49 protein-coding genes (1 of these 49 running past the window's edge) are annotated in these 57,671 nt (G+C 71.4%); 25 read left to right on the forward strand and 24 right to left on the reverse strand.

Features of this window, described 5'->3' with window-relative positions; translation table 11 throughout:
- The 3 genes from ABZ464_RS07450 to glgB form a co-directional block, all read left to right on the forward strand.
- A partial coding sequence (locus ABZ464_RS07450) for an alpha-glucosidase C-terminal domain-containing protein (protein ID WP_359272280.1) occupies window positions 1–258 on the forward strand: 258 nt, incomplete at its 5' end.
- An 87-nt stretch (window positions 259–345) separates the two neighbouring features.
- Complete coding sequence (locus tag ABZ464_RS07455) at window positions 346–1,734, forward strand: maltokinase (protein WP_359272283.1); 1,389 nt, start codon at window positions 346–348, stop codon at window positions 1,732–1,734.
- Between the two features lie 13 nt (window positions 1,735–1,747).
- A complete protein-coding gene (glgB, locus tag ABZ464_RS07460) occupies window positions 1,748–4,018 on the forward strand; it encodes a 1,4-alpha-glucan branching enzyme (protein WP_359272286.1) in 2,271 nt (756 codons plus the stop codon).
- On the opposite strand, the gene ABZ464_RS07465 is transcribed toward glgB, so the two are convergent.
- The 5 genes from ABZ464_RS07465 to ABZ464_RS07485 form a co-directional block, all read right to left on the reverse strand.
- Window positions 4,015–6,213: a hypothetical protein gene (locus ABZ464_RS07465; protein WP_359272288.1), complete on the reverse strand. Its 2,199-nt coding sequence runs from the start codon at window positions 6,211–6,213 to the stop codon at window positions 4,015–4,017. The genes glgB and ABZ464_RS07465 overlap by 4 nt on opposite strands.
- A 560-nt stretch (window positions 6,214–6,773) precedes the next feature.
- Complete coding sequence (locus tag ABZ464_RS07470; protein WP_359272291.1) at window positions 6,774–8,189, reverse strand: cytochrome; 1,416 nt, start codon at window positions 8,187–8,189, stop codon at window positions 6,774–6,776.
- A 75-nt stretch (window positions 8,190–8,264) separates the two neighbouring features.
- Window positions 8,265–10,487, reverse strand: a complete 2,223-nt coding sequence (locus tag ABZ464_RS07475) for a UvrD-helicase domain-containing protein (protein WP_359272294.1) — start codon at window positions 10,485–10,487, stop codon at window positions 8,265–8,267.
- A gap of 167 nt (window positions 10,488–10,654) precedes the next feature.
- Window positions 10,655–10,969 (reverse strand): thioredoxin domain-containing protein, encoded by a 315-nt coding sequence (locus tag ABZ464_RS07480; protein WP_359272985.1) that lies wholly within the window; start codon window positions 10,967–10,969, stop codon window positions 10,655–10,657.
- Window positions 10,970–10,972: 3 nt separating this feature from the next.
- Complete coding sequence (locus tag ABZ464_RS07485; protein ID WP_359272297.1) at window positions 10,973–11,395, reverse strand: MerR family transcriptional regulator; 423 nt, start codon at window positions 11,393–11,395, stop codon at window positions 10,973–10,975.
- Between the two features lie 222 nt (window positions 11,396–11,617).
- Between ABZ464_RS07485 and ABZ464_RS07490 the strand changes: the two genes are divergently transcribed.
- Window positions 11,618–13,333, forward strand: coding sequence for a hypothetical protein (locus ABZ464_RS07490; protein WP_359272300.1), 1,716 nt, complete (start codon window positions 11,618–11,620; stop codon window positions 13,331–13,333).
- Window positions 13,334–13,521: 188 nt separating this feature from the next.
- Here ABZ464_RS07490 and ABZ464_RS07495 read toward each other — a convergent pair whose 3' ends face one another.
- Window positions 13,522–14,916 (reverse strand): cation:dicarboxylase symporter family transporter, encoded by a 1,395-nt coding sequence (locus ABZ464_RS07495; protein WP_359272303.1) that lies wholly within the window; start codon window positions 14,914–14,916, stop codon window positions 13,522–13,524.
- 152 nt (window positions 14,917–15,068) lie between these two features.
- On the opposite strand from ABZ464_RS07495, the gene ABZ464_RS07500 reads away from it, so the two are divergent.
- Both ABZ464_RS07500 and ABZ464_RS07505 read left to right on the forward strand, forming a co-directional pair.
- The gene (locus ABZ464_RS07500; protein ID WP_359272306.1) at window positions 15,069–16,694 is read left to right on the forward strand and encodes a sensor histidine kinase; all 1,626 of its coding nucleotides are present in this window, start codon (window positions 15,069–15,071) and stop codon (window positions 16,692–16,694) included.
- Window positions 16,691–17,410: a response regulator gene (locus ABZ464_RS07505; RefSeq protein WP_359272309.1), complete on the forward strand. Its 720-nt coding sequence runs from the start codon at window positions 16,691–16,693 to the stop codon at window positions 17,408–17,410. The genes ABZ464_RS07500 and ABZ464_RS07505 overlap by 4 nt, the downstream gene beginning before the upstream one ends.
- Window positions 17,411–17,431: 21 nt before the next feature.
- Here the strand turns inward: ABZ464_RS07505 and ABZ464_RS07510 are convergent, their stop codons facing one another.
- Window positions 17,432–17,881: a PPOX class F420-dependent oxidoreductase gene (locus ABZ464_RS07510; RefSeq protein ID WP_359272312.1), complete on the reverse strand. Its 450-nt coding sequence runs from the start codon at window positions 17,879–17,881 to the stop codon at window positions 17,432–17,434.
- Window positions 17,882–17,907: 26 nt separating this feature from the next.
- Complete coding sequence (locus ABZ464_RS07515; protein WP_359272315.1) at window positions 17,908–18,933, reverse strand: ATP-dependent 6-phosphofructokinase; 1,026 nt, start codon at window positions 18,931–18,933, stop codon at window positions 17,908–17,910.
- A gap of 229 nt (window positions 18,934–19,162) precedes the next feature.
- Here ABZ464_RS07515 and pta point away from each other — a divergent pair, with 229 nt between their 5' ends.
- The 3 genes from pta to pyk all read left to right on the forward strand — a co-directional run bounded on the left by pta (window position 19,163) and on the right by pyk (window position 24,005).
- Window positions 19,163–21,277, forward strand: coding sequence for a phosphate acetyltransferase (pta, locus tag ABZ464_RS07520; protein WP_359272318.1), 2,115 nt, complete (start codon window positions 19,163–19,165; stop codon window positions 21,275–21,277).
- Window positions 21,274–22,485, forward strand: coding sequence for an acetate kinase (locus ABZ464_RS07525; RefSeq protein WP_359272320.1), 1,212 nt, complete (start codon window positions 21,274–21,276; stop codon window positions 22,483–22,485). The genes pta and ABZ464_RS07525 overlap by 4 nt, the downstream gene beginning before the upstream one ends.
- Before the next feature lie 89 nt (window positions 22,486–22,574).
- Window positions 22,575–24,005, forward strand: a complete 1,431-nt coding sequence (gene pyk, locus ABZ464_RS07530) for a pyruvate kinase (RefSeq protein ID WP_359272322.1) — start codon at window positions 22,575–22,577, stop codon at window positions 24,003–24,005.
- A 108-nt stretch (window positions 24,006–24,113) separates the two neighbouring features.
- Here pyk and ABZ464_RS07535 read toward each other — a convergent pair whose 3' ends face one another.
- The 4 genes from ABZ464_RS07535 to ABZ464_RS07550 form a co-directional block, all read right to left on the reverse strand.
- The gene (locus tag ABZ464_RS07535) at window positions 24,114–25,460 is read right to left on the reverse strand and encodes a hypothetical protein (RefSeq protein WP_359272324.1); all 1,347 of its coding nucleotides are present in this window, start codon (window positions 25,458–25,460) and stop codon (window positions 24,114–24,116) included.
- Window positions 25,450–26,031, reverse strand: coding sequence for a DUF6114 domain-containing protein (locus tag ABZ464_RS07540; protein ID WP_359272327.1), 582 nt, complete (start codon window positions 26,029–26,031; stop codon window positions 25,450–25,452). The genes ABZ464_RS07535 and ABZ464_RS07540 overlap by 11 nt, the downstream gene beginning before the upstream one ends.
- 133 nt (window positions 26,032–26,164) lie before the next feature.
- Window positions 26,165–26,809 carry a DUF6230 family protein gene (locus tag ABZ464_RS07545; protein ID WP_359272329.1) on the reverse strand — a complete coding sequence of 215 codons (645 nt, stop codon included), beginning with the start codon at window positions 26,807–26,809 and terminating at the stop codon, window positions 26,165–26,167.
- A gap of 652 nt (window positions 26,810–27,461) precedes the next feature.
- The gene (locus tag ABZ464_RS07550; protein ID WP_359272332.1) at window positions 27,462–28,442 is read right to left on the reverse strand and encodes a tetratricopeptide repeat protein; all 981 of its coding nucleotides are present in this window, start codon (window positions 28,440–28,442) and stop codon (window positions 27,462–27,464) included.
- Window positions 28,443–28,693: 251 nt separating this feature from the next.
- Between ABZ464_RS07550 and ABZ464_RS07555 the strand changes: the two genes are divergently transcribed.
- Entirely contained in the window at window positions 28,694–29,317 is a 624-nt protein-coding gene (locus ABZ464_RS07555; protein WP_359272335.1) for a TetR/AcrR family transcriptional regulator, read from the forward strand.
- 12 nt (window positions 29,318–29,329) lie between these two features.
- On the opposite strand, the gene ABZ464_RS07560 is transcribed toward ABZ464_RS07555, so the two are convergent.
- From ABZ464_RS07560 to ABZ464_RS07570, 3 genes are all read right to left on the reverse strand, one after another.
- The gene (locus tag ABZ464_RS07560; protein WP_340376141.1) at window positions 29,330–29,668 is read right to left on the reverse strand and encodes a DUF3817 domain-containing protein; all 339 of its coding nucleotides are present in this window, start codon (window positions 29,666–29,668) and stop codon (window positions 29,330–29,332) included.
- Between the two features lie 64 nt (window positions 29,669–29,732).
- On the reverse strand, window positions 29,733–30,242 hold the full coding sequence (locus tag ABZ464_RS07565; protein WP_359272339.1) for a MarR family transcriptional regulator: 510 nt from the start codon (window positions 30,240–30,242) through the stop codon (window positions 29,733–29,735).
- Between the two features lie 100 nt (window positions 30,243–30,342).
- The gene (locus tag ABZ464_RS07570) at window positions 30,343–31,431 is read right to left on the reverse strand and encodes a matrixin family metalloprotease (RefSeq protein ID WP_359272342.1); all 1,089 of its coding nucleotides are present in this window, start codon (window positions 31,429–31,431) and stop codon (window positions 30,343–30,345) included.
- A gap of 296 nt (window positions 31,432–31,727) precedes the next feature.
- On the opposite strand from ABZ464_RS07570, the gene ABZ464_RS07575 reads away from it, so the two are divergent.
- Entirely contained in the window at window positions 31,728–32,381 is a 654-nt protein-coding gene (locus tag ABZ464_RS07575) for a TetR/AcrR family transcriptional regulator (RefSeq protein ID WP_359272345.1), read from the forward strand.
- Between the two features lie 54 nt (window positions 32,382–32,435).
- Here the strand turns inward: ABZ464_RS07575 and ABZ464_RS07580 are convergent, their stop codons facing one another.
- Window positions 32,436–32,729, reverse strand: coding sequence for an MTH1187 family thiamine-binding protein (locus ABZ464_RS07580; protein ID WP_359272348.1), 294 nt, complete (start codon window positions 32,727–32,729; stop codon window positions 32,436–32,438).
- Window positions 32,726–33,079 carry a DUF3817 domain-containing protein gene (locus ABZ464_RS07585; protein WP_359272351.1) on the reverse strand — a complete coding sequence of 118 codons (354 nt, stop codon included), beginning with the start codon at window positions 33,077–33,079 and terminating at the stop codon, window positions 32,726–32,728. Before ABZ464_RS07585 ends, ABZ464_RS07580 begins: the two co-directional genes overlap by 4 nt.
- Before the next feature lie 176 nt (window positions 33,080–33,255).
- On the opposite strand from ABZ464_RS07585, the gene ABZ464_RS07590 reads away from it, so the two are divergent.
- From ABZ464_RS07590 to ABZ464_RS07605, 4 genes are all read left to right on the forward strand, one after another.
- The gene (locus tag ABZ464_RS07590; protein WP_358999479.1) at window positions 33,256–33,888 is read left to right on the forward strand and encodes an AIM24 family protein; all 633 of its coding nucleotides are present in this window, start codon (window positions 33,256–33,258) and stop codon (window positions 33,886–33,888) included.
- A gap of 1 nt (window position 33,889) precedes the next feature.
- Window positions 33,890–34,540, forward strand: a complete 651-nt coding sequence (locus tag ABZ464_RS07595) for an AIM24 family protein (protein WP_359272354.1) — start codon at window positions 33,890–33,892, stop codon at window positions 34,538–34,540.
- Window positions 34,537–35,352, forward strand: coding sequence for an AIM24 family protein (locus tag ABZ464_RS07600; RefSeq protein WP_359272357.1), 816 nt, complete (start codon window positions 34,537–34,539; stop codon window positions 35,350–35,352). The genes ABZ464_RS07595 and ABZ464_RS07600 overlap by 4 nt, the downstream gene beginning before the upstream one ends.
- 92 nt (window positions 35,353–35,444) lie before the next feature.
- Window positions 35,445–35,921, forward strand: a complete 477-nt coding sequence (locus tag ABZ464_RS07605; protein WP_359272359.1) for a MarR family transcriptional regulator — start codon at window positions 35,445–35,447, stop codon at window positions 35,919–35,921.
- A 69-nt stretch (window positions 35,922–35,990) separates the two neighbouring features.
- Here the strand turns inward: ABZ464_RS07605 and ABZ464_RS07610 are convergent, their stop codons facing one another.
- Both ABZ464_RS07610 and ABZ464_RS07615 read right to left on the reverse strand, forming a co-directional pair.
- Window positions 35,991–37,196 (reverse strand): MFS transporter, encoded by a 1,206-nt coding sequence (locus ABZ464_RS07610; RefSeq protein ID WP_359272362.1) that lies wholly within the window; start codon window positions 37,194–37,196, stop codon window positions 35,991–35,993.
- A 137-nt stretch (window positions 37,197–37,333) separates the two neighbouring features.
- Window positions 37,334–41,131, reverse strand: coding sequence for a helix-turn-helix domain-containing protein (locus ABZ464_RS07615; RefSeq protein ID WP_359272365.1), 3,798 nt, complete (start codon window positions 41,129–41,131; stop codon window positions 37,334–37,336).
- Between the two features lie 143 nt (window positions 41,132–41,274).
- Here ABZ464_RS07615 and ABZ464_RS07620 point away from each other — a divergent pair, with 143 nt between their 5' ends.
- Window positions 41,275–41,691 (forward strand): hypothetical protein, encoded by a 417-nt coding sequence (locus tag ABZ464_RS07620; protein ID WP_359272369.1) that lies wholly within the window; start codon window positions 41,275–41,277, stop codon window positions 41,689–41,691.
- A gap of 15 nt (window positions 41,692–41,706) precedes the next feature.
- On the opposite strand, the gene meaB is transcribed toward ABZ464_RS07620, so the two are convergent.
- Both meaB and ABZ464_RS07630 read right to left on the reverse strand, forming a co-directional pair.
- Window positions 41,707–42,663 carry a methylmalonyl Co-A mutase-associated GTPase MeaB gene (meaB, locus tag ABZ464_RS07625; protein ID WP_359272371.1) on the reverse strand — a complete coding sequence of 319 codons (957 nt, stop codon included), beginning with the start codon at window positions 42,661–42,663 and terminating at the stop codon, window positions 41,707–41,709.
- A gap of 47 nt (window positions 42,664–42,710) precedes the next feature.
- Entirely contained in the window at window positions 42,711–43,922 is a 1,212-nt protein-coding gene (locus ABZ464_RS07630) for an acetyl-CoA C-acetyltransferase (RefSeq protein WP_359272375.1), read from the reverse strand.
- 151 nt (window positions 43,923–44,073) lie between these two features.
- On the opposite strand from ABZ464_RS07630, the gene mce reads away from it, so the two are divergent.
- The 7 genes from mce (at window position 44,074) to ABZ464_RS07665 (ending at window position 53,941) form a co-directional block, all read left to right on the forward strand.
- Complete coding sequence (mce, locus tag ABZ464_RS07635; protein WP_306949231.1) at window positions 44,074–44,514, forward strand: methylmalonyl-CoA epimerase; 441 nt, start codon at window positions 44,074–44,076, stop codon at window positions 44,512–44,514.
- A gap of 232 nt (window positions 44,515–44,746) precedes the next feature.
- Entirely contained in the window at window positions 44,747–48,628 is a 3,882-nt protein-coding gene (scy, locus tag ABZ464_RS07640; protein ID WP_359272378.1) for a polarized growth protein Scy, read from the forward strand.
- Between the two features lie 183 nt (window positions 48,629–48,811).
- Complete coding sequence (locus tag ABZ464_RS07645) at window positions 48,812–49,750, forward strand: cellulose-binding protein (protein ID WP_359272381.1); 939 nt, start codon at window positions 48,812–48,814, stop codon at window positions 49,748–49,750.
- Between the two features lie 83 nt (window positions 49,751–49,833).
- Complete coding sequence (locus ABZ464_RS07650) at window positions 49,834–50,787, forward strand: ABC transporter ATP-binding protein (RefSeq protein WP_359272384.1); 954 nt, start codon at window positions 49,834–49,836, stop codon at window positions 50,785–50,787.
- A 3-nt stretch (window positions 50,788–50,790) separates the two neighbouring features.
- Window positions 50,791–51,561 (forward strand): ABC transporter permease, encoded by a 771-nt coding sequence (locus ABZ464_RS07655; protein ID WP_359272387.1) that lies wholly within the window; start codon window positions 50,791–50,793, stop codon window positions 51,559–51,561.
- A gap of 110 nt (window positions 51,562–51,671) precedes the next feature.
- Window positions 51,672–53,066, forward strand: a complete 1,395-nt coding sequence (locus tag ABZ464_RS07660; protein ID WP_359272390.1) for an ATP-binding cassette domain-containing protein — start codon at window positions 51,672–51,674, stop codon at window positions 53,064–53,066.
- Window positions 53,063–53,941, forward strand: a complete 879-nt coding sequence (locus ABZ464_RS07665) for an ABC transporter permease (protein WP_359272393.1) — start codon at window positions 53,063–53,065, stop codon at window positions 53,939–53,941. Before ABZ464_RS07660 ends, ABZ464_RS07665 begins: the two co-directional genes overlap by 4 nt.
- A gap of 12 nt (window positions 53,942–53,953) precedes the next feature.
- Here ABZ464_RS07665 and ABZ464_RS07670 read toward each other — a convergent pair whose 3' ends face one another.
- Complete coding sequence (locus tag ABZ464_RS07670) at window positions 53,954–54,304, reverse strand: ATP/GTP-binding protein (RefSeq protein WP_359272396.1); 351 nt, start codon at window positions 54,302–54,304, stop codon at window positions 53,954–53,956.
- 222 nt (window positions 54,305–54,526) lie between these two features.
- On the opposite strand from ABZ464_RS07670, the gene ABZ464_RS07675 reads away from it, so the two are divergent.
- Window positions 54,527–55,555 carry an LLM class flavin-dependent oxidoreductase gene (locus tag ABZ464_RS07675; protein ID WP_359272399.1) on the forward strand — a complete coding sequence of 343 codons (1,029 nt, stop codon included), beginning with the start codon at window positions 54,527–54,529 and terminating at the stop codon, window positions 55,553–55,555.
- Window positions 55,556–55,645: 90 nt separating this feature from the next.
- Here ABZ464_RS07675 and ABZ464_RS07680 read toward each other — a convergent pair whose 3' ends face one another.
- Entirely contained in the window at window positions 55,646–56,038 is a 393-nt protein-coding gene (locus ABZ464_RS07680; RefSeq protein WP_359272402.1) for an SCO5389 family protein, read from the reverse strand.
- Between the two features lie 319 nt (window positions 56,039–56,357).
- Between ABZ464_RS07680 and nucS the strand changes: the two genes are divergently transcribed.
- Window positions 56,358–57,029: an endonuclease NucS gene (gene nucS / locus ABZ464_RS07685; RefSeq protein ID WP_359272405.1), complete on the forward strand. Its 672-nt coding sequence runs from the start codon at window positions 56,358–56,360 to the stop codon at window positions 57,027–57,029.
- 84 nt (window positions 57,030–57,113) lie between these two features.
- Here nucS and ABZ464_RS07690 read toward each other — a convergent pair whose 3' ends face one another.
- Window positions 57,114–57,671 carry the 3' portion of an ATP-binding protein gene (locus ABZ464_RS07690; protein ID WP_359272408.1) on the reverse strand. Its footprint extends 1,950 nt past the window's final position, so only the last 558 of its 2,508 coding nucleotides appear in the window; its start codon lies off the right edge, out of view — the gene reads right to left on this strand; the stop codon is at window positions 57,114–57,116.

Below are 57,671 nucleotides of genomic sequence, written 5' to 3' on the forward strand. Positions count from 1 at the left end.
ACGTACACCGAACTGCCCTCCAGCAATCCGGCCGTGCTCGCGTTCCTGCGCGAATACGAGGACGACCTGGTGCTCTGCGTGCACAACTTCTCGCGCTTCGCCCAGCCCACGGAACTGGACCTGAGCCGGTTCAACGGACGCCACCCGGTGGAGCTGTTCGGCGGGGTGCGGTTCCCGGCCATCGGCGAGCTGCCGTACTTGCTCACCCTCGCCGGACACGGTTTCTACTGGTTCCGGCTCCGCGAGGAAGGCGCCTAGAAGCCCGACGGCGGGGCGGTTTCCCCCGTCCCGCCCGGGGCACGCATCAGTAACACCCCGACCACCCGGGGAAAGGAATGTGACGCCATGGCGAAGACTGTCACACGTTCCGGCGGTTCCGGCACGGCCAGCCCCGCGCTCCTCGCGTCACTGGACCCGCTGCTGCGGGAGTGGCTGCCACGGCAGCGCTGGTTCGCCGGCAAGGGCCGCCCGGTCACCGGGTTCTCGCTGGTCGCGGCCACCGAGCTGCTTCCGGCCGGCGCCCGGCTCGGCCTCTACCACCTGGTGCTGCGGGCCCATCAGCCGGACAGCCCCGGCGACCGCTACCAACTGCTGATCGGGGTCCGCGAGGCCCTGCCGCCCCGGCTGGCGCCCGCGCTGATCGGCCATGTGGCGAACGGGCCGCTCGCCGGCCGGACGGTGTACGACGCCCTGTACGACACCCGGCCCGCCGAGCTGCTGCTGGAGGCGCTGCGCTCCCGGGCCCGGATCGGCGCCCTGCGCTGCGAAGGCGACCCGGCGCAGGAGATCCGGTCGGGTCTGGTCCCGCGGCTGATGACCGCCGAGCAGTCGAACTCGTCCGTCGTCTACGGAGATACGTTCATCCTGAAGCTGTTCCGCCGGGTCGCGCCCGGCGTCAACCCCGACCTGGAGCTGCCGCTGGCGCTGGCCCGCGAGGGCTGCCCCCGGGTGCCCGCGCCGACCGCCTGGCTGGAGATGGACTCGGAGGGCGGCGACGGTGAGTCGTACGTCCTCGGGGTGCTCCAGCCCTATGTGCAGGGCGCGACGGACGGCTGGGAGCTGGCGCTGCGGGAGCTGGCCAAGGGCGAGGACTTCGGCGCGGAGGCACGGGCGCTGGGGCGGGCCACCGCCGAGGTGCACAGCGCGCTCGCCCGGGCGCTGCCCACGGTGACGCTCGGACCGGCGCAGATACAGCCGATGGTCGAGGGGATGGTCGTACGGCTGGAGGCGGCGGCGCAGGCGGTGCCGACGCTGCGGCCGTACGCGCCCTCGCTGCGCACCGCCTTCACCGCGCTGGCGGATCTGGCGGCGCAGGGCCAGACCTGGACCGCGCAGCGCGTCCACGGCGATCTGCATCTCGGGCAGTGTCTGCGGGCGCCGTCCGGGCAGTGGTCGCTGATCGACTTCGAGGGGGAGCCGGCCCGGCCGCCGGCCGAGCGCAGGATGCCGCAGCCCGCGGTGCGGGACGTGGCGGGCATGTTGCGGTCCTTCGACTACGCGGCGCACTCGTGCGAACGGCCGGCCCCCGGCTGGGCGCATGCCTGCCGGTCGGCGTACTGCTCGGGGTACGCCGAGGCGGCGGGCCGTGATCCCCGCACCGATCCGGTGCTGCTGCGGGCCTTCGAGACGGACAAGGCGGTCTACGAGGTCGTCTACGAGGCCCGGCACCGCCCCGACTGGCTGCCCGTCCCCCTGTCCGCGATACAGCGCCTGGCCGCACCCGAACTGCCTTGAGGAGGCCCCGCACGTGACTCCCCCGAAGAAGGGCAAGAAGGCCGCCGGGAAGAACGGGAAGCCGGTGAAGCGTCCCGGGGGACCGCCGGCGCCCGCCTTCTCGCCCGCCCCGGACGCCGCCGACCGTGAGCGGCTGCTGCACGGCACCCATCACGACCCGCACTCCGTGCTGGGCGCGCACCAGGGACCCGGCGGGGTCGTCTTCCGCGCGCTGAGGCCGTACGCGCGGTCGGTCACCGTGGTCGCGGGCGGGCTGCGGGCGGAACTGCACGACGACGGGGACGGCTTCTTCTCGGGGCTGCTGCCCCTGACCGAGGTCCCGGCCTACCGGCTGCTGGTGGAGTACGAGGGCACGACCCTGGAGACCGAGGACGCGTACCGCTTCCTGCCCACGCTGGGCGAGCTGGACCTGCATCTGATCGGCGAGGGCCGGCACGAGGAGCTGTGGACGGTGCTCGGCGCGCACCCGACGACCCACGAGGACGTGGCCGGCACCCGGTTCTCGGTGTGGGCGCCGAACGCGCGCGGGGTGCGGGTGGCCGGGTCCTTCAACTTCTGGGACGGCACCGGGTGCCCGATGCGGTCGCTGGGCTCCTCCGGGGTGTGGGAGCTGTTCGTGCCGGGGGTCGGCGAGGGCGAGCTGTACAAGTTCGACATCGCCCGCCCGGACGGCTCGCACACCCTGCGCGCCGATCCGCTGGCCCGGCGCACGGAGATACCGCCCGCGACCTCGTCGATCGTGCACGCCTCGCGCTACGCGTGGGGCGACGAGGAGTGGCTGGCCCGGCGGGGCGGGACACCCGTGCACGAGGCCCCGTTCTCGGTCTACGAGGTCCATCTCGCGTCCTGGCGACCGGGGCTGACGTATCGCCAACTGGCCGAGCAGCTCCCCGCCTACGTCAGTGACCTGGGCTTCACGCATGTCGAGCTGATGCCGGTCGCCGAGCATCCCTTCGGCGGTTCCTGGGGCTACCAGGTCACCGGTTTCTACGCGCCGACGGCCCGGCTGGGCACCCCTGACGACTTCAAGTACCTGGTCGACGCCCTGCACCGGGCGGGCATCGGCGTCCTGATGGACTGGGTGCCGGCGCACTTCCCGCGCGACGAGTGGGCGCTCGCGGAGTTCGACGGGCGGCCGCTGTACGAGCACGAGGACCCGCTGCGCGCCGCGCACCCCGACTGGGGGACGCTGGAGTTCGACTTCGGGCGGCGCGAGGTGCGCAACTTCCTGGTGGCCAACGCGGTGTACTGGTGCGAGGAGTTCCACATCGACGGGCTGCGGGTGGACGCCGTCGCCTCGATGCTCTACCTCGACTACTCGCGTGAGCCGGGCCAGTGGACGCCGAACGAGCACGGGGGCCGGGAGAACCTGGACGCGGTGGCGTTCCTGCAGGAGATGAACGCGACGGTCTACCGGCGCAACCCGGGGGTCGTGACCGTCGCGGAGGAGTCGACCGCCTGGGACGGTGTCACCCGGGCCACCCACCACCGCGGCCCGAGCGGCTTCGGCGGGCTCGGCTTCGGGCTGAAGTGGAACATGGGCTGGATGCACGACTCGCTGCAGTACATGGCCCATGAGCCGGTGCACCGCAAGTACCACCACCACGAGATGACCTTCTCGATGGTGTACGCGTACAGCGAGAACTACGTCCTGCCGATCTCCCACGACGAGGTCGTGCACGGCAAGCGCTCGCTGGTGTCGAAGATGCCCGGCGACTGGTGGCAGCAGCGCGCCGACCTGCGGGCGTATCTGGCCTTCATGTGGGCCCACCCGGGCAAGCAACTCCTCTTCATGGGGCAGGAGTTCGCCCAGGGCGCGGAGTGGTCGGAGGCGCACGGCCCGGACTGGTGGCTGCTGGACTCGGCGTACGGGGCCGAGCCCGACCACCGCGGCGTGCGCGACCTGGTCCGCGACCTCAACACGGCCTACCGGGCCACGCCCGCGCTGTGGCAGCGGGACACCGACCCGGCCGGCTTCGAGTGGGTGGTCGGGGACGCCGCCGACGACAACGTCTTCGCCTTCCTCCGCCGCGACGCGGAGGGCGCGCCTGTGCTGTGCGTCTCCCACCTCTCCCCCGTCGTCCGCCACGACTACCGCCTCGGCGTCCCCGACGACATCCCGGCCTGGCACGAGACCCTCAACACCGACGCGGAACGCTACGGCGGCAGCGGCGTCACCCACCCCGACCCGCTGAAGCCGGAACCCCAGCCGTGGCACGGCCGCCCGGCCAGCGTCCGCCTGACGCTGCCGCCCCTGGCGACGGTGTGGCTGCGGCCGGCCTAGGGTTCGGCCAACGCCTCTACGAGTTCGGGAAGTTCCCGCAGCGTACGCAGGGCGCGTGGGATCTCAAGGGCAATGGCTTCGGCCTGGATGCGGCTGAACGCGAAGCGTATGTCCCCCTCGCGCACCTTGTCGGCCATCAGGTCCAGGGTCTCCCGGGCGCGGCGTGACTCGTCGAGCAACCTGGTGACCTGGAGCTTCAGTTCTTCCGCCAGCTGGTCGAGGGGAGAGGCGGGTGACGGTACGTCCGCGGGGGCGAGGCTCGGGTCTGGTCCGCGTTCCGGCGGCATGGCGAACACGGGGAGGGGTTCGGGAGCGCCCGCCGGTGTCGGGGGCTGCGCGGCGGCCCGGACGTCGGCCTGCTCGGGGTCGGGCGTGCTCCAGGCCGTCGTGGACCGGGTCGGCTCGGGCGGGTGGGTACGGGAGATCTTGGGCTTGTTCGGCCGCTTTCCGGTCTCCTTGGGGAACTCCCGGTTGAACCAGGCAATCTTCATCGGCTCTACCAACCGTTCCCCGGACTTGGTGACCTTCCTCGGCGTCCGGTCACCCGCGTCCATCGCTGCAGCAAGCTCCCGGAGAACCGCCACGGCCTGCTTTCTGCTGTTGTTCCGCAAGGCGTTCAGCTGGTTGCGCACGGTGCGTCGTACACGAGTCGCCTCGGTTCCGTCGTCCTCGTCCGCTTTCTGGCCGGTCAACGAACCTCGGTCTGCCTCGATGATGCCGAACGCCGCGAGCCAGTGGGCCGCACGGTATCTCACCAGTTCCTCGAAGGCCTCCTCGTCCTCCTCGGCCCTCGCCAGGAGATCCCGCAGCGGGTCCCGGGAGTGTTGGACGCCCGCGCGAACCTCGCCCACCTGAAACATCTCACCGATGCGTGGGTTCCATGCCTTGGGATAACTCTCCGAGGTCAGAGCGGACCATGCCCTGGCCCGGCGGTTCACCTCCGGTGCGGAGAGCTGCGAGGGCGGCGACTCGCTGAGCGCCCGCCTGATCAGGAACTGCTTGTGTCGGTCCGTCGGGAAGAGTTCTTCAAGGAGTCGCATGGACCGCAGGTCCCTGAGTTCACTCACCGTGGCATCGCTCGGCGCTCCGGACAGGTCGGTGACCGGCGCAGAGCCCGAGAGTACCTCCGCGGTCCGCTCGTCCAGGAGCCCCTCCGCCACATACGCGCCGAGAACGCTGCGGGCGAGGGAGCGGCTTCGGTCGTTCTGCTCGAACTCCAGGGGTGGGTGGACATGGTCACGCCGATTACTCATCTGCACGATGCGATACAGACGGCGGGGTGTGGTGGTCCCGAGGACGAGGTGTGCCTCGACCACAGCGATACGTCGGGCCCGGACCGCGCGCAGATCACTGTCCGGCTCCCAGCCGTCCGCGGTCGCGTACTCCTCGTTGAGGGACTCCGAAAGCCGGGTCAGCCAGTCGACGGGGTCGAAGACCAGCGTCTCGCCCTCTCCGCCCAGATGTTTCAGGGGCACCCCGGTCAGGACCTCGGAGGAGTGCACCTGATAGATCTCCTGGCGCTCCTTCGTGCGATTGTTCCCCCGAACAGCCATCCAGCCCCAGTGGTCGGAAGGGTGGAGGGGGCACCCCTCGTCGTCTTCCAGAGGAGACTCATCGAGATGAAACTGCTGGGCGACATAGAGGCCGGGCTCCTGCTGCCCGTTGAGCACGAGGTCCTGTTGGAGGTCATACGGCCGGTGTCCGACGCGCCTGGCCAAGGCCTCGACCGCCAACTGCACGTTGGCGATCAGCTCGTCCCTGCTGGCCACATGACTCTGCAGCGCGGCACGGGCCTCCTCCTGGCCCTCGCCGTTCGTCGTCGTCCAGGGATACACGCGAGCCAGTGCGCGCTGCTCCTCGGTCACTCCTGACGGATTGGCGAGTGAGTGCCAGGCTGAGCTGATCCGCTCATTGTTCCCCCAAACGACTCCCCCCACCCCGTGCATGCGCACCGCCAGCACAGTCATGTCACCGGCATCCGTGACGACCCGCCGCAAGGCACTGTCCACCAGAGCGCGGCGCCCCGCTCGGCCCGCCACCCCGATAAGGCTGCCCGGCCGCACGAGAAACGGAGCGATGTTAGCGAGAGCGTCCCGGGGGACATTGACCCCGGGTGTCGCACGCGCCGCTTCGATCCACTCCTCTCGTTCCTCCTCGGATGCGGGCACCAGAAATGGACGCTCAACCTCGGCCACAACTTCCCCCTGCTCTGCATTTCGCGACCCCATTCTCAACAGAGAGTGGCAGAAAGAATGTTCAAGGCCGGTCGATTGCCCTTATGAAACCTACTTTCGATCGCATTCGATCGAACCATGCCCCCATTCCGCTCGACAACGACAAGGTGGCCGAAAGGCGCAGCGCCTGGACACCTCTTCAACGCAGTCCGCCAGATGGGCGACCTGCCACTGCAACGCCTCCACCTGCCGTCTCACGGCGTCACAGTCGGGCCAACCGCCTTCTCTGGATGTGGACATGAAAGATCCTTCGACGCGCTACACGGCCGGACTCCTATCCGGCCACAGAAAGCGTGGCAGGCTACCAGCGCGGAGTCGAGGACCCGCCCGGTATCGATCAGCTCTGCGCAAGAGATCTCGGATGGGCGACGCATTGACACACCTGGATCGCCGGAATATCTCCAAAACCCGAAAACCATTGGCCATCGCTTCGAAAAGTCAAATACTAGCTTCCGAGGCGGGCTTGAGGCTCCCACCAAACGGCTTGACCTCGAATTGAAACCCTGATATAGGATTCGCATTCAGGAGTCTGCATCGCTCTTGGCCCGCCCGCCGAACATCAGCCGTCGCAGCGCCGCCAGCAGGCCCCGCGCCTGGGTCTCCTGGTGGGGGACGGCGGGGAGCAGGTCCGGGTTCGGGTGGTGCGGGGACGGTGCGTCCGGGGAGAGTTCGTAGCGGACCGGGAGGACCTTCAGACCGCGCACCACCGGGCCCGAGCGCCAGGGCAACTGGTCGGGCGGGAGGGTGAGTTCGGCCTGGGCGAGGTGGTCGAAGACTCGGCCGACGGCGGTGGAGACGATCAGGGCCCCGAGTTCGCGGGCCGCGCTCGGGCACTGGTGGGGGCCGGCGCCCCAGCCGAGGTGGGCGCGGGTGGAGACGGTGGAGCCGACCATCGTGGAGGAGCCGATGGCGAGCAGGTCCTGGTGGGCGGCGGCACAGGACGGGGAGACGATGTCGCCCGCGCGGATCCAGAAGCCGCCGAGCCGCACGTCCCGCGCCGCGAACCGGAAGCACATGTTGGCGACGGGCGGGTTGGCGAGGGCGGCCCGGTTGACGGTCTCGCCGAGCTGGCCGGCGGACAGGCTGCGGCGGACGGTGGCGTTGCCGCGGAGCACCTCCAGCAGGGTGTTGAGGACCATGTTGCCGGTGATGTCGTTGAGGTAGACGGCGTTCATGAAGAGTTCCCGGCCGAGCTGTTCGTCGCTGAGGTCCGGGTCGGCGAGCATCAGGTACGAGGTGAGGTCGTCCCCGGGCCGGGCCCGGCGGTGAGCGGCGAGGCGGGTGAAGGTGGCGAACGCCCGGCCGGTGGCGGGGCCCGCGTCGGGGCCGCCGTCCAGCATCCGCCACAGGTCCATGACCAGTGCGTCGCCGAGGTCGACCGGGCAGCCGAAGAGCTTCGTGGTGACCATCAGCAGCAGCGGGCGGGTGTACTGGGCGCCCAGGTCGCAGAAGCCGGTGCGGCCCGACTCGGCGGCGAGCAGGGCGACCAGTTCGTCGGCGTACCGGGCGACGGCCTGGCGCAGTTCCCAGCCGACGGGGCTCTTGGCGTCCTGGAAGGGGCGCAGGGCCGCGTGGTGGGTGCGGCGGGCGGCGCGGTGCTCCTCGTCGTCCATGAACATCATCTGGCGCACCTCGTAGCCCGCGAGCAGCGGCCAGTCGTACGGCAGTTCGCCCTGCGCCCGGGCCCGCCAGTGCCGTACGTCCCGCCGCCACTGGCTCTCGTTCTTCAGCACCTCCAGGACCTCGCGGTAGTCGAGGACCAGCCACACCGGTACGCCCATCAGGCCGACGGGCGCCACCGGGCCGTAGGTGGCGCGCAGTCGGCGGTACACCGCGCCGGGGTCGGCGTCGAACTCCGCGGTGAGCAGCGGCTGGACGGCCAGCGAGCCGAGGGCGGGGCTGTCGGCCGGTGCGGTGGCATGGGGCTGGGCTTCCATACGGCAACGCTTACCGCACCGGCCGTGCACACGCAGTGATCACGGCACGAACTGTTACGTCTTGGTGATCCCGCGTTACGCCAGGGCCGTCACCAGCGCCTTCGGCAGCTCCTTGGTATGGACCACGCCGAGGCGCTGGGTGGCCCGGGTGAGGGCGACGTAGAGGTCGCTGGTGCCGTAGAGGGCGGGTTCGACCACCAGGACCGAGTCGAATTCGAGACCCTTGGACTGGCGGGGGTCCAGCAGGACGACGGTCCGGGTGAGGTCCGGCTCGGCGCCCGCCGTCACCCCGTCCAGCCGGGCGGCCAGCCTGCGGTGCAGATGGCGCGGGGCGATGACGGCGAGCCGGCCCTCGGCGGGCGTCAGCTCCTCCACCGCCTCGGCGACCGCGCCGGGCAGGTCGTCGGTGGCGCGCGCCCAGGGCCGTACCCCGGTGGAGCGCACCGAGCTCGGCGGCTCGAAGTCGGGGTCCTCGGCGCGTACGACGGCCGCCGCGGCCTCCATGATCTCGGCGGGCGTGCGGTAGTTGACGCCGAGGCGGGTGTGCTCCCAGCGGTCCTCGACGTACGGCTGGAGGATCGTCGCCCAGGAGCCGACACCGGCCGCCTCCGCGGTCTGCGCCGGGTCGCCGACCAGGGTCATCGAGCGGGTCGGGCTGCGCCGCATGAGCAGCCGCCACGCCATCGGGGACAGCTCCTGCGCCTCGTCGACGATGATGTGCCCGAACGCCCAGGTCCGGTCGGCGGCGGCGCGCTCGGCGGCGCTGCGGTGGTCGTCCTCCTCCTGCCGCTCGGCGAAGCGTTCGGCGTCGATGATGTCGTGCGCGGACAGCACCTCGCTGTCCTCGTCGACCTTGTCCTCGAACTCGTACGTCCGGGAGGCGTACGACACGTCGAGCACGCCCTGCGCGTACGCCACCTGCGTCTCGCGTTCCCGCTCCGCGCGCGCCCGCACCACCCGCTCGTCCACGCCGAGCAGTTCGGCGGCCTCGTCGAGGAGCGGTACGTCCGCCACGGTCCAGGCCCGGGTCACCGGGCGCCGGACGGCGGCCGCGTCCTCGTCGGGGAGGTGGCCGACGGGGTCGGCGAGGAAGTCGGCGACCAGGCGCTGCGGGGTCAGCCGCGGCCACAGCTGGTCGATGGCGGCCCAGACCTCGGGGTTCTCGGCGAGTTCGTCGCGGATCTGGGTGATGTCGCTCGGGTCGAGGAGGCTGGAGCCGTCGTAGGGGTCGGTGCCGACGCGCTCGGCGTACAGCTCGGTGAGGGTGTTGAGGATGTGGCCCTCGAAGTGTTCCCGGGCCACGTTGTGCGGCAGCTTCGCGGCCCGGGCGCGCTCACGGGCGACCTTCACCAGGCCGTCGTCGAGCATCAGGACCTCCCGGTCGTGCCCGATCGCGATCACCGGGTCGGGCAGCGACTGCCAGTCGCGGACGACCTCGGCGAGCACGTCCGCCAGGTCGGCGCGGCCCTTGACCGCGGCGGCCGCACGGGTGTCCGTCGCCGTCGCCTTCACGCCGGGGAACAGCTCGCCGACCGTCGCGAGCAGCACGCCGGTCTCACCGAGGGAGGGCAGCACCTCGCCGATGTAGCCGAGGAAGGCGGGGTTGGGGCCGACGATGAGGACGGCGCGCCTGGCGAGCAGTTCGCGGTGCTCGTACAGCAGGTACGCGGCGCGGTGCAGGGCGACGGCGGTCTTGCCGGTGCCGGGCCCGCCCTCGACGACCAGGACGCCCCGGTGGGGGGCGCGGATGATCTCGTCCTGCTCGGCCTGGATGGTCTGCACGATGTCGTGCATACGGCCGGTGCGCGCGGCGTTCAGCGCGGCGAGCAGGACGTCGTCGCCGGTGGGGTCCTCGTGGCCGGTGCGCTCCTGGTCGCCGAGGTCGAGGATCTCGTCGTGCAGGGCGGTGACCCGGCGGCCCTCGGTGGTCAGGTGCCGGCGGCGGCGCAGGCCCAGCGGGGTGTGCCCGGTGGCCAGGTAGAAGGGGCGGGCCACGTCCGCCCGCCAGTCGATCAGCACCGGGGTGCGGTCGGCGTCGTCGGCGCGCAGCCCGATCCGGCCGATGTGGTGGCTGACGCCCGAGGTGAGGTCGATCCGGCCGAAGCAGAGCGAGCCGTCCACGGCGTTGAGCGCGGCCAGCAGCCCCGAGCGTTCGGCGACCAGGATGTCCCGCTCCAGGCGGGCCTGCATGGGCGTGTTCCCTTGGGCGAGCGCGTCGTCGACGGAGGCCTCGGTGTCACCGCGCAGGGCGTCCACACGGGCGTACAGGCCGTCGATGAATTCCTGCTCGCGCCGCAATTCACTGTCTGGAAAGCCGGTGTTTGACAATTCCGCTCCCGCCCGGATATACTGTGCTCACTGAACTTCTTTGTGGCTCGATAATCTCGAAGTCACGAACCATCGAATATACGCAAAGAAATCCCCCGGGCGCAATCGCCCGGGGGATTTCTTTGTAGCGCCGCAGGTCAGAGCACGTCGGACAGCTCCTCCAGGAGCCGGCGCCTCGGCCGGGCGCCCACCATCGCCTTCACCGGCTCACCGCCCCGGAACACCATGAACGTCGGCATCGACAGCACCTTGTAGGCGTTCGTCGTCTCCGGATTGTGGTCCACGTTCAGCTGCACCACCTTCAGCCGGTCCCCCTCCTCGAGGGCGAGCGCCTTCAGCACCGGCGCCATCTGCCGGCACGGCGGGCACCAGTCGGCGGTGAACTCCACCAGCACCGGCAGCTCGGACCCGATCACCTCGGCCTCGAAGTCCTCGTCCGTCACATCGGTCACCATCTACCGGCCTCCCAGTTCGCACCCGGGTTCCGGGCCCCCCGGAACCTGCGCCTCGGCGGCCAGCGCGTCCCGCGCCCGCTCGGCCCGCACCAGCTGCCCCGCGACCTGCTCGCGCACCGCCCCGAGCTCCGCGATCAGCGCGTCGAGCTCGTCCAGCTTGCGCCGGTAGACCGCGAGCGAGGCCGGACACGAGTCGCCCTCGGGGTGACCGGCCCGCAGACACTCCACGAACGGCCTGGTCTCCTCCAGGCCGAACCCGAAGTCCTGGAGCGTCCTGATCTGCCGCAGCAGCTTCAGGTCGTCCTCGTCGTAGGTCCGGTAGCCGTTCTCCCCGCGCCGCGCGGGCAGCAGCCCCCGCGACTCGTAGTACCGCAGCGTCCGCGTGGTGGTCCCGGCCCGTGCGGCCAGCTCGCCGATTCGCATGCGTACGAACGTACGGCTTGACCCCGACGTCAAGGCAAGAGCGCGAGCCCCGGGCTTCTCGGCGGCGCACCTGCGCAGGGCGCTGGTGGACTGCCCCAGTGGTCGGCGCGTCACTCGTCAGGGTGAACGAGACCTGATTACCGGGATGCACGCGGGCAGGGAACGCATGATCGGTGATGGCAGTGGAGTTCGGGGTGACCTGGAGAGAGAAGAGGAGGGTCAATGGCACGTCGGCGCGGAAGAAGGCATGTGCTGCGTGCCCTCGAGCCCTCGTTCACCGTGGCAGCGCCCTCGGGTGCCCGGATCCGGGACCGGCTGAGTGTCGATGGCGCGGACGACGAGGTCCTCACCTTGGTCGGACAACACCTCGGCCGCCTTCAGCGGGCGGATCTCGCCGAGCGCGTGGCGATCGGCCCGGTGGCGGTGAAGGACAACCGGCGTGCCGAGCGGAAGAAGAGGCTCACGGCGGTGTCGTCGTCGCGCTGGGCGGGCGCCATGACGAGGACGAGCGAGGACCAGTACCAGCTCGGCATGCGCTGTCTCTACGACGAGCGCGCCGGGCTGCGCCGCGCCGTGCGGGCGATCACCCGGCGCCTTGCGGTCCCGTGCGGGCAGCACAAGGGGCGGGTGCGCGGTTACGCCGACCAGAACGAACGCTTCCACAAGCAGCGCCGCCTCCAGGCACTCAACCGGCGCCTGGCTCTGGTGGAGCGGCGCATCGCCGAGGGACGCCCGGCCGTCGTGGTCGGCGGGCAGCCCCTGCTGCATCCCCGCCACCTTCTCGCCGAGGCCAGCCTGACCCTGCCGGAGTGGCGTCGGCGCTGGGATGCAGCGCGTCTGTTCCTGACTGCCGACGGCGAGTCGGGAGCGCCTCACGGGAACTACACCATCTGCGTCGATCCGGCGGGCGGCAGCGTGACGATCGTGCTGCCCGAGCCGCTGCGTCACCTCGCCAACGCGCCCCGGGGCCGCTACCGGCTCGGCTGCACCATCACCTTCTCCCACCTGCGGCAGGAATGGCTGGACCGCGTCACCGCGAACCGGGCTGTGCGCTACGACATCGCGTACGACCCCGCCCGTGACCGCTGGTACATCGACGCCTCATGGGCCACCGACACCACCACCCCACCCGCACTGGCGGAGATCCGGGCGGCCGGTGCACGGCTGCTCGCAATCGACCTCAACGCGGATCATCTCGCCGCCTGCGTCCTCGACCCGCACGGCAACCCCCTCGGCCAACCCATCACCGTCCCCCTGGATCTCACCGGGCCCGCGTCCACGCGCGACGGGCGCCTGCGGGCCGCGATCACCTCCCTGGCCCTGCTGGCCGAGGAGTACGACTGCATCGGCTTCGTGATCGAGAATCTCGGCTTCGCCGATGCCCGCACCACCGGCCGCGAGACGATGGGGCGCGGACGGCGGGGCAAGACCTTCCGCCGCACTGTGGCCGGCATCCCCACCGCCCGCTTCCGCGAACGGCTGCGCGGCATGGCCCACCACCGCGGCCTGGTCATCATTGCGGTGGACCCTGCGTACACCTCCCGATGGGGAGACCAGCACTGGAGGAAGCCCCTCCAGCAGCACAACAAGCAGGCCACGGTGACGCGGCATCATGCCGCCGCCGTGGCGATCGGACGGCGTGGCCTGGGGCACAGGATCCGGCGTCGGCCAGGTGTGACCACGGACGACCGGAGGATCGTCGCGTGGAGAGCTACCGGCCAGACCGGACCCGTCCCCGGGCCGCGCGGGACCACGAGCCCACCCAGGACAACGGGCACGCCCCCTCGGGGCGGCAGGACCCGGCTGGACCGAAGTGACCCGCTCGTGCTGTTCCCCGCACCCAGGACCGTTCGGGGTGCACCCGGCGCCAGACACCTCACACCTGGCCCGGAAAGCGCTGATTCGGCCGACACCGGCCAACAACGCCAGGAACGGTAAGAGGTCGGTGAGGATCCGGATCCCGTACACCCGAAGACCCCGATCCCGTCGCACACGAAAAAGCCGGGCGGCTGAGCTACGGGGGAGCGCTCAGCCGCCCGGGCCTGGTCCGGGTGTCCGGCCCCGGTTCAGGCGGGGCCGGACACCCGGGGTTCGGGGGTCCTGCGAAGGGTCCTGCGGTACGGCCGTCAGGCCTTGGCGAGTTCCTTCTCGCCTTCCTCGCGGGGCTCGGGCACCTCGCCGCCGGTGACGGTCCCGCCCTCGTCGAGCAGGGTCGTCTCGTCGAAGGGGAGCTCGCCGGTGAGGACCTGCTGGACCCGGGCCTTGTCGATCTCCTTGGTCCAGGTGCCGACCAGGACGGTGGCGACCGCGTTGCCCGCGAAGTTCGTCAGGGCGCGGGCCTCGCTCATGAAGCGGTCGATGCCGACGATCAGGCCGACGCCGTCCACCAGGGCCGGCTTGTGGGACTGCAGACCACCGGCCAGCGTGGCCATACCGGCGCCGCTGACGCCCGCCGCGCCCTTGGAGGCGAGGAGCAGGAAGAGCAGGAGGGGGATCTGCTCGCCGATGGACATCGGGGTGCCCAGGGCGTCGGCGATGTAGAGGGACGCCATGGTCATGTAGATCATGGTGCCGTCGAGGTTGAAGGAGTAGCCGGTCGGGACGGTGATGCCGACGACGGGCTTGCTGACACCGAGGTGCTCCATCTTCGCGATGAGGCGCGGCAGCGCGGACTCGGAGGAGGAGGTGGACAGGATCAGCAGGAACTCACGGGCGAGGTACTTGAAGAGGATCAGGATGTTCAGGCCCGCGACCACCCGCAGCAGCACGCCGAGGACGATGAAGACGAAGAGGAAGCAGGTGACGTAGAAGCCGAGCATCAGGACGGCGAGGCTCTTTAGCGCGTCCAGACCGGCGGAGCCGACGACCGCGGCGATGGCGCCGAAGGCACCGATCGGGGCGGCCCACATCACCATGGCGAGGATGCGGAAGACGAGCCGCTGGATGTGCTCGATGCCGCGCAGCACCGGCTGGCCGACGTTGCCCATGGCCTGCAGCGCGAAGCCGGCGAGCAGGGCGACCAGCAGGGTCTGCAGGACCTGGCCCTCGGTGAACGCGGACAGGAACGTCGTCGGGATGATCGACAGGACGAACTCGACCGGCGGCAGCGCCTCGTCGGAGACCTGGTCGTGACCGGTGGCCTTGATGGCGTCGGTGAGGTGCAGTCCGTCGCCCGGGTGGAGGATGTTGCCGACGACGAGGCCGATGCTCAGCGCGACCAGGGACATCACCAGGAAGTAGCCGAGCGCGATACCGCCGACGGCGCCGACCTTGGCGGCCTTCCGTACGGAGCCGATGCCGAGGACGATCGTGCAGAAGATGATCGGGGAGATCATCATCTTGATCAGGCTCACGAAGCCGGTGCCGAGTGGCTTGAGCTCGACACCGAGGTCGGGCCAGATCAGCCCCACGGCGATGCCGAGCGCCACGGCGGCGATGACGGCGATGTAGAGATAGTGGGTGCGGTCCCGCTTCCCAGCGGGTGCGGCAGGTGCCGTATTGGGGGTGGTGCTGGCGGCCACGGCTGCCCTCCTTGACGTCTTCGTCGGCATCACCGGCGTGCGGCTCACGTCCGGGGAGATATGGGGGATGCAGTGACTATCGCCGGGGCTGTGAGGGCGGTCACCCTTACGTTCATTTAGTTCGCGCTTAACTCGGGAGGCACACTGACGACATGCGCCTCTCCGTCCGTGTGCCGAGACCCCGCAGCCTGGCCGGCCAGCTCTTCGCCATGCAGGCGGTGCTGATAGCGGTGCTCGTGGCGGGGTACGCGCTGTTCACCTACGTCAGCGACCGCAACCAGGCCGAGGAGGCGGCGGGCCGCCAGGCCACGGCGGTGGCCCGCTCGGTCGCCGACTCCCCGTCCGTGCACGCGGCCATCGGTACGGCGAACCCGACCGCCGAGCTCCAGCCGTACGCCCTGCGCGTCATGAAGGACACGGAGGTCGACTTCGTGACGATCATGAATCCGGAGGGCATCCGCTGGACCCACCCGGAGGAGGACCAGATCGGCCGGCACTTCCGCGGCAACACGGCGAAGGCCCTGGCCGGGGAGACCTTCACCGAGACGTACACCGGCACGCTGGGCGCCTCCGTGCGGGCGGTCACCCCGATCGAGGACGGCGACCGGATCATCGGCCTGGTCAGCGCGGGCATCAAGGTGGAGGCGATCAGCAAGCGGGTCCAGGACCAGGTCACGGCCCTGTTCTCGGCGGCGGCGGGCGCGCTGCTGCTGGGCGCGGTGGGCACGTACGTCGTCAACGCCTCGCTGCGCCGGCACACCCACGGCATGAACGCCGCCGAGCTCAGCCGGATGCACGACTACCACCAGGCGGCGCTGCACGCGGTGCGCGAGGGGCTGCTGATGCTGGACGGGCAGTACCGGGTGGCGCTGATCAACGACGGCGGGCGGGAGCTGCTCGGGGTGCCGGGGGACGTCGTGGGCAAGTCGGTGGCGGACCTGGGGCTGCCGGCCCCGCTGACGGGCGCGCTGCTGGCCTCCGAGCCCCGGGTGGACGAGGTGCATCTGACGGCGGCGCGGGTCCTGGTGATCAACACGTCCCCGGTGTCCGGCGGAGAGCGCAGGGGCACGGTCGTGACGCTTCGGGACGTCACGGAACTGCAGTCCCTGATGGGTGAGTTGGACTCCGAGCGGGGCTTCACCCAGGCGCTGCGCTCGCAGGCGCACGAGGCGGCCAACCGGCTGCACACCGTGGTCTCGCTGATCGAGCTGGGCCGGGCGGACGAGGCGGTCGAGTTCGCGACGGCGGAGCTGGAACTGGCGCAGGCGCTGACGGACCAGGTGGTGGCGGCGGTGAGCGAGCCCGTCCTCGCGGCGCTGCTGCTGGGCAAGACGGCCCAGGCGAACGAGCGGGGCGTGGAGCTGGTGGTGTCGCAGGACAGCGGCCTGGACGACGGTCTGCTCCCCGAGTCGCTCCCGCCGCGTGATCTGGTCACCATTCTCGGCAATCTCATCGACAACGCGGTGGACGCGGCGCAGGGGAGCGTGCGGGCGCGGGTCACGGTGACCGCGTGCACGGAGGGGGACGAGTTGCTCCTGGGGGTGGCGGACACCGGCGCGGGGGTGGATCCTGCCCACGCCTCCCTGGTCTTCGAGCGGGGCTTCTCGACGAAGCCGGCGGGTCCCGGGGGGCGTGGTCTTGGTCTCGCCCTGGTCCGGCAGGCCGCGCACCGGCACGAGGGGACGCTGTCGGTGGCGGAGGCGGAAGGGGGCGGGGCCCAGTTCGTGGTGCGGCTGCCGTTGCGGCGGGCGACGGCGGTGCCAGGAGGCAAGGGATGACGCAAGTGCCGGAAGTGCCGGGCGGTGAGCCCATCAGAGTACTGGTCGTCGAGGACGATCCGGTGGCCGCGGACGCGCATGTCATGTACGTCGGGCGGGTGCCGGGATTCGTCGCGGTCGGAAAGGCACACACGGGTGCGGAGGCCCGGCGCCTCCTCGACCGCACCCCGGTGGACCTGTTGTTGCTGGACCTGCATCTGCCGGACGCGCACGGCCTCCAACTGGCCCGCTCCCTGCGGGCGGCGGGCTATCACGCGGATGTCATCGCGGTCACCTCGGCCCGCGATCTGACCGTGGTCCGCGAGGGCGTCTCCCTGGGGGTCGTGCAGTACGTCCTGAAACCGTTCACCTTCGCAACCCTGCGCGACCGCCTCGTCCGCTACGCGGAGTTCCGCGGCGCGGCCGGCGAGGCGAGCGGCCAGGACGAGGTCGACCGCGCCCTGGCGGCCCTGCGCGCCCCGAGCCCGGCGGCCCTGCCCAAGGGTTTGAGCGCGCCGACCCTGGAACGCGTCACGGAAGCCGTCCGGGAGGCCGCGGAAGGCCTCACGGCGGCGGGCGTGGCCGAGGAGGTGGGCATCTCCCGGATCACCGCCCGGCGGTATCTGGAGCATCTGGTGGAGTCGGACAGGGCCGAGCGGAAGCCGCTGTACGGGCAGGTGGGCAGGCCCGAGTTGGTCTATCGGTGGGTGAAGGGGGCGGCGGGGAAGGGGCGGTGACCGCCCGGGCCGTACGACGCCCTACAACACGCCGTCCCTGAACGGCTCCACGCCCACCACCCTGCGCACCTTCACCGGCTCGATGAGCAGCATCACACGCCGCTCCCCCTCCAGCAGCCAGGGATAGCGCGGCTCGCCGATGTACTTCTGCGTGAGGCGGTCCATGGCCCGTTCCGCCTCCTCGCCCTCCACGAACCGTGCGACCCGGCCGCGTATCTCCACGCGGTCGTAGGGGTTGCCGGTGTCGTGGTGGGAGAGGGACACCCAGGGGTTGCGGCGCAGGTTGCGTTCCTTCACCCGGCCGATGGACGTGTTGACCATGACGTGCTCGCCCTCCAGGTCCGCCCACATCGGGGAGACCTGGGGGGCTCCGTCCGGCCCCACCGTCGCGAGGTGCCAGAAGTTCGGGGCGAGCAAGCGCTCCCGTACATGTGCGTCGAGCGTGCCGTTCACCGTGTAGAGAGCGTCCATGGGGCGACGCTCCCCCGGAAGCCGGGCTAGAAAACCGATTCGGCCTCGTCCATGCGGTCCTTCGGGACCGTCTTCAGTTCGGTGACCGCCTCGGCCAGCGGGACCATCACCACGTCGGTGCCGCGCAGGGCCGTCATCCGGCCGAACTCGCCGCGGTGGGCCGCCTCCACGGCGTGCCAGCCGAAGCGGGTGGCGAGGACGCGGTCGTAGGCCGTGGGGACGCCGCCGCGCTGGACGTGGCCGAGGATGACCGGCCGGGCCTCCTTGCCGAGCCGCTTCTCCAGCTCGTACGCGAGGGCCGTGCCGATGCCCTGGAAGCGCTCGTGGCCGAACTTGTCGATCGCGCCCTTGCCGTAGTCCATGGTGCCCTCGGCGGGGTGGGCGCCCTCCGCCACGCACACCACGGCGAACTTCTTGCCGCGGGCGAAGCGCTCCTCGACCATCTTGACCAGGTCGGCGGGGTCGAAGGGCCGCTCGGGAAGGCAGATGCCGTGGGCGCCCGCCGCCATGCCCGACTCCAGGGCGATCCAGCCCGCGTGGCGGCCCATGACCTCGACGACCATCACGCGCTGGTGGGACTCCGCCGTGGTCTTGAGGCGGTCCATCGCCTCGGTGGCGACGCCGACCGCGGTGTCGAAGCCGAAGGTGCGGTCCGTGGAGGAGATGTCGTTGTCGATGGTCTTGGGGACGCCGACCACGGGGAGACCGGCGTCGCTCAGCATGCGCGCCGCCGTCAGCGTGCCCTCGCCGCCGATCGGGATCAGCGCGTCGATGCCGAAGTCGTGGATCATGTCCGAGGCGGACTCGCAGGCCTCGCGCAGCCGGTCGCGCTCCAGGCGCGAGGAGCCGAGGATCGTACCGCCGCGGGCCAGGATGCCGCTCACCGCGTTGAGGTCGAGGCTGCGGTAACGGCCGTCCAGGAGACCGGCGTACCCGTCCTCGAAGCCGATGACCTCGTCGCCGTAGTTGTCGACCGCGCGGTGCACCACCGACCGGATCACTGCGTTCAGGCCGGGGCAGTCGCCACCTGCGGTGAGAACTCCGATGCGCATCGTGCTGTGTCTCCTGCTCGCTGTTGATGCCGTTGAGCCAGGTCCGATTGTTTCACGCCGCCCAGGGCAGTGTCTCTTGACGGGCGCCATATCCACGCGCAGGGGTATTGTCAAGGGGGTTCTGCTCACCCAGGTGGGCGATTTTTATGATCCCGGCTCCCCCCACGCTCTCACCTTCAGATTCAGACGAAACGACTCAGACGAAAGTCAGACGAAACGGAGTGCTCGCGTGACCCGCAGCGTGTACGTGACCGGTATCGACCGCGGCGACGGCCGGCAGGTCGTCGAACTGGGGGTCATGGAACTCCTGACCCGGCAGGTCGACCGGGTGGGCGTCTTCCGTCCGCTCGTCCACGACCGGCCGGACCGGCTGTTCGAGCTGCTGCGGTCCCGCTACCGGCTGACGCAGGACCCGGCGACGGTCTACGGACTGGACTACCACGAGGCGTCCGCCCTCCAGGCCGAGCAGGGCGCGGACGAACTGGTCTCCACCCTCGTCGACCGGTTCCACCTGGTCGCGCGGGAGTACGACGTCGTCCTCGTCCTGGGCACGGACTACGCCGACACCCAGTTCCCGGACGAGCTGGCCCTCAACGCGCGCCTCGCCAACGAGTTCGGCGCGTCCGTGATCCCCGTCGTCGGCGGCCGCAAGCAGACCGCCGAGTCCGTCCTCGCCGAGACCCGCAACGCCTACCGCGCCTATCTGGCGCTCGGCTGCGACGTGCTCGCCATGGTCGCCAACCGGGTCGCCCGCGAGGACCGGGAGGGGATGGCCGAGGGGCTGGTGCGCCGGCTGCCCGTCCCCTGTTACGTGCTGCCCGACGAGCCCGCCCTGTCCGCGCCGACGGTCGCCCAGGTCACCCACGCGCTCGGCGCGAGGGTGCTGCTCGGCGACGACTCCGGGCTCGCCCGCGACGCCCTCGGCTTCGTCTTCGGCGGCGCGATGCTGCCGAACTTCCTGAACGCCCTGACCCCGGGCTGTCTCGTCGTCACCCCGGGCGACCGGGCCGACCTGGTCATCGGCTCGCTCGCCGCGCACAGCGCCGGCACCCCGCCGATCGCCGGTCTGCTGCTCACCCTCAACGAGGTCCCGAGCGACGAGATCCTCACCCTCGCCGCCCGGCTCGCGCCCGGCACCCCCGTGATCTCGGTGCCGGGCAACAGCTTCCCCACCGCCGAACAGCTGTTCTCCCTCGAGGGCAAGCTGAACGCGGCCACCCCGCGCAAGGCCGAGACGGCGCTCGGGCTGTTCGAGCGGCACGTCGACACCGCCGCACTCCTCAAGCGGGTCTCCGCCCCCAGCACCGACCGCGTCACGCCGATGATGTTCGAGCACAAGCTCCTGGAGCAGGCCCGCACCGACCGGCGGCGGGTGGTGCTGCCGGAGGGCACCGAGGAGCGGGTGCTGCACGCGGCCGAGGTGCTGCTGCGGCGCGGCGTCTGCGACCTCACCCTCCTCGGGCCGGTGGACCAGATCCGCAAGAAGGCCGCCGACCTCGGGATCGACCTGGGCGACTGCCAGGTGATCGACCCGGCGACGAGCGAGCTGCGGGACGCCTTCGCCGAGCGGTACGCGCAGTTCCGCGCCCACAAGGGCGTCACCGTGGAGCTGGCGTACGACGTCGTCTCCGACGTGAACTACTTCGGCACGCTGATGGTGCAGGAGGGGCTCGCGGACGGCATGGTCTCCGGGTCCGTGCACTCCACGGCCGCGACCATCCGGCCCGCCTTCGAGATCATCAAGACCAAATCGGATGCGGACATCGTCTCGTCCGTCTTCTTCATGTGTCTCGCCGACAAGGTCCTCGTCTACGGCGACTGCGCGGTGAACCCCGACCCGAACGCCGAGCAGCTCGCCGACATCGCGATCCAGTCGGCCGCGACCGCCGCCCAGTTCGGCGTGGAGCCGAGGATCGCGATGCTGTCGTACTCGACCGGTACGTCCGGGTCCGGCGCCGACGTCGACAAGGTGCGCGAGGCCACCGAGCTGGTGCGCTCCCGGCGGCCCGATCTGAAGATCGAGGGGCCGATCCAGTACGACGCCGCGGTCGAGCCCAGTGTCGCCGCGACCAAGCTGCCGGGCTCCGAAGTCGCGGGCCAGGCCAGCGTGTTGATCTTCCCGGACCTCAACACCGGCAACAACACCTACAAGGCCGTGCAGCGTTCGGCCGGCGCGATCGCCGTCGGGCCGGTGCTGCAGGGGCTGCGCAAGCCCGTCAACGACCTGTCCCGGGGCGCCCTCGTCCCCGACATCGTCACCACCGTCGCCATCACGGCGATCCAGGCCCAGACCCTCGATCCGACACTCGGCCAGACCCTCGACCAGAAGGCTTCCCAGCAGTGACCGCGACCCGTGTCCTCGTCCTCAACTCCGGCTCCTCGTCGGTGAAGTACCAGCTGCTCGACATGCGGGAGGGCGACCGGCTGGCGAGCGGGCTCGTCGAGCGCATCGGTGAGCAGACCTCGCGGCTGAAGCACACGCCCCTGGCGACCGGCGGGGGCACGCGCGAGCGGACCGGCCCGATCGCCGACCACGACGCCGCGCTGAAGGCCGTGGCGGAGGAGCTGGCGCGGGACGGGCTCGGGCTGGACTCGCCCGAGCTCGCCGCCATCGGGCACCGGGTGGTGCACGGCGGCAAGCTGTTCACCGAGCCGACCTTCGTGGACGACACGGTCCTCGCCGAGATAGAGCGGCTGATCCCGGTCGCGCCGCTGCACAACCCCGCCAACCTCACCGGGATCCGCACCGCCCGGGCCCTGCGGCCCGACCTGCCCCAGGTCGCCGTGTTCGACACCGCCTTCCACACGACGATGCCGGAGGCCGCCGCCCGCTACGCGATCGACGTGGAGACCGCCGACGCGCACCGCGTCCGGCGCTACGGCTTCCACGGGACCTCGCACGCGTACGTCTCCCGGGCGACGGCGAAGCTGCTCGGCAAGGCACCCGAAGAGGTGAACGTGATCGTGCTGCACCTCGGCAACGGGGCGTCCGCCTCGGCGGTCGAGCGGGGCCGGTGCGTGGACACCTCGATGGGCCTGACGCCGCTGGAGGGGCTGGTGATGGGGACGCGCTCCGGGGACATCGATCCGGCCGTCATCTTCCATTTGGCACGAGTTGGCGAAATGTCCATCGACGAAATCGACACTCTTCTCAACAAGAAGAGCGGGCTCATCGGACTGTGCGGCGACAACGACATGCGGGAGATCCGGCGCCGGATCGACGAGGGCGACGTACGGGCGAAGCTCGCCTTCGACATCTACATTCACCGTCTGAAGAAGTACATCGGCGCCTATTACGCCGTCCTCGGGCGGGTGGACGCGGTCGCGTTCACCGCGGGGGTCGGCGAGAACGCGGCCGAGGTGCGCGCGGCGGCCGTCGCGGGCCTGGAGACCCTGGGCCTCGCGGTGGACGGCGGGCTCAACGCCGTACGGGGCGACGAGCCCCGGCTGGTCTCGCCCGCGGACGCCCGGGTGGCGGTCGCCGTGGTGCCGACGGACGAGGAACTCGAGATCGCCACGCAGACGTATGCACTGGTCGTACAGACAAACTGAGCGCGAATGCAACTGAGCGCGAACCCGCCCATTTGTATCTTCCGCCAGACGCATTATTCCGTAGCGAAACAAACCGTTAGGATCGCCCCATGCGCCGTTCGAAAATCGTCTGTACTCTCGGCCCCGCGGTCGACTCCCACGAGCAGCTCGTCGCCCTGATCGAAGCCGGCATGAACGTGGCCCGCTTCAACTTCAGCCATGGCACGCACGCCGAGCACCAGGGCCGTTACGACCGGGTCCGGGCCGCCTCCAAGGAGACCGGCCGGGCCATCGGTGTCCTCGCCGACCTCCAGGGCCCGAAGATCCGTCTCGAGACCTTCGCCGAAGGTCCGGTGGAGCTGGTGCGGGGTGACGAGTTCACCATCACCACCGAGGACGTCCCCGGCGACAAGACGATCTGCGGCACGACGTACAAGGGCCTGCCCGGTGACGTCTCGCGCGGCGACCAGGTCCTCATCAACGACGGCAACGTCGAGCTGAAGGTCCTGGACGTCGAGGGCCCGCGGGTGAAGACGATCGTCATCGAGGGCGGTGTCATCTCCGACCACAAGGGCATCAACCTGCCCGGCGCGGCCGTCAACGTGCCCGCGCTGTCCGAGAAGGACGTCGAGGACCTCCGTTTCGCGCTGCGCATGGGCTGCGACATGGTCGCGCTGTCCTTCGTCCGCGACGCCAAGGACGTGACCGACGTCCACCGCGTGATGGACGAGGAGGGCCGCCGGGTCCCCGTCATCGCCAAGGTGGAGAAGCCGCAGGCGGTCGAGAACATGGAGGACGTCGTGATGGCGTTCGACGCCGTGATGGTCGCCCGTGGCGACCTCGCCGTCGAATACCCGCTCGAGAAGGTCCCCATGGTGCAGAAGCGCCTCATCGAGCTGTGCCGGCGCAACGCCAAGCCGGTGATCGTGGCGACCCAGATGATGGAGTCGATGATCACCAACTCCCGTCCGACCCGCGCCGAGGCCTCCGACGTGGCCAACGCGATCCTGGACGGCGCCGACGCGGTCATGCTGTCGGCGGAGTCCTCGGTCGGCGCCTACCCGATCGAGACCGTGAAGACGATGTCGAAGATCGTCGCCGCGGCGGAGCAGGAGCTGCTCTCCAAGGGCCTGCAGCCCCTCGTCCCGGGCAAGAAGCCGCGGACGCAGGGCGGTTCGATCGCGCGCGCCGCGTGCGAGATCGCCGACTTCCTCGGCGGCCGGGGCCTGGTGGCCTTCACCCAGTCCGGTGACACCGCCCGCCGGCTCTCCCGCTACCGCGCCCAGCAGCCGATCGTCGCCTTCACCACCGACGAGGGCACCCGCAACCAGCTGACGCTCAGCTGGGGCGTCGAGTCCCACGTGGTCCCCTTCGTCAACACCACCGACGAAATGGTCGACATGGTCGACCAGGAGATCGCGAAGATCAACCGCTTCAACCCGGGCGAGATCGTCATCATCACCGCCGGCTCGCCCCCCGGCGTCCCCGGCACCACCAACATGCTCCGCGTCCACCACCTGGGCGGCGGCGCGATCGACTGAACCACCCGCCCCCGCGAGGGGCTTGTACGGCGCTGAGGGCGCCCCCCTGTGACAGGGGGGCGCCCTCAGCTGTGAGCGGCTCCCGAGGTGGCTCTGTGACCCGACGGCTCAGGTGGTGTACTGGTGCAGGCCGGGCACGGTCAGGGTGCCGCCGAACTGGCCTGCCTGCTGGACCTTCACATTGGTGAAGTAGATCAGCGGGATGTTCAGCGGCGGCGGGTTCTCCGGGGTGAACGTGACCGGTATCAGACCGAACAGGTTCCCCGAGATGCTCTCGGTGTACATGACCGTGTCGCCGTCCTCGATGGTGGACTTCGTACCGCTGCCCGCCTGGACGTGGTAGGTCTTGCCCGCCTGCTTGTCGATCACGGTCTGGTGCAGGTCGCCGATCTCGGTACCGCCGGAGATGACGTACTTCAGGACTTCCTTGGTCTTGCCGTTGGACATCTTCACCTTGACGATGCCCTGGTAGTCGGCGCCCTTGAGCAGCAGCGAACTGGCGTTCAGGTACCAGGGGTCGTCGGGCAGGGGAAGCTTGTTGTCGATCCCGCTCTCGTCCTCCGTGGCGACCGGGCAGTCGTCGACGTCCGTGGTGGCGCTCGCGGAGGGGCTCGGCGAGGAGCTCGCCGTGGCGTCGGGGCTCTCGGCGGCCTCGGTCGCGGTGTCGGCCGTGTCGTCGGCGGCGTCGGCCGCGTCGCTCACGGCGTCCTTCACCGTCTCGGTGGTCTTCTCCGTCGTCTCCTTGGCGGAGTCGGACGAGCCGGAGGACGTGTCCGTGCCGCTGGCGCCGGTGCTCGCCGAGGCGGACGCGGAGGGGGACGGGCTCGCGGTCGCGGTCGCGGTCGAGTCGTCGGAGCTGTCGCCGTCGAAGACGTCCTTGATGGCGTCGCCGATGGTCTCCAGGACGCTCTTGCTCGTCTCCGTGTCCGAGGGGCTCGCCGTCGCGGAGTCGTCCGAGGACGACGTCGACGTGTCCGTCGAGGTGGCCGCGGAGGAGGCCGACGGCGAGGGCTCGGCCGTGTCGTCGGAACCTGAATCCGACGAGGAGGAGCCGCCCGAACCGCTGTCGCTGTCGCTGTCCTTGGACGTCGTGTCCTTGGAGGTGGTGTCCTTCGAGTCGCTCGCCGAGTCGTCCTTGGTGTCGCTCGACGTCTCGGAGGGCGAGGACGACGGCGAGGCGGAGGCGGACTCGTCGGCCGTCATGGCGTCGACGCAGGCCTCGTACTCCTCGGCCGTGAGGCTCTTCGAGGTCGGCTGGTCGTCCGCGCGCGCGAGCGTCGGGGTGAACCCCATGCCCATGAGAACGGCCGTCGGCATCGCCGCCAGGGCGATCGCCTTGCCCGCCGGCAGGTGGATCCTGGCGAGCAGCGGCTTCCTGGGTGCCGCGTGGCGTGGCCCGGTTCTCACACGGGACGCGTCCGCGTCCGCCCCGTGCGTCACCTCGTCAGCCGACACTGTGCCTCCCGTTCGCCCCGTTCGCCGGGCTCGTTTCTGACATGTCGTTCGGCTCTTCCGGCCCGCCGTCGGCGTCGGGGCGAGCGGGCGCGTCGTCGGCCTTGGTGAGATCCGTGACGGCGCTCTCGGGCGCGCCGCCCAGGCCGTCCGGCGTCTGCTCCGCCTGCGGCTCGGGCGGGGTCCCCGGCACCCACGCGATGGCCATCGCGCCGCCGATCATCCCGAACAGGAAGCCGACGACGAAGCCACCGAAGTTGGAGACCGGGAGGGACACCAGGGCCAGCAGGATCGCCGCCACGCCCGCGAAGGTGCGGATGTGCTGCTGGAACCAGACGCTGACGCCCAGGACGACGAGCAGGACGCCGATGATCAGCGATCCCGCACCGGCCGTGGTGGACATGCGGATCGTCAGCTGACCGATCGAGAGGTGCGCGTACGGGAAGTACATGATCGGGACGCCGCCGATCATCATGAACAGACCGGCCCAGAACGGCCTCATGCCGCGCCAGGCGCGGAACTGCAGCCTCCAGCGGGTGTACAGGCTGGGTGCAGCAGGAGTCTCGGCGCTCATGGAAACAGCTCCCTGGTGCGGTGTCGCTCTGTGAGGGGGGTCTTCCGTCGCTGCACGGGACCGTGCGTGAAGACCCGGTCGGAGAGATGCGGGCGGGGGCGCCTCACGGCGTCCCCCGCCCGTCACCGAGTGCCTAGTAGCACGGGTTGGCACCCGTGGAGAGCTTCATGCTCAGCCCGGGCAGGGTGAAGGTTCCGGCGGTGGTCGCCCACGCCGTCTGCTTCACGCCGTACAGGTCCACGGACGTCGCCTGCTGGCCGAAGCCGTACGGGTTGGCCTTCTCGTCGCCGCCCTTCATGGGCGGGTTCTTCATCGAGCCGGCCTGGACGCCGATGTCGAGACCGTTGAACACCGCGGTGTCGGCGCCGAGGTCCTCGACGTCGATGTACAGGTTCGAGGCCGAGACCTGCTTGGCCTCGTCCTTGCTGTCACCCGCCGTCAGCGTCAGGGTGACCGAGCCGAGCAGCGGGATGTTCGGCGTGACGACCGACTGACACATGTTCTGGATGCGGGCCTTGGAGAACGCCGACACCGCGACCGGGTGGATCGTGTCCTTGCCGTCCAGCGTCTTGCCGGCGTCGATGGCGCCGTACTGCGAGAAGCCCTCGCCGTGGATGTAATCCGCTTTGACCTTGAACGACTGGCCCGAAACGCTGAACGACGCGGCCAGCGCACCCTGTGCCAGGGCGACGCCTATCGCTGCCGTGGCGGCGACGCTGGGCACCATGACCAGCGCGAACCGCTTCCATCTGGTCCCGCCACGCACCTGGGACTCCATATTTCCTCCTTCTCGGACGTACATCTCCTGGCCCCGACTCGCCCCACTTATGCGGCGGCTCAGCCGGACAGGGATGGGAGAAGTGCTACGTCCTCGGGAAGGGGAGCGCCCGTCTCGGAGGCGCGTACCGCGCACCGATCACCGGCGATCACCCCCGAGCGACAACCACTGGTCGCGCCTGACACGCATCACGCACAACCTTGCTGGACAGGCTTCACCGAGCGGCGAAGACCCCCCTGCCCAAGAACCCGCGACGTGTGCCGCCGGCTCTGCTCGGTGGGGACCCAGGAAAACCCGTTGTACCCAACCGGCTGTCGGGGTACGGGAATGGACCGAGCGTGGCCGATCGTGGTCCATTCTCGCCGCCCGCACAAGGGGGTTCGTTACTCGCTAGTAACGGCCGGATAACCGAACAACGACCCAGAGGTCTCGGGCGGCGACTCAGGGTGTCAACAGGGCCAGGAACAAAGTTGTTGATGGACGGACAGAACCCGACAGATCAACGCCTCGGTCTTACTTCCAGTAACAGCGGCCGCGATTACCAAGATTTGGTAAAGCGCGGCCGCTGGGGAACCACCTCGGCTGAATTTTCACTCGGGAACCACACGCCCCCGACGTTTAGCGACTGGTCAGCCCCCGGCCCGGGCCCGGCTCAGAACAGGGCACGCGCCAGCGCCCGCCGCGCGGCCGCCACCCGGGGGTCGTCGGGCCCGACCACCTCGAACAGCTCGAGCAGCCGCAGCCGTACGGCGTCCCGGCCGTCACCGGCCGTGCGCCGCACGGTCTCGATGAGCCGCCCGAACGCGTCCTCGACATGACCGCCCACCAGATCCAGGTCGGCGGCGGCGATCTGCGCCTCGGCGTCCGCGGGCTTCTCGGCCGCGTCCTTGCGCACCTGCTGCGGGTCCATCCCGCCGACCCGGTGCAGCAACTCCGCCTGCGCCAGACCGAGTTTCGCCTCCGTGTTCGCCGGGTCATCCGCGAGCACGTTCTTGTACGCCTGCACCGCGCCGCCGAAGTCACCCGCGTCCAGCGCCTGTACGGCGGCTTCGAGGAGCGCGTCGTACGGCCCGGCCGGCACCTCGGCGGCCGACGCGCCGCCCGCGCCCCCGGGTTCGGCGTCGGGGTCGACGGTCAGACCGGTGAGCCCGAAGCGCTCCTCGGCGACCTGCACCAGCTGGTCCAGCGTCTGACGGATCTGCGCCTCGCCCGCGGCCCCCTGGAAGAGCGGCAGCGCCTGGCCCGCCACGACGGCGAACACCGCGGGGATCCCCTGCACCCCGAACTGCTGCATCAGCATCTGGTTGGCGTCGACGTCGATCTTGGCGAGCAGGAAGCGGCCGTCGTACTCGACGGCGAGGCGCTCGAGGACCGGGCTCAGCTGCTTGCAGGGCTGGCACCACTCGGCCCAGAAATCGATGACGACCGGTACCTCGGCGGAGCGCTGGAGGACCTCGCGCTCGAAGCCCGCCTCGTCGACGTCGATGACGAGATCGGCCGGGGAGACGGCCCCCGCGCCGCCCTGCCGGGCCGTTTCGGCGCGCGTCTGCTCCGCCTTCGCCTTGGCCTCCTGGGCCGCCTTCACCGCGGCGAGGTCGACGACTCCGCTCATGGACATGTTCCGTGGCTGCATGCGTCCATCCTCCCCCGTCCGCGCGCGTAGGCGAAAAGCGTTCCGAAAGCGTTCCTGCCCAGGCGCCGGGGTCCCCACCCCACACCCGCGTCCCCGGCTCGTGATACGTCCGTCACGAGCCTCGCGATCCCGCTTTCGATACGAGTCGTAGCGTAATGGCACCGAGTGCCTACGCGCCACGGGTTCGCGGTGATCTCTCTCACGGCGGCAGGGGGACTGGCAGGTCCGAAACCGGCGGTTATGGTCGGGCCATGCAGAGCAGCACCCCCGTCGGCCGCGCCGGCCGCCCGCGCAGCGCCGCCGCGGACACCGCGATCCTGGCCGCGACCCGGGAGGCGCTGGTCGAGCTGGGCTGGTCGAAGCTCACCCTGGGGGACGTGGCGACGCGCGCCGGGGTGGCGAAGACGACCCTCTACCGCCGCTGGGCGGGCAAGAACGAACTCGTCGTCGACGCGGTGGCCGAACTCTTCGCCGAACTGGAACTCCCCGACCGGGGCAGCCTGGCCGCCGACATCGAGGGCGTGGTCCTGCAGTTCGCGGCGATCCTGGCGCTCCCGGCGGCGCGCAGCGGACTGATGGCGGTGGTCGCCGAGTCCACCCGCGACGAGGCCCTGCGGGAACGGATCCGCTCCTCCATCGTGGAACCCCAGAAGCACCTCGTCCTGGAGGGCCGCAGCCGGGCCCGGCTGCGGGGCGAACTCCCCCCGGAGAGCGGCCCCGAGGCGGCCGCCCGCACGGCCGACCTCATCTTCGACATCGTCGCGGGTGCGGTGGTCCACCGCACCCTGGTCAGCGCGGAACCGGCGGACGAGGAGTGGGTGCGCGGTTTCACGAACGTCCTGCTGCTGGGACTGGCGGGCGCGCCCGGCGCGTAGGCCGGGCCGGGACTACGCCTTGACGACGTCCGGGGCGGCGTCGGCGACCCGCTCCTCCAGCTCGCGCGTCACCTTGCGCTCCACGAAGAACGCGGCCGTCGGGACGGTCCCGGCGAGCAGCACCCAGAGCTGCTTGCCGACCGGCCACTTCGCCTTCGAACCCAGGTCGAAGGCGAAGACGAGGTAGACGACGTACAGCCAGCCGTGCGCGATGCCCACGGCGCGCGTGAAACCGTCGGCGCCGTCCAGGTCGAGCACGTACTTGGCGATCACGCCCAGGGTCAGCAGGACCAGCAGCACACCGGTGACGTAGGCCATCACGCGGTAGCGGGTCAGCACGCTCTTCTTCATGCCGTCGAGCGTAACCGCCCGTTCCGGTAGATCTTGGGCCGGGTCGGCCCTCGCCGGGGCCGGGTCAGTCCTCGTCGAAGTCGTGTGCCGCGACCCGCAGCGGGCGCAGCATCGCGAAGATCTCGGCGCACTCCTCCGCGTCGTACACGCCGAGCCCGAAGTCCATCGCCATGAGGTCGCGGGTGGCCGCCTCGACGACCTCGCGGCCCTTGTCGGTGATGACGGCGAGGGTGCCGCGGCCGTCGTTCGGGTTGGGGCGCCGGGCGACCAGGCCCGACTTCACCAGGCGGTCGACGGTGTTCGTCACCGAGGTGGGGTGCACCTGGAGCCGCTCGCCGATCTTCGACATGGTCAGCTCGCCCTCCTTGGAGAAGGTGAGCAGCACCAGTGCCTCGTAGCGGGCGAACGTCAGCCCGTACGGCTTGACCACCGCGTCGACCTCGGCGAGCAGGATCTGGTGTGCGCGCATGATCGAGGTGATCGCGGCCATGGACGGCACGTTGCCCCAGCGCTGCTTCCAGAGCTCGTCTGCGCGGGCGATGGGATCGAAGGGGAGACTGAGCGGCTTCGGCACGGAATCGACCCTACCCGCCGGTCATATCGTGGTCAGCCCTGTCTCGGCTTTCGGTCCGCCGGACGCAACGGGCCCGCCCGCGCCCGGCGGACGCCGGTGTTCAGTAGATGCTGCGCAGGCCCAGCACGTCGCCCTTGCCGAGGGTGCGGGCGGTGGTGGAGCAGGCGAAGGAGCTCGGGTACATGGTGAGGTTCTCGTGGCCGGACCCGACGTGGCCCAGGCCGAAGACATGGCCGGCCTCGTGGGTGGCGACGCTGCGGATGTCGTAGGCGTCCTCGCAGGCGCCCGTCGGGTCGTCGGTGAACGTGTAGTCGTGGATGTTGAAGCGGACGTCGGCCTCGATCAGCCGGTCCGGGCCGCGGGACACGGGGCGGCTCCAGGAGCAGGTCGTGGCGACGCTGTCGCTGCTGAGGTCCCCGGCGTCCCAGACGTTCATGCCGTCCCGGTCGGTGCAGCGGGCCATGTGGTCGATGCCGGCCTCGCGGCCGGTGGCGGCCAGGAACCTGGCGCGGGCCCCGATGGTGTCGGCGAGTCCACAGGCGTTGCGGCCGCGGATGATGGCGGTGATGCCCTCCTCGAAGGCCTGGCGGACCTGACGGCGGGGCAGATCGCCCGGCTGCGGGCCGTCGCCGATGAACCACTCGTACGTGCCGTACTCCTTGCGGTCGGCGACGGAGTAGGCGGTGTCCGTGCACGGGGCGGGGGCGTCGGCGCGGCTGCCCGTGAGACGGGCGGGGCGGGCGCCCTTGCCCGACCGCCGGTGCTTGGCGTCGCCGTGACTGCGGTCGCCCTTGCCGTCCTCCTTGCCATCCTCCGTGCCGCCGTCCGCGCTGTCGCCCTCGCCGTCGTCGTAGCCGTAGGACACCGTGCCGTCGGCGGCGACGGTGAGGGTGAAGCCGTGGCGGGAACCGTCCGCGGTGAGGGAGTCGACGCCGACCTTGGTGCCGGGTTCGGGGACCGTGAGGCCGGCGCCGCCATGGGTGACCAGACGGCCCACGGCGCCGCAGCGGGTCGCGGAGGAGCCGGCGGGCAGGTCGTCGACGGTCAGCTCGCCGGGTGCGAGCACGCACGCGTGGCCGGAGTGCTCCGCACGCGTGTGCGTACCGGCTCCGGACGCGAGGAATGCCAGCGAGGCCGCCAGGAGCACGGCGGCCGAACAACGGTTCATCACACAGGACTTGATCGACACCGGGAGAGATTAGCCACCGCCCGCCGGGTCGAAACCCGTCCCCCGGTCGCCCTATTGAGCGACTGCTCAAACGGGCGTACCGTCCCTCCCGAAGCATTTGAGCAGTCGCTCAAACATGCCCCGACCTGGGGGATTCATATGAAGATCTGCACGGTGGCGTGGATGCGAGCCGACCTCGACGAGGTCCGGCCACGAACACAGGACCGGTCACAGCGCCACCGGAGGGACTGGTTTTCCCCCCTTATTTCACCCGTATCGACCAGCTTCCACCCCCTTCCGCGCACGGAGGCACCCGCGTGAGCCCCGAACCGAGGACCGGCCCGGACACCCGGACCAAGCTGCTGGAAGGCACCCTGCGCACGCTCACCGAGCAGGGCATCGCCAAGACGTCGGCGCGTACGGTCGCGGCGACCGCAGGCGTCAACCAGGCGCTGGTCTTCTACCACTTCGGCTCGGTGGACGAACTGCTGGCGGCGGCCTGCCGCTACGGCGCGGAGCGCACGGTGGCGCGCTACCGGCCCCGCTTCGCGGCGGTCGCCTCACTGACCGAACTCCTCGCCCTGGGGCGTGAGATCCACGACCAGGAGCGCGCGGGCGGCCATGTCGCGCTCCTCGGGCAGCTGCTGGCCGGCGCCCAGACCCACGCGACGCTCGGCCCGGCCACGGCCGCGGGCCTCGACCTGTGGATCGCGGAGATCGAGACGGTCCTCGAACGCGTCCTCACGGGCACCCCGTTCGGCGAGTTCACCGACCCGCCGGGCCTCGCCCGCGCCGTGGCGGCCTCGTTCGTCGGCATCGAACTGTACGAAGGGGTCGACGCGGCCGGCGCCACCTCCGCCCTGGACGCCCTGGAACAGCTGGGCCTCCTGGTCGCCGCCCTGGAGGAACTCGGACCGGTGGCCCAGCGGGCGGTGCGGCAGTACCTGCGGCGGGCGTCCGCACGGCGGTGAGCCGCGCCGCGCCGCGGCCGGTCCGGTCCCGGTCCGGCCCCTCCAGCGGGCCCCTCAGTCCGCCAGGTACCGCTCCACCGTCTCGACCTTCGACGTCAGACCGTCCGTCACACCCGGGCGGATGTCCGCCTTGAGGACGAGGGAGACGCGGGGGGCGCGCTCCTCCACGGCGGCCACGGCGCGCCGGACGACGTCCATGACCTCGTCCCAGTCGCCCTCGATGGAGGTGAACATGGCGTCGGTGCGATGGGGCAGGCCGGACGCGCGGACCACCCGGACGGCGTCGGCGACGTACTCCCCCACGTCCTCGCCGACGCCGAGCGGGGTGACGGAGAAGGCGACGATCACGCGTTCACCACGCCTTCCTTGCGGGCGCGGGCGGCGATGGCCGCGTCGACCGCGCTCTCGGCCTCGCGGCGCAGCCTGCGCTCGGCGAAGAAGCCGCCGGTCGGCAGGACGGAGAGGACGAAGTAGAGGGCGGCCGTCCTGAGGGGCCACTTGGCGCGGTTCCAGGCGTCCGCCCAGAACAGGACGTACAGGATGAACAGCACGCCGTGGACCATGCCCATCACGGGCACCGCGTTGAAGTCCGTGGTCCGCTTCAGCACCGAGCAGACGAGCAGCAGCAGGAACGAGACGGCCTCCGGCGCGGAGACCAGGCGGAGGCGGCGGAGGGCGGAGGCGGTCTTCAGGTCCACGGGGTCACCTTCGGGGGGACTTCGGGGGGACTATGTCGGTCGGTTCGCTTGTGAACGCACGCACAAGCGTTCGTCCATTGTGGCAAACGGTTCACCTAGGGGTGCGCTCAGGGTCGTTCTCCACCCACAGGTGCTGTTCGGCGCACCCGCGGGGCCGCTACCTTCGCAGCGTGGCGATGTTCCGACTGCAAGGCAGCAAGGTGCTCGCCGTCGACATGACCGGGGACGCCGTGAAGGCGAAGAACGGCTCGATGGTCGCGTACGACGGTCAGATGGCCTTCAAGAAGCTCAGTGGCGGCGGTGAGGGGATCCGGGGGATGGTCACCCGGCGGCTCACCGGCGAGCAGATGACCGTGATGGAGGTGAGGGGACAGGGGACGTGCTGGTTCGCCGACCGGGCCTCCGAGATCAACCTCGTCAGCCTCCAGGGAGACAAGCTGTTCGTGGAGTCGAGCAATCTGCTCGCCACGGACGCGGGGCTGAGGACGGGGACGAGTTTCACCGGCCTGCGCGGCGCCTCCCAGGGCAACGGACTGTTCACGACGACGGTGGAGGGCCACGGCCAGGCCGCGATCACCTCCGACGGACCGGCCGTCGTGCTGCGGGTCAGCCCGCAGTACCCGCTGACCGTCGACCCGGGGGCGTACATCGCGCACCAGGGCAATGTCCGTCAGTCCTTCCAGTCCGGTGTGACGTTCCGCACGTTCCTGGGCGAGGGCGGCGGCGAGGCCTTCCAGATCCGCTTCGAGGGGGACGGCCTGGTGTACGTCCAGCCGAGCGAGCGCAACACGATCGCGGGGGACGTCTGAGGTGACCTTCCAAGAGATCAACTCCAAGATGGTCGAGGCGACGGTCGTACCGGGCCAGCGGCTGTTCAGTCAGCGCGGGGCCATGCTGGCGTACCGCGGCGAGGTGTCCTTCACGCCCAACATGCAGGGCGGCCAGGGCGGCGTGATGTCCATGATCGGCCGACGCCTCGCCAACGAGGACACCCCGCTGATGACGGTCGAGGGCAGCGGCACGGTCCTGTTCGGGCACGGCGGCCACCACGTGCAGGTCATCCGGCTCACCGGCGAGACCCTCTACGTGGAGGCGGACCGTCTGCTCGCCTTCGAGGGCACCCTCCAGCAGGGCACGATGTTCCTGGGCTCGCAGGGCGGGGTCATGGGCATGGTCCGGGGCCAGATCAGCGGCCAGGGCCTGTTCACCACGACGCTGAAGGGGCATGGCGCGGTCGCCGTGATGGCCCACGGCGGGGTCTTCGAGATCCCGATCACCCCGCAGCGCCCGGTCCATGTCGACCCGCAGGCCTACGTCGCCCATCACGGCGACGTCCGCAACAAACTGTCGACGGCGCTCGGCTGGCGGGACATGGTGGGGCGCGGCTCCGGCGAGGCGTTCCAGCTGGAGCTCAGCGGCAGCGGTGCGGTGTTCGTCCAGGCCTCGGAGGAGAAGCTGTGAGCCACTACCCGGGCGCGGGCTCCGCCGGCCCCACCGTGTACGACCCGATGACCCTCCCGGTCGACGACAACGTCAACCACTACACCTTCTGTGTGGAACTGAAGGGGAGCCAGTGGTTCCTCCAGAAGGGGAAGATGATCGCCTACTACGGCTCGATCGACTTCAACGGCATCGGGCACGGCCGACTGGACCGTCTGGTGCGCACCTCGTTCCATTCGCCACTGCACGCGAGCGACTGGGTCGTGGCGGAGGGCTCGGGCAAGATGCTCCTCGCCGACCGGGCCTTCGATGTGAATTCGTACGACCTGGACGAGGGCAACCTGACCATTCGCTCGGGCAATCTGCTCGCTTTTCAGCCAACTCTGTCCCTCAAGCAGTCGATCGTGCCGGGATTTCTCACACTGATCGGAACCGGAAAGTTCGTGGCCGCATCTAACGGCCCGGTGGTGTTCATGGAACCTCCCCTTCGGGTGGATCCCCAGGCACTCGTCGGCTGGGCCGACTGCCCCTCCCCGTGCCATCACTACGACCACGGGTACATGACGGGTGTCATGGGCGGTCTACGTGCACTGACGGGCCTCGGCGGGGCCTCCGGGGAGGAGCACCAGTTCGAGTTCGTCGGCGCCGGCACGGTGCTGCTGCAGTCCACGGAGACCCTCATGGCGGAGCAGGCCACGGGGGCCGTTCCGCATGAGCCGGGAGTGCCCGGTGGGGGCGGAATGCCAGGTGTCCCGGGTGGGCATGGGGGCCAAAGCGGTGTACCGCGCCTTCCCGGACAGCTGGGGGACCTCCAGCGTCGCTTCGGGCTGTGAGCGGTAGTCTGCGGAGTGTGACATCGAACGCGTGCGCACCGTCACACCACCCTCACTAGTTCGCCTTTCAACATTTTAGGTAGACTTCACATATGGAGACCGAAACGGCCACGCGCTGGCTGACCGATGCGGAGCAGTGCGCCTGGCGCACCCACCTGGAGGTCAACAGGCTGTTGACGTACCAGCTCGAGAAGGATCTGCAGCCGTTCGGCCTGACCATGAACGACTACGAGATCCTGGTGAACCTCTCCGAGTCGGAGGACGTCCGGATGCGGATGAGCGACCTCGCGTCCGCCACCCTTCAGTCCAAGAGCCGTCTCTCGCACCAGATCACCCGCATGGAGAACGCGAACCTGGTCCGACGCGAGAACTGCGAGTCCGACCGCCGGGGGCTCTACGCGGTCCTGACCGAGCACGGCATGGAGACCATGATGAAGGTCGCCCCGCACCATGTGTCGTCCGTGCGCCGGCACTTCATCGACCTTCTCTCCCCCGAGGCCCTCGTGGAGCTCGACAAGTCCCTGAAGCCGATCGCGGAGCATCTGCGCGGCCAGCGGGGACGCCCGTAACCACAGCGGAGCGACTGGCGGGCGGAACCCGAACAGGGCTCCGCCCGTCGGCGGCTCCCACCGGGAAGGTCACACGGGAACGCGACGACCGGCCCCGAACGGACGCAGGGTGACGGCCGCCGCCGTCATCAGCACCACCACGCCCGTCACCGCGAAGCACACCGCGATCGGCAGCCGCCCGGCCGACGCGCCCGCGACCGCCGTACCGGCCGTGCTGCCCGCGTTGACGGCCGTGTTGACCCATGCCCCGGCCCGCACCCGGGCCTCGGGCGCGGCGCTCTCGTCGGCCAGCAGATAGCCGGTGGTGATCGTCGGCGACACGAAGAACCCGACGGCCGCGACGGCCACACCGAGGGTGACGATCCCGGGGGCCAGCCCGGCGGCGCACAGGGTCAGCCCGAGGCCCGCCGTGAGCAGCGGCAGCCGGGCCCCGGTGGCCGACCGCCAGGAGACGGCCCCGTGCGCCAGACCGCCGACGGCACTGCCCGCCGACATCGCCGCCAGCAGCCAGGCCGCGTGCGCACCGCCGTGGCCATGGCTCTCGGTGAACGCCACGATCAGCAGGTCGGCCACCCCGATCGCGAGCCCCACGGCCGCGACGGCGGCCACCGGACGCCCGAGCCGGCGCAGCCCGCCCCCTCCGCCGCGCCGCTCGGTCCCCTTCCCGGGCCGCACCGCCCGCACCACCGGGGAGGTCACGAAGGCAACCGTCCCCCCGCCCATCAGGGCCGCGCCGAAGAGGATCCCGGCAGCCGGCGGGGCGAGGCCGACGAGAACGCCGACCAGCAGGGGGCCGGTGACGAACAGCAGCTCCTCGGCGACCCCGTCGAGGCTGTAGGCGCGTTGGAGCAGCCCCCGGTCGGGGGCCAGATGACCCCACACCGCCCGCATGGTCGGCCCGAGCGGGGGACAGCAGGCCCCGGCCGCCGCGGCGAGCGGGGCCAGGACGAGCGCGGAGGGACGGCTGAGGCAGAGACAGAGGGCCAGCAGGGCCAGGAGTGTGAGGTAGGCGGCGTTCATCGCGAGGAGCGCCCGGCGGGGGCCGTGGCGGTCGACGAGGGCCGCCCGGGCGGGCGAAAGGAAGACGGCGGTACCGCCGAACAGGGCCATCACACCGCCCGCGACGGTGTACGAGCCACAGGCGCGGGTCACCGAGAGCATCACGGACAGCGGGACGACGCCGTACGACAGCCTGCCGAGCAGGGCGGCGGCGAAGGTGCGGCGGGCGTGCGGGACGCGCAGGACGGCGGCGTAGGACGCGCGGGAGACGGACATGAGGGGTTCCTCGGCGCAGGGCGGGAAGACGGGAAAAGGGGACGCCTGATCGCCGCGACCACGGCGGCCTCGTGCCGCTGCGGGGTCGCGGGCCTGGGCGGGCCCTACGCCAGGAGGAGGAACATCCGGCGAACGTATCAGCGCGGCCCGGCGACCGACGAGGTGTTTTCCGGGCACGGCCGCTGGTATGCGATGCCCGGCAGCCGCAGCCGCCACTGAGTCTCCGTCAGCGGCGTGCCCACCGACGCGCACACCCGCCGCTCGGCCTCGGCCGCACCGGTCGTCCACACCCGCGCCGTGTACCGCACCGCCGTCAGCACCGTCCGCCCGTCGGCGCTCACGGCCGCGTCCCCGAACGTCTCACCGGGGCTGTCCAGCCGCTCCCGTAGAACGGGTGCCGCACGGTCGACGGACCACAGTAGGGCCGTCCCGTCCTCGCCCGCCGTGAGCAGGGTGCGCCCGTGCCGGGCGAAGGCGAGGGCCGCGATGTGCCGGGTGTGGCCGAGCACCTGACGGGGTGTCCCGGCCGGCCGGTGCCGGGGGTCGTCCGGGGCGAGCCGCCACAGCAGCACCGCGCCGTCCTTGCCGCCCGAGGCCAGCAGCCCGCCGCGGTCGGCGAAGGCGACATCGGTGACGATCGCCGTGTGCGCGGCCCGCGTCCACAGCGGCCGCGGCGCCCCGCGCCCCCGTGCGTCCCACAGCCGTACGACGCCACCGCCCTCGCCCGTCGCCAGCACCCGCCCGCCGAGCCCGAAGGCGACGCCCTGGACGCCCTTCTCGCCGGCCAGCCGGGCGCGGGCGGTGAGGCCGCCGTCGGCGGACACGTCCCACAGCCGGGCCCCGGTCTCCCGGGCGCCGCTGGCCAGCCGGGTGCCGTCGGGGCTGAAGGCCAGGTCGTTCACGGTCTCGCGGTGGAGCCGTCGGTGGCCCAGCCTCCGGGGCGGCACGGACCGTACGTCCCACAGGGTGAGCGTGCCGTCCCGGGCCCCCGTGGCGAGCCGGGTGCCGGTGCGGTCGAAGGCGACGGCGGTGACCCAGGTGTGATGCGGCAGGACGGCCGACCGCCGGGGGCGCGCCGGATCGTGTACGTCCCACAGCGCGGCCGTGCCGTCGAGCGCCGCGGTGGCCGCCCGGGCGTGCCGGTCGTCGAGGGCGACGGCGTAGACCTGGCCCGCGTGGCCGAGCAGCTGCGGCAGCGGAAACGGCCAGACGGAGGCGGTGCCACTGCCCGCCGCCCCGGCGTACAGCGTGCGGCCGCCGGGTCCCCAGGCCAGGGACAGCAGCGGCGTCGGGTGCGCCAGGGTGGCCAGGACCAGGCCGGTGACCGGGTGCCGCAGCTGGAGTCCGCCGGCCTCCCCGGCCACGGCGAGCAGCGAGGCGTCGGGGCTGAAGGCCATGCCCGCCGTGTACCCCTCCGCGCGCTGCGCCGTTCTGCGCGGAGCGGCGCAGCGGCCCTCGCGGTCCAGGTCGCACAGCCACACGTCCCGGTCGGCGAGTCCGGCGGCGAGGCGGCGCCCGTCGGGGCTGAGCGCGGCCTCGCCGACGGAGGCGCCGGTGAAGGTCACGCGGTCGGCGGCGGCGTACGCGAGGCGGTGTGCGCCCCGCGTCCACACGGTGACGTGTCCGTCCAGTCCACCCGTGGCGAGGCGGGAGCCGTCCCGGCTGAACGAGACCGAGTACAGGGCCTTTTCGGACGCCCGGTGGACGGCCGGCCGCCGTCGGGTGCGGTCGAGGTCCCACAGCCGCAGCGTCCCGTCGGCTCCGGCCACGGCGAGGGTCCGTCCGTCCGGGGCGATCCGGGCGTCGCGCGCGCCGCCGTCCGCCCACAGCACCGGGCCGCGCCGGGCGGAACCGCCCCGGACCCGCCACAGCCGGGTCTCCACCGTGTCCGCGACGACGAGTCGCTCGCCGTCCCCGGCGAAGGCGAGCCCCCACACGGCGTGCCGCGCCCCCAGGCGCACGGCGCCCACCTGCCGGGTCCCCCGCCAGAGCCGTACGACGCCCTCGCGGGTGCCGACGGCCGTGAGCCCGTCGCGTCCGAAGGCGAACGCCGAGACGGTGGCGTCGTTGCCGGGCAGGGGCGTGGGGTGGGGCAGCCCCGTGCTGCTCAGCAGCGCCCCGCGGGCCGCCGGCAGGCGGGGTGCCGTGCGCCGGGCGGCGACCGAGAGAGTGGCGGCGAGGGCCGGGTCGACGGTGCGCAGGGCCGCGATCCGCTCGGTCATGGCGACGGCCCGGGCCTCGCGGGCCTGCTGTCGTGCCGTCAGCGCGTTCGTGACCGCGAGCGAGGTGGCGATCAGCAGCAGCGCCAGCAGCCCGGCGAGGGCGGCCAGCGCGCGCCGCAGCCGGCGCACCCCGCGGTCGGCCTCCCTGCGGCAGTCCGTGAGGAACCCGCGCTCGGCCGGGGTGAGCCGGCGGGGATGGTCGGCGGCCCACTGTTCGGCGACCGCCAGGACGGCTCCCTGAAGGAGCAGTTCGGGGCGCCGTCCGCCCTCGGCCCACGCGTGGGCGGCATCGGTGAGCCGCTGGTGGGTACGGAGCCCCGCCCGGTCGGCGTCGATCCAGCCGGCCAGCCGGGGCCAGGCCCGCAGCAACGCCTCGTGGGTGATCTCGACCCGGTCGCCGTCGACGGTGAACAGCCGCGCCCGGGTGAACGCCTCCAGCGCCGCGTCCGCGCCCGCGACCAGCCGGCGCCGCTCGACGTGCCGTCGGCTGTCCGCGCCCTCCTCGCCGACCCGCACCAGCTGCAGCGTCAGCTGCCGTGCCGTGTCCCGCTGTTCCGGGCCGAGGTCGAGGTAGGTCCGCTCGGCGGTGGTGGCGACGGCGCCCTGGATGCCGCCGGTCCTGCGGTATCCGACGACGGTGAGCCGCCGTCCGGTGCGCTGCTGCCAGGTGGCCAGCAGGGCGTACGACAGCAGGGGCAGGATGCCGGGTTCATGGCCGCGTCCGCAGGGGTCGAGGTCGTGCAGCAGGACGTCGAGGAGGCCGGGTTCGATCTCCAGGCCGGCCAGTTCGGCGGGCCGGGTCACGCACTCGGCGAGTTCGCTGCGGCTCATCGCGCCCAGCGCCATCGGCTGCCGCTGGACGGCGCCGACGAGCGCCGGATGGGTGAGGCAGTGGTCGAAGAAGTCGGCCCGTACGGCGATGACGGCGAGCGGCAGCGCGCACACCGCGTCGATGAACGCGCCGCGTTCGGCGGGGTCGGCGCAGAGCGTGAACGCCTCCTCGAACTGGTCGACGACCAGCAGCAGGCCGGGTACGTCCGTCGGCGCCGTACCGGCCCGGATCCGCGCGGCGAGGGTCCGCTCGGCTTCTTGGAGGTGAGCGGCTTCCTGAAGGTGACCGCCTTTCTGGACGTGACCGGCGAGGGCACGGGCCAGGACGTCGACCGGGCGGGCGGTGGGGGTGAGGACGACGGCCCGCCACGGCCCGGCGGGCGACGGTGGGAGGGCGCCGTCCGCCACGGCGGGCAGCAGCCCGGCCCGCAGCAGCGAGGACTTGCCCGATCCGGAGGCGCCGCACACGAGGACGGGTCCGTCGCCCCGTCGGACGGCCTCGGCGACCCGGTCCACGAGCGCGGCGGTGGCCCGGGCACGGCCGAAGAACCAGCGGGCGTCGTCGGGGCCGTAGGGGGCGAGGCCGCGGTACGGGCAGGGGGTGGCGCGCTGCCCGGGGAGCGTGCCCTGGGTGGCGCACAGGCGGCGCAGGGTGGTGCCGGAGCCGAGGGCCGCGTCGAGCGCCTCCGCGAGGGCGCTGTGGGGGCGCTTGCGGCCGTGCTCGATGTTGGAGAGGTGGCTCTTGCTGTACGTCACGGCGTCGGAGAGCTCGGAGAGTGACAGGCCCCGCTCCCGCCGGATCCGCCGCAACGCCGCCGCGAAGTCCTCCGCCGCCGTATCCTCGCCCACCGCGTTCCCCCAGCTCAGAAGCCGTATTCCCACGCACCCGAAGTGGGGTACGCGCCGGGCCTAGCGTGCCGGTTCCGGGGCGGGCAACGTGCTGTCAGCGGGCCGGGATCAGCACTTTGAGTGACGGTGCGGCGGCTCGTTTCCCTTCCATCCGATCGATGAACGGAGACATGCCCATGTCCGGAAAGTCCAGCATGTACTACGCCGCGGCGGCGGCGATGGCCGCGCTCGCTCTCTCGGTGCCTGCCGCGTCGGCCCAGCCCGCGGCGTCGGCCGCGGTTCGGGTCTCGTGCCCCATCACCGGGGGCGAGACGAGCGGCCTGCGGAACATCGCGGCCACGTTCACCAACCGCTCGGTGACGGTGACGGCGACGGTCGTCGACGACCAGTCCGGCAGCACTCGCGCGCACTTCCGTGCGATCCAGGGCCGGAACGTCGTCGACGAGGAGCTCTCGTCCTGGGTCGACGAGGAACGGCGGTCCGTCACCGTCCAGATGAGCGCGGACCGCCCCGGCGGGGTGTCCAAGGTCGAGTACTGGACCGAGTCGTCGACCGCTCTGACGGACAGCACGCACCGCTTCTGCGCGCGCTGACCCGTCCGGCGGGGCTCACCCCTCGGTGAGCCCCGTCACCAGTTCGTCCGCCGCGCCGTACGGGTCCAGCTCGCCCGCGACGATCCGCTCGGCCAGGGCGCTCAGGCGGCGGTCGCCGTGGAGGTCGCCGATGCGGCGGCGCAGGGCCGTGACGGCGATCGTCTCGACCTCGCGGGCGGCGCGGGCGCGGCGGCGCTCGGTGAGGACGCCGTGCTCCTCCATCCAGGCGCGGTGCTTCTCCAGGGCCTGGACGACCTCGTCGACGCCCTCGGCGCGGGAGGCGACCGTCTTGACGATCGGCGGGCGCCAGTCGCCGGGCCGCCGGGACTCGCCGAGGCCGAGCATGTGGTTGAGTTCGCGGGCGGTGGTGTCGGCGCCGTCCCGGTCCGCCTTGTTGACGACGTAGACGTCACCGATCTCCAGGATTCCGGCCTTCGCCGCCTGGATGCCGTCGCCCATGCCGGGGGCCAGCAGAACCACGCTGGTGTCCGCCTGGGCGGCGATCTCGACCTCCGACTGGCCGACGCCGACCGTCTCGACCAGGATCACCTCGCAGCCCGCCGCGTCCAGCACCCGGATCGCCTGCGGGGCGGACCAGGCGAGGCCGCCCAGATGGCCCCGGGTGGCCATCGAGCGGATGTAGACGCCGGGGTCGGAGGCGTGGTCCGACATACGGACACGGTCGCCGAGCAGGGCGCCGCCGGAGAACGGGGACGACGGGTCGACGGCGAGGACGCCGACCCTTCTGCCCTGTTTGCGGTACGCCGTCACCAGCGCGGACGTCGACGTGGACTTGCCGACGCCCGGGGAGCCGGTGAGGCCGACGACATAGGCGTTGCCGGTGAGCGGGGCCAGCGCCGCCATGACCTCACGGAGCTGCGGGGACGCCCCCTCCACCAGGGAGATCAGCCGGGCCACGGCCCGCGGCCGGCCTTCCCTGGCCTGGGCGACCAGCGAGGGGACGTCCTGCATCACAGCTCCGTTCGCGAGGGGGTCCACCGCGGGCTCAGGCCCCGGACTCAGGCCTTGGGCACGCGCACGATCAGCGCGTCGCCCTGCCCGCCGCCGCCGCACAGGGCCGCCGCGCCGACGCCGCCGCCACGCCGCTTGAGCTCCAGGGCGAGGTGCAGCACGAGCCGGGCGCCGGACATGCCGATCGGGTGACCGAGGGCGATCGCACCCCCGTTGACGTTCACCTTTTCCGTGGACACCCCGAGGTCCTTCATTGACTGGACCGCGACGGCGGCGAAGGCCTCGTTGATCTCGATGAGGTCGAGGTCCGCGACGCCGAGGCCCTCCTTCTTCAGAGCGTGCGCGATGGCGTTGGAGGGCTGGGACTGCAGCGAGTTGTCCGGCCCGGCCACATTGCCGTGGGCGCCGATCTCGGCGATCCAGGCGAGGCCCAGCTCCTCGGCCTTGGCCTTGCTCATCACGACGACCGCGGCGGCGCCGTCGGAGATCTGCGAGGACGTGCCCGCGGTGATCGTGCCGTCCTTGGTGAAGGCCGGGCGCAGCTTGCCGAGGGACTCCGCGGTGGTGTCGCCGCGGATGCCCTCGTCCTTGCTGAAGACCACCGGCTCGCCCTTGCGCTGCGGGATCTCGACCGGGGTGATCTCGGCCTCGAAGATCCCGTTCTTCTGCGCGGCGGCGGCCCGCTGGTGGGACAGGGCGGCGATCTCGTCCTGCTCGGGGCGCAGGATGCCGAGGCGCGTGTTGTGCTTCTCCGTGGACTCGCCCATGGCGATGTTCTCGAAGGCGTCGGTGAGGCCGTCGTACGCCATCGCGTCGAGCATCTCGATCGCGCCGTACTTGTAGCCCTCGCGGGACTTCGGGAGCAGGTGCGGGGCGTTGGTCATGGACTCCTGGCCGCCCGCGACGACCACGTCGAACTCACCCGCGCGGATCAGCTGGTCGGCCAGCGCGATCGCGTCGAGGCCCGACAGACACACCTTGTTGATGGTGAGCGCCGGGACGTTCATCGGGATCCCGGCCTTGACGGCGGCCTGGCGGGCCGGGATCTGCCCGGCGCCGGCCTGGAGCACCTGGCCCATGATCACATACTGCACCTGGTCGCCGCCGATCCCGGCGCGGTCCAGGGCGGCCTTGATCGCGAAACCGCCGAGGTCGGCTCCGGAGAAGGACTTCAGCGAGCCCAGCAGCCGTCCCATGGGCGTGCGTGCGCCCGCGACGATCACCGAGGTCCTGCTGTTCGTTCCAGTCGATCCAGTCATGAGCTGCGATTCCCCTTACCGGCCGGCACTGGCCGAGGAGTGAACGAGGGTTTACTGCGAATGTACTGAGTGGCACTCCGTGCCGTCATCGGCCCTTCAGTGTGATCGCGCGCACGTTGCGTAACCACCTCCGCCGCGCTCCACTAACACCATGCTGACGCGAATCGACCACATCGGGATCGCCTGTCACGACCTCGACGCGACCGTCGAGTTCTACCGTTCCACGTACGGCTTCGAGGTGTTCCACTCCGAGGTCAACGAGGAGCAGGGCGTCCGGGAAGCCATGCTCAAGATCAACGACACCTCCGACGGCGGCGCCTCCTACCTGCAGCTTCTGGAGCCGACCCGCCCGGACTCCACCGTCGCCAAGTGGCTCGACAAGAACGGCGAGGGCGTCCACCACATCGCTTTCGGTACGGCGGATGTGGACGGAGAGGCCGCGGACATCCGCTCCAAGGGCGTACGCGTTCTGTACGAAGAGCCGCGACGCGGCTCCATGGGGTCACGAATCACCTTCCTGCACCCAAAGGATTGCCACGGAGTACTGACAGAACTGGTCACTTCGGCACCTGTTGAGTCACCTGAGCACTGACCCTCGTACATATGGGCCGGTAGGGTTGGGGGCGGTCGTCGCTCCCACCAGGGCGACCGGTCCTGCTGCCTTGGACGGCGGGACGTGCCGGGGTCCGGGTTTCGGGGGACGAGCGTCGGGGCAGCAGCCCATGCTCCGTCGTTGATCTGACACCATTCCCCGGGGGCCCCGTTCGGCGGATGGACGGAGCTCGTTCGGGAAGCTTGCGACCAGGGACGGATGGGACCGCGCAGTGCGGGGCTACGAGAGCCAGGAGCGGGAGCCGGCGGCTGACGTCGACCACCTCACGCGGTTCGAAGCCGAGATGAAGCGGCTGAAGACCGAGCGTGAGAAGGCGATCCAGCATGCCGAGGACCTCGGCTACCAGGTCGAGGTGCTGCGCGCCAAGTTGCACGAGGCGCGCCGCACACTCATGTCCCGGCCGTCCTTCGACGGCGGCGACCTCGGGTACCAGGCCGAACAGATGCTGCGCAACGCGCAGATGCAGGCCGACCAGCTGCGCCAGGACGCCGAGCGCGAGCTCAGCCAGGTCCGCGCGCAGACCCAGCGCATCCTCCAGGAGCACGCCGAGCAGGCGGCCCGGCTCCAGGCCGAGCTGCACCAGGAGGCCGTCAGCCGCCGCCAGCAGCTCGACCAGGAACTGGCGGAGCGCCGGCAGACCGTCGAGTCGCACGTCAACGAGAACGTGGCCTGGGCGGAACAGCTGCGGGCCCGCTCCGAGGCCCAGGCCCGCCGTCTCCTGGAGGAGTCGCGGGCCGAGGCCGAGCAGGCGATGGCCGCCGCCCGCGCCGAGGCCGAACGGGTGGCCGCGGAGGCCCGCCAGCGGCTCCAGGCCGACGCGGAGCAGACCCGCGCGGAGGCCGAGCAGCTCCTGCTGCGCGCCCGCACCGACGCCGAGCGGATGCTGAACGCCGCCTCCACCCAGGCCCAGGAGGCCACCGAGCACGCCGAGGCGCTGCGCAGCTCCACGGTGAACGAGTCGGACTCGGCCCGCCGCCAGGCGGGTGAGCTCAGCCGCGCCGCCGAGCAGCGGATGGCCGACGCCGAGGAGGCGCTGCGCAAGGCGCAGTCCGAGGCCGACAAGGTCGTCGCCGAGGCCAAGGCGGTCGCCGAGAAGGCCCTCGCGAGCTCCGAGTCCGCCAACGAGCAGCGCACCCGCACGGCGAAGGAGCAGGTCGCCCGGCTGGTCACCGAGGCCAGCCAGGAGGCCGAGACCACCAAGGCGGAGGCCGAGCAGGTCGTCGCCGACGCGCGCGCCGAGGCCGAGAAGATCGTCGCGGAGGCCTCCGAGAAGGCCCGCACGCTCACCGCCGAGGAGAGCGCCACCCAGCTGTCGAAGGCGGCCAAGACCGCCGAGGACGTCCTCAACAAGGCGCAGGAGGACGCGCAGCGGACCACGAAGGCCGCCTCCGAGGAGGCCGAGCGGATCCGCCGCGAGGCCGAGGCGGAGGCCGACCGGCTGCGCTCCGAGGCGCACGACATCGCCGAGGAGCTCAAGGGCTCCGCGAAGGACGACACCAAGGAGTACCGCGCCAAGACGGTCGAGCTGCAGGAGGAGGCCCGCCGGCTGCGCGGCGAGGCCGAGCAGCTGCGCTCCGACGCGGTCGCCGAGGGCGAGAAGATCCGCGCGGAGGCCCGCAAGGAGGCCGTCCAGCAGATCGAGGAGGCCGCCCGGTCGGCCGAGGAGCTGCTGTCCAAGGCGAAGGCCGACGCGGACGAGCTGCGCCAGAAGGCCACGGCGGACAGCGAGAAGGTCCGCACCGAGGCCATCGAGCGCGCCACCACGCTGCGCCGGCAGGCCGAGGAGACCCTGGAGCGCACCCGCACCGAGGCCGAGCGCTCCCGCGAGGAGGCGGTGGAGCTCGCCGCGACCATCACCTCCGGCGCCGAGCGCGCGGCGGAGGAGCTGCGCGAGGAGACCGAGCGCGCGGTCGAGGCCCGGCAGGCGGAGGCCGCCGAGGAGCTGACCCGGCTGCACACGGAGGCCGAGTCGCGGCTCGCGTCCGCCGAGCAGGCGCTGACGGACGCGAGGGAGGAGGCCGCGCGGATCCGCCGCGAGGCCGCCGACGAGGCCGACCGGCTGCGCACCGAGGCCGCCGAGCGGATCCGTACGCTCCAGCAGCAGGCCGCCGACGAGATCGACCGGCTGCGCACCGAGGCCGCCGCCGACGCGTCCGCCTCGCGGGCCGAGGGTGAGGCCGTCGCCGTACGCCTGAGGTCGGAGGCCGCGGCCGAGGCCGAGCGGCTCAAGAACGAGGCGCAGGACTTCGCCCACCGGGTGCGCACGGAGGCCACGGCGGCCGCCGAGCGGCTGGCCGACGAGGCGACCGAGACACTGGACGCCGCGCAGGAGGAGGCCGTCCGCCGGCGCCGTGAGGCCGAGGAACTCCTCGGCTCCGCCCGCCAGGAGGCCGACCAGGAGCGCGAACGGGCCCGCGCCCAGTCCGAGGAACTGCTGGCGTCCGCGCGCAACCGCGTCGAGGAGGCGCAGACCGAGGCGGTCCGGCTGGTCGAGGAGGCCGACCGGCGCTCCGGCGAGATGGTCGGCGCGGCCGAACTCCACGCCCAGCAGGTACGGGACTCCGTGGCCGGGCTGCACGAGCAGGCCCAGGACGAGATCAACGGGCTGCGCTCGGCCGCCGAGCACGCGGCGGACCGCACCCGGCGGGAGGCCGAGGAGGAGGCGGACCGGGTCCGCGGCGACGCCTACGCCGAGCGGGAGCGGGCCAGCGAGGACGCGAGCCGGATCCGCCGCCAGGCGAACGACGCCGCCGAGGCGGCGAAGGAGCTGGCCGAGCGGACCGTCGGCGAGGCGATCGCGGAGGCCGAGCGGCTGCGCACGGACTCGTCGGCGTACGCCCAGCGGGTGCGCACGGAGGCCTCGGACGCGCTGGCGGAGGCCGACCAGGCCGCTTCCCGCACCCGGGCCGACGCCCGCGAGGACGCCAACCGCATCCGTTCCGACGCCGCCACTCAGGCCGACACCCTGATCACCGAGGCGCGCCACGAGGCCGAGCGGCTGCAGACGGAGACCATCGCCGAGGCGGAGCGGCTGACGGCCGACACGGCCGCGGAGGCGGAACGGGTCCGTGCCGAGTCCGTCGCCAGGGCGGAGAAGCTGATCCAGGACGCGAGCGGGGACGCGGAGCGGCTGCGGGCCGAGGCCGCCCAGACGGTGGGTTCGGCGCAGCAGGCCGCCGAGCGGATCCGCCTGGAGTCGGAGCGGGTCAAGGCGCAGGCGGCGGCGGAGGCCGACCGCATGCTGAGCGTGGCCCGCGACGAGGCCGACGAGACGCTGGACTCCTCCCGCAAGGAGGCCAACAAGCGGCGCTCCGAGGCGGCCGAGCAGGTCGACACGCTCATCACGGAGACCACGGCCGAGGTCGACAAGCTGCTGACGGAGGCTCAGGAGCAGGCGCTGCAGACCACCGCGGACGCCGAGGCGCAGGCCGACTCGATGGTGGGCGCGGCCCGCAGCGAGGCCGACCGGCTGGTCTCCGAGGCGACGCGCGAGGGCAACACGCGGGTGGAGAAGGCCCGTACGGACGCGGACGAGCTGCTCGTCGGCGCCCGCCGGGACGCCACCGCGATAAGGGAGCGCGCGGAGGAGCTGCGCGACCGCATCACGGCCGAGATCGAGGCGCTGCACGAGCGGGCCCGCCGCGAGGCCGCCGAGACGATGAAGTCGACCGGCGACCGCTGCGACGCGCTGATCAAGGCGTCCGAGGAGCAGCTCGCCAAGGCGCAGGCCAAGGCGAAGGAGCTGGTGTCGGAGGCCAACTCCGAGGCCGGCAAGGTGCGGATCGCCGCCGTGAAGAAGGCGGAGGGCCTGCTCAAGGAGGCCGAGCAGAAGAAGTCGGCGCTGATCCGGGAGGCCGAGGAGCTCAAGGCCGAGGCGATCCGCGAGGCGCGGCGCACGGTCGAGGAGGGCAAGCGCGAGCTGGAGGTCCTGGTGCGGCGGCGCGAGGACATCAACGCCGAGATCTCGCGGGTCCAGGATGTGCTGGAGGCGCTGGAGTCCTTCGAGATCCCGTCCGCGAACAAGGACGGGAGCGTCAGGGCCGGCGCGAGCATCGGCGCGCCACGATCGGGTGGGAAGGCGACCGACGGCTAGCGGAATGTGTGGATTGCGTTAAAGTCTGGCCACTTACCCTGAGTTTTTGGCAAGGGGGGCGGCGTTCAGCCACCCAAAAGGGGTGTCATTCCTCAGATCAAACACGCATACGCTCGATGACACAGCGCTCTGGCCCCTAGGATTCCACCTATCACCTCACCGGTCTCATTCGACAGGAACCCCATGAGCGACACTTCCCCCTACGGCTTCGAGCTAGTGCGGCGTGGGTACGACCGCGCTCAGGTGGACGAACGGATCTCCAAGCTCGTCTCCGACCGTGACAGCGCTCTCGCCCGCATCACCGCTCTGGAAAAGCGCATCGAGGAGCTCCACCTCGAGACACAGAACGCCCAGGCCCAGGTCACCGACGCCGAGCCGTCGTACGCCGGGCTCGGCGCGCGTGTCGAGAAGATCCTCCGCCTCGCCGAGGAGGAGGCCAAGGATCTGCGCGAGGAGGCCCGTCGCGCGTCCGAGCAGCACCGCGAGCTCGCCGAGTCGGCGGCCCAGCAGGTGCGCAACGACGCAGAATCGTTCGCTGCGGACCGCAAGGCCAAGGCGGAGGACGAGGGCGTCCGGATCGTCGAGAAGGCCAAGAGCGACGCGTCGCAGCTGCGCCAGGAGGCGCAGAAGGACGCGCAGTCGAAGCGTGAGGAGGCGGACGCCCTCTTCGAGGAGACGCGCGCCAAGGCCGCGCAGGCCGCCGCCGACTTCGAGACCAACCTGGCCAAGCGCCGCGAGCAGTCCGAGCGTGACCTGGCGTCCCGTCAGCAGAAGGCGGAGAAGCGACTCGCGGAGATCGAGCACCGCGCCGAGCAGCTGCGCCTGGAGGCGGAGAAGCTGCGCACGGACGCCGAGCGCCGCGCCCGCCAGACCGTCGAGACGGCGCAGCGCCAGGCCGAGGACATCGTGGCCGACGCGAACGCGAAGGCGGACCGGATCCGTTCGGAATCCGAGCGCGAGCTGGCGGCCCTCACCAACCGCCGCGACAGCATCAACGCCCAGCTGACGAACGTCCGCGAGATGCTCGCCACGCTGACGGGTGCCGCGGTGGCCGCGGCCGGCGCGCCGGTCGCGGACGACGAGCCGATCTCCCGCGGGGTGCCGGCGCAGCAGTCCCGGTAACCCTCGGGGTACACCGGCCGAACGTCGGACGAAGCCCGCTGCCAGCGGTGGCAGCGGGCTTCGTGGCGTTCTAGCGTGGCCGCATGATCGAGCTCGAAGGCCTGACGAAACGGTACGGCGAGAAGGTCGCGGTCGACCGTCTGTCCTTCACCGTGAGACCGGGCATGGTGACGGGCTTCCTCGGTCCGAACGGCGCCGGCAAGTCCACGACCATGCGGATGATGCTGGGCCTTGACCGGCCTACCGCCGGGGACGTGCGGATCGACGGCCGGCGCTACGACTCCCTCACGGACCCGCTGAAGTACATCGGCGCCCTGCTGGACGCCAAGGCCGTGCACGGCGGGCGCAGCGCCTACAACCATCTGCTGTGTCTGGCGCAGAGCAACGGCATCCCGCAGGCCCGGGTGCACGAGGTGCTGGACACCGTCGGGCTGACGGCGGTGGCGCGCAAGAAGGCCAAGGGGTTCTCGCTGGGCATGGGGCAGCGGCTCGGTATCGCGGGCGCGCTGCTCGGCGACCCGAGGATCCTGATGTTCGACGAACCGGTGAACGGTCTCGACCCCGAGGGCATCCACTGGATCCGCAATCTGATGAAATCGCTGGCCGCGCAGGGACGGACGGTGTTCGTGTCGTCCCATCTGATGAGCGAGATGGCGCTGACCGCGGACCATCTCGTGGTCATCGGGCAGGGCCGGCTGCTCGCCGACACCTCGATGGCCGATTTCATCGCCCGCAATTCCCGGGCGTACGTCCGGATCCGCACCCCGCAGCGCGAGCGGCTGCTGGACGTGCTGCACGACGCCGGGGTGACGGTCGTGGAGAGCGGCAGCGGGGTGCTGGAGGTGGACGGGGGCAAGCCGGAGCAGATCGGGGAGCTGGCCGCGCGCAACGGTGTCGTGCTGCATGAGCTCAGCCCCCAGCAGGCCTCGCTGGAGGAGGCGTTCATGCAGCTCACGGCGGAGTCGGTGGAGTATCACGCGCACTCGGCGCAGCCCGCCGGCCGGCAGTGGGGCGACGACTGGACGAGGAGGGGTTGAGCCATGACGGCGATCCAGGTCGTACGGTCCGAGTGGACCAAGATCCGGTCGGTGGCGTCCACGGTGTGGACACTCTCGCTCGCCGTGGTGGTCACCGTCGCCCTCGGCATGCTGATCTCGGCGCTGTCGAAGCACGAGTACGACTCCATGAGCACCGACCGCCGGCTCGACTTCGACCCGACGTACATCAGTTTCGCCGGGATGAGCCTCGGCCAGCTGGCGATGATCGTGTTCGGGGTGCTGGTGGTCTCCAACGAGTACAGCACCGGCATGATCCGCACCTCGCTGGCGGCCGTCCCCCAGCGCGGCCGTTTCCTCTTCGGCAAGCTCGCGGTGGCCGCCGGGCTGGCGCTCGCCGTGGGGCTGGCGACGAGCTTCGTCGCCTTCTTCCTGGGGCAGGCGATGCTCGGCTCCCACGGCGCGCGGCTCGGTGACCCGGGGGTGCTGCGGGCGGTGATCGGCGGCGGGCTCTACATGATGCTCATCGCCGTGTTCTCGATGGGCGTGGCCACCATGCTGCGCTCGCCGATGCTGTCGCTGGGCATCCTGATGCCGTTCTTCTTCCTGATCTCCAACATCCTGGGCAATGTGCCCGCCACCAAGAAGGTGGGCCGGTATCTGCCCGACCAGGCCGGCAGCACGATCATGCAGGTGGTCACGCCGGTCGACGACAGCACACCGTACGGGCCCTGGGGCGGGCTCGCGATCATGGTGGCGTGGGTGGCGGCGGCGGTCGCGGGCGGCTGGCTGCTCCTGCGGAAGCGTGACGCGTGACGCTCAGGGCTTTACTTTCATTTGAGCGGAACCGTCAGCGCCTCGCTAAGCTCCTAACCCTTACGGGGGCGTGTGCCCCGCTGTCCTGAACCTGTCGATGGGTGCGGAGCATGATCGAGGCAGTCGGCCTGACCAAGCGCTACGGCGACAAGACCGCTGTGTACAACCTTTCCTTCCAGGTACGGCCGGGTGCCGTCACCGGCTTCCTCGGGCCGAACGGCTCGGGCAAGTCGACGACGATGAGGATGATCCTCGGCCTGGACAACCCCACCGCGGGGACGGTCACGATCGGCGGCTACCCGTACCGCAGGCTGCCGAACGCGGCCCGCCAGGTCGGTGCGCTGCTCGACGCCAAGGCGGTGCACGGCGGCCGGTCCGCCCGCAGCCACCTGCTGTCCCTGGCCCAGCTGTCGGGCATCCCCGCCCGGCGGGTGGACGAGGTGCTCGGGGTGGTCGGGCTGCAGGACGTGGCGAAGCGGCGGTCCAAGGGCTTCTCGCTCGGCATGGGCCAGCGGCTCGGCATCGCGGCGGCGCTGCTCGGCGATCCGCAGGTGCTGCTGTTCGACGAGCCGGTCAACGGCCTCGACCCCGAGGGCATCCTCTGGGTGCGCAACCTGATGAAGTCCCTCGCGGCGGAGGGCCGCACGGTCTTCGTCTCCTCGCACCTGATGAGCGAGATGGCGCTGACCGCGGACCATCTGATCGTGATCGGACGCGGTCAGCTGCTGTCCGACATGAGCGTGAAGGACTTCATCTCGGCCAACTCGGCCGACTTCGCACGCGTCCGGACCCCGCAGACCGAGCCGCAGCTCCGCGAGAAGCTCGCGGGGGCGCTGACCGCGGCGGGCGGCCATGTGCTCCCCGAGCAGGACGGCGCCCTGCGCGTGACGGGACTGGCGCTCCCCCGCATCAGCGACATCGCCCACGACAGCGACGTACGCCTGTGGGAGCTCTCGCCGCACCAGGCCTCGCTGGAGGAGGCGTACATGCGGATGACGCAGGGCGCCGTCGACTACCGCTCGACGACCGACCAGAAGGCTGGTCTCCAGCAGCCCCTGCCGCCCGGCGCCACACCCCCCATGCCGGTCCCCGGGCAGGGCCAGCCCGGCTGGTACGCCCCACCGCCCCCGCAGCACGGCCACACCCCGCCGCAGCCCGCCCAGCCGTACGCCGGCACGTACGGCCCCCCGGCCACCGCACCGGCGCCCAGCGGGGCCAACCCGTACACGCAGGCCCCGGCGGGAGCCGCGCCGGCGCCCACGGCCGGCCCGGCCACGCCCATGGGGTCCCCCGCACCGCAGGCACCCCCGGCGGGAAGCCCGGCGCCGGCAAGCACGGCCCCTCCCGCCGCGGCAGGACCCGGGACCGCCGCGGCAGGGACCGCGCCGGCCGCGGGCACGGCTCCGGCGGCCGCCCCGGTGTCCTCTCCCGCACCCGCCTCCCTCGCAAAGGCGCCTGCCGCACCTTCCGCCGCCCCGACGACTCAGCCCGAGGACGCCCGATGAGCACCCCGCAGCACCCGGCCCCGCAGGCCGCCGCGCCCGGCTGGCAGGGGGCGCCCGGTCCCTCGTACACCGTCCCGGGCTACACCTCGCCGATCCCCGTCGTGCGCACGCACCTCGGGCACGCCATCGCGTCCGAGTGGACGAAGATCCGGTCGGTGCGGTCGACGATGTGGACGCTCGGGGTGTTCGTGCTCCTCGTCGTCGGCATCGGGATGATGGTCGCGCTGATCGTCGACGCGAACGCCACGGAGGGCGACCTCGCGGGCGACAGCCCGCTGTCGTTCGGCTTCTTCGGGGTGCTCCTGGGCAGCATGCCGATCATCACGCTCGGCGTGCTCACCACCGCCTCCGAGTACGGCACCGGCATGATCCGCACCACCATGGTCGCCTGCCCCTCCCGCGGCCGGGTCCTCGCGGCGAAGGGCATCGTGTTCTTCGCGATCGCGTTCGTCGTGACCCTGGTGTCCACCGGGTTCGTCGCCATGGTGGACGCGGCGATGTTCACCGACGCGCGCGAGCCCTCGGGCGGCGAGTGGCTGAAGGCCACCATCGGCGTGTCCCTCTACATCGCGCTGCTGGGGCTGCTGTCCCTCGCCGTCGGCTCGATCATCCGCCACTCGGCTGGCGCCATCACCATCATGATCGGCCTGCTGCTGGCCCCGCTGGTCATCGCGATCTTCATGTTCGCCGAGTCCCTGCAGAAGCTGCGCGAGGCCCTGTTCGAGTACTCGATCCCCAGCCAGCTCGGCGTCTGGTACTCCACCCAGCTCAGCGAGACCGGCCCGTCCGGCTGGGACCCGCTGTGGATCGCGCTCGGCGTCACGGCCGCCGCGTTCGCCGGCGCCTTCGCCCTGCTGGAGAAGCGGGACGTGTAGCCGAGGCAAAACTCAGAAGCGAGGCGAGTTACGGGACCGCTGCACCCCCGGGTTGCGGCGGTCCCGCGCGTTCCAGCAGGCCTTGTGCCAGTGCCGGCGGTCGTCGACACCCGAGTGCTCCGGCCAGGCGACGACATGCGGCACCCCGTCCGGGATCATCTGGTCGCAGCCGGGGCACCGGTAGCTCTTGCCCTGCGAGCTCGCGCCCGCCACATGCCGTACGTTCCACTCCTCGCCCTGCCAGCTCACCGAGGACTGCCAGCCGCCGTACCGGCTCGCGCGGTCGTCCTCGGCGCTCCGGCCGGACGCGCCGGACGCGCCGGACGGATCGGCACCCTTGGATCGGTTGCGACGCGGGGACACGGAACACCTCACGGGGCTATACAGGAAGCTGGGTTCCCGTCCAGCCTACGCGGCGCCGACACGGGTACCCGGAAGGGACCGATCCCCACAAGTCCCCCTGCCCGGAACCCCATTCTGCAGACAATCGGCAAATCTCTCCGCCAGGCCGTGTCCTCGGCACGTGTCAGACGGTTATGCCGGGTGGGGGAGCTCCGTGTCGGAGCCAAGGAAGCAGGAAAGTCCATGCGCGTTGGTAGTTTCGTGTTGGGTGCCCAGTTCCCCGGGCAGGGCCAGGGAGAGGCGCTGCATCGCGCGGTCCGCTCCGCCGAGGTCGCCGAGGAGTCGGGCCTTGACTCGGTCTGGCTGGCCGAGCACCACTTCGTGCCGTACGGCACCTGCCCGTCGGCGGTCACGCTCGCCGCGCTGCTGCTGGGCCGCACCCGGCGCATCCGCGTCGGCACGGCGGTGAGCGTCCTGCCCACCGCCCACCCCGTCGCCCTCGGCGAACAGGCAGCGCTGCTGCATCTGACGAGCGGCGGCCGGTTCTCGCTGGGCGTGGGCCGCGGCGGGCCCTGGATCGATCTCGAGGTCTTCGGATCGGGCCTCGCGGCGTACGAGAAGGGGTTCCCGGAATCACTCGATCTGCTGGTGCGCTGGCTGCGCGAGCCGTCCGTGGGAGCCGAGGGCGAGCGCTTCCGCTTCCGTGAAGTCCCCGTCGTACCGCGCCCGTCGGAGGCGCTGACGGACACCGGGGGCCCGGAGGTGATCGTGGCGTGCACCTCGCCCTCCAGCGTCCGGCTGGCCGCCGAGCGCGGGCTGCCCATGCTGCTCGGGATGCACGTCGGGGACGAGGAGAAGGCGGAGATGGTCGCCCTGTGGCGGCAGCACGCGCGCGCGGCGGGGCGCTCCGGCGACGAGATCCGGGCCGCGGGCCATGTCTCGGCGGGGGTCTGCCAGCTCGCGGACCGGCGCACGGACGCGGTGGAGACCCTGGTGAAGGCGATGCCGGGCTGGCTCAGGCAGGGGCTCGACGCCCATGTGACGGTGGACGGCCGCCCCCGCTCCATGCGGGACCCGGTGGCGTACACCGAACTGCTCTGCGGGCTGCACCCGGTGGGCACCCCGCGGCTGTGCGCCGACCGCCTCGCGGCGACCAGCGAACGGACCGGCATCTCGCGCTTCGCCCTGCTCGTGGAGGGCTCGGGCGATCTGGCGGCCACGGAGGAGAACGTCCGGCGGCTGGGCGCGGAGGTACTCCCCCACCTCCGCTGAACGGCCCAGAACGGCCGGGAGCTTGCCGCTCCAGTGCTGAAGGCACCTCCTGCGCGAGGAGCGGCAAGCGTCAGGCTCAATACCGATGCCTCAGCAGTCCCGGAACTCCGGCGACTGGTTCAGCAACTGGCTGCGCACCGAGGTGAAGCGGGCGAGCTTCTCGTCGACAGCCGCGTCCAACGGGAACACCGCCACCCGGTGGCAGTTCTGGAAGGCCAGCCGGACACCGAAGTGCCGCTGCAGGGCGCCGCGTATGGCGTCACTCGCGAGCGCGCGCAGCAACTGCCCGCGGGCCTGCTCGTCCGGCGGGGGCGTCTGGTTGTCGGCGAAGGCTCCGCCGTCCACCTTCAGCTGGGCCACCAGGGAGCTGATCATCTCCCATGCGTAGGGCAGGGAGGTCCGGACGCAGTCGACGAATTCAGCTTCGTCGACCTCGCCTCGCTCGGCCTGTTCGAGTAGGGCCGGTGAGACGTCGAGCGACATGGGTTCTCCTCTCGCACCCCTAAGAGAGCAGGGGTTGCCGGACAGGGCACGGGAGTTCGCCATGCCAAAACACCGCAACGCTGAGTACACGCATCGCGACCTCCCGTTTACTACGGTAGGCAACTGACCGTGACGGCACCAGGAGAATGGGCACATAGGCGGTCCCTATGGGGCACACAATCGGCCAGAGTCGGCCGTAGTCCGAACGATCGTTTTCCAGATCAAAAGGTGCGGCCCGCAGGGCCTCGGTTGAGGGTGGTGGCGGGAGACGGGTGGGCGAATCGCGTGGGGCCCGAGGTGTCGGATAGCGTTGCCGACCATGCGTCTCGTCATCGCCCGGTGCTCCGTCGACTACGCCGGCCGGCTCACCGCCCATCTCCCCTCCGCCCCCCGTCTCATCCTGGTGAAGGCGGACGGCAGCGTCTCGATCCACGCGGACGACCGGGCCTACAAGCCCCTGAACTGGATGTCGCCGCCCTGCACGCTGAAGGAGGGCACGGGTGACGAGGAAGGCGTCTGGACGGTCGTCAACAAGGGCGGCGAGAAGCTCATCATCACGATGGAGGAGATCCTCCACGACTCCTCGCACGAACTGGGCGTCGATCCGGGCCTGATCAAGGACGGCGTGGAAGCGCACCTCCAGGAGCTGCTCGCCGACCGCATCGAGACCCTCGGCGAGGGCTACACCCTCATCCGCCGCGAGTACATGACGGCCATCGGCCCGGTGGACATCCTGTGCCGGGACGCGGAGGGGCAGACGGTCGCGGTCGAGATCAAGCGGCGCGGCGAGATCGACGGCGTGGAGCAACTCACCCGCTACCTCGAGCTGTTGAACCGCGACCCGCACCTCGCCCCGGTGCGCGGCGTCTTCGCCGCCCAGGAGATCAAGCCCCAGGCCCGCGTCCTCGCCACGGACCGCGGCATCGGCTGCCAGGTCCTGGACTACGACGCCCTGCGCGGCATCGAGGACGACAAGCTGCGGCTGTTCTGAGAAACGGTTCCACGCCGGTCTCTACGAGGATGAGGGCCGGGTTCCTGGTGCGGAACCCGGCCCTCGGTGTTGCCCGGGGGTGTCTCAGATCACCGGCTCCGACGCGCTCGCGCCGCCGCTCTGGGAAGTGCTGGCGGAGCTGACCGGGGCGGAGGAGACCGAGCTGCTCGCCGTCGCCGGGCTGCCGCTCGGCGAGCTGGACGGGCTTGACGACGGACTCGACGAGGGCGACGACGAGCTGCCCGTCCCCGAGCTGCTCGATGCCGACGGGCTCGACGACGGCGAGGGCCGGGAGGACGGGCTCGACGACGTGGACCGCGACGGGGACGGCGAGGCGCCCCCGGTCGACCCCGTCGAACCGCTCGTCCCCTCCGTGGCCGAAGCCGACTCCGACGGAGTCGGATCGTCCGAGGTCCCCATCGTCCCGTCCGGTCCCGGATCCGTCGGCCGGCTGGTCGCCGTGCCCGTGTCGCCGGTGCCGGTGTCGGCGCCCGGGGTGTCGGTGTCGGAGCCGCCGTCGTCGAGGCCGGTGCTGGCGGACGGGTTGACGCCGCCGCGGTCGGCGGGGTCGCCCGCGTCGTTGTTGGAGGTCGCGCCGAGCGTGACGACCGTGCCGAGGACGGCGACGAGGAGCGCGCCCGC

The organism is Streptomyces sp. NPDC005820 (genome assembly GCF_040630255.1).
Classification (GTDB): Bacteria; Actinomycetota; Actinomycetes; order Streptomycetales; family Streptomycetaceae; genus Streptomyces.

Excerpts from the sequence above, each read along its gene's own strand:
- ABZ464_RS07455 (WP_359272283.1), top strand. The coding sequence starts at position 346 with ATGGCGAAGACTGTCACACGTTCCGGCGGTTCCGGCACGGCCAGCCCC.
- ABZ464_RS07470 (WP_359272291.1), bottom strand. The coding sequence starts at position 8,189 with ATGGAAGCCCAGCCCCATGCCACCGCACCGGCCGACAGCCCCGCCCTC.
- ABZ464_RS07485 (WP_359272297.1), bottom strand. The coding sequence starts at position 11,395 with ATGCGAATCGGCGAGCTGGCCGCACGGGCCGGGACCACCACGCGGACG.
- ABZ464_RS07490 (WP_359272300.1), top strand. The coding sequence starts at position 11,618 with ATGGCACGTCGGCGCGGAAGAAGGCATGTGCTGCGTGCCCTCGAGCCC.
- ABZ464_RS07500 (WP_359272306.1), top strand. The coding sequence starts at position 15,069 with ATGCGCCTCTCCGTCCGTGTGCCGAGACCCCGCAGCCTGGCCGGCCAG.
- ABZ464_RS07505 (WP_359272309.1), top strand. The coding sequence starts at position 16,691 with ATGACGCAAGTGCCGGAAGTGCCGGGCGGTGAGCCCATCAGAGTACTG.
- ABZ464_RS07510 (WP_359272312.1), bottom strand. The coding sequence starts at position 17,881 with ATGGACGCTCTCTACACGGTGAACGGCACGCTCGACGCACATGTACGG.
- ABZ464_RS07515 (WP_359272315.1), bottom strand. The coding sequence starts at position 18,933 with ATGCGCATCGGAGTTCTCACCGCAGGTGGCGACTGCCCCGGCCTGAAC.
- pyk (WP_359272322.1), top strand. The coding sequence starts at position 22,575 with ATGCGCCGTTCGAAAATCGTCTGTACTCTCGGCCCCGCGGTCGACTCC.
- ABZ464_RS07540 (WP_359272327.1), bottom strand. The coding sequence starts at position 26,031 with ATGAGCGCCGAGACTCCTGCTGCACCCAGCCTGTACACCCGCTGGAGG.
- ABZ464_RS07545 (WP_359272329.1), bottom strand. The coding sequence starts at position 26,809 with ATGGAGTCCCAGGTGCGTGGCGGGACCAGATGGAAGCGGTTCGCGCTG.
- ABZ464_RS07550 (WP_359272332.1), bottom strand. The coding sequence starts at position 28,442 with ATGCAGCCACGGAACATGTCCATGAGCGGAGTCGTCGACCTCGCCGCG.
- ABZ464_RS07555 (WP_359272335.1), top strand. The coding sequence starts at position 28,694 with ATGCAGAGCAGCACCCCCGTCGGCCGCGCCGGCCGCCCGCGCAGCGCC.
- ABZ464_RS07560 (WP_340376141.1), bottom strand. The coding sequence starts at position 29,668 with ATGAAGAAGAGCGTGCTGACCCGCTACCGCGTGATGGCCTACGTCACC.
- ABZ464_RS07590 (WP_358999479.1), top strand. The coding sequence starts at position 33,256 with ATGTTCCGACTGCAAGGCAGCAAGGTGCTCGCCGTCGACATGACCGGG.
- ABZ464_RS07605 (WP_359272359.1), top strand. The coding sequence starts at position 35,445 with ATGGAGACCGAAACGGCCACGCGCTGGCTGACCGATGCGGAGCAGTGC.
- ABZ464_RS07610 (WP_359272362.1), bottom strand. The coding sequence starts at position 37,196 with ATGTCCGTCTCCCGCGCGTCCTACGCCGCCGTCCTGCGCGTCCCGCAC.
- ABZ464_RS07620 (WP_359272369.1), top strand. The coding sequence starts at position 41,275 with ATGTCCGGAAAGTCCAGCATGTACTACGCCGCGGCGGCGGCGATGGCC.
- meaB (WP_359272371.1), bottom strand. The coding sequence starts at position 42,663 with ATGCAGGACGTCCCCTCGCTGGTCGCCCAGGCCAGGGAAGGCCGGCCG.
- ABZ464_RS07630 (WP_359272375.1), bottom strand. The coding sequence starts at position 43,922 with ATGACTGGATCGACTGGAACGAACAGCAGGACCTCGGTGATCGTCGCG.
- mce (WP_306949231.1), top strand. The coding sequence starts at position 44,074 with ATGCTGACGCGAATCGACCACATCGGGATCGCCTGTCACGACCTCGAC.
- ABZ464_RS07645 (WP_359272381.1), top strand. The coding sequence starts at position 48,812 with ATGAGCGACACTTCCCCCTACGGCTTCGAGCTAGTGCGGCGTGGGTAC.
- ABZ464_RS07650 (WP_359272384.1), top strand. The coding sequence starts at position 49,834 with ATGATCGAGCTCGAAGGCCTGACGAAACGGTACGGCGAGAAGGTCGCG.
- ABZ464_RS07655 (WP_359272387.1), top strand. The coding sequence starts at position 50,791 with ATGACGGCGATCCAGGTCGTACGGTCCGAGTGGACCAAGATCCGGTCG.
- ABZ464_RS07660 (WP_359272390.1), top strand. The coding sequence starts at position 51,672 with ATGATCGAGGCAGTCGGCCTGACCAAGCGCTACGGCGACAAGACCGCT.
- ABZ464_RS07665 (WP_359272393.1), top strand. The coding sequence starts at position 53,063 with ATGAGCACCCCGCAGCACCCGGCCCCGCAGGCCGCCGCGCCCGGCTGG.
- ABZ464_RS07675 (WP_359272399.1), top strand. The coding sequence starts at position 54,527 with ATGCGCGTTGGTAGTTTCGTGTTGGGTGCCCAGTTCCCCGGGCAGGGC.
- ABZ464_RS07680 (WP_359272402.1), bottom strand. The coding sequence starts at position 56,038 with ATGTCGCTCGACGTCTCACCGGCCCTACTCGAACAGGCCGAGCGAGGC.
- nucS (WP_359272405.1), top strand. The coding sequence starts at position 56,358 with ATGCGTCTCGTCATCGCCCGGTGCTCCGTCGACTACGCCGGCCGGCTC.